The sequence below is a fragment of the Labrys miyagiensis genome, assembly GCF_030160835.1.
In the GTDB taxonomy this organism is placed as follows: Bacteria; Pseudomonadota; Alphaproteobacteria; order Rhizobiales; family Labraceae; genus Labrys; species Labrys miyagiensis.
Map to the genome: position 1 here is coordinate 55,819 of NZ_BSPC01000009.1, position 56,282 is coordinate 112,100.

Consider the following 56,282-nt stretch of genomic DNA (forward strand, 5'->3'; position numbering starts at 1 on the left):
TCACCGGCGTGTGCGAGACCGACTTCTCCGGCTATCCCGATTGCCGGGACGACACCATGAAGGCCATGCAGCTCGCGCTCAATCTCGGCATGGAGGCACGCTTCGTCATCCATACACCGCTGATGTGGATCGACAAGGCCGCGACCTGGTCCCTCGCCCGCAAGCTCGGCGGCGACACGCTGGTGGACCTGATCCGCCGGGACACCCACACCTGCTACAATGGCGACCGCAGCCACCGCCACGACTGGGGCTTGGGCTGCGGCACCTGCCCGGCCTGCGAACTGCGCGCGGCCGGCTACCGCAAGTTCATCGCCGGCTGAGAGCGACGCGGCCTCGCAACGATACGAATATCCGCCGTCCCCTCTCAGGGCTTGTAGACGGGATGCGGATGATGCCGATAGACGTGCCTCACGTGCCGATAATGCCGGTAGTGCTTGGTATAATACACCCCCGGCTTGTAATGCTCGCAGCCCTCATAGCCGTTGGGCACCCAGTTGGGCGGCAGCGGGGCGGCATAGCGGCAGTCAGTGGCGCTGTAGGGATAGCCGCGCTGCGTGGCGCAAGCACCCAGTCCGCCAGCCAGCAAGGCAACCATGGTTGCCGCAATCAATTTCGTGCTCATCGGCCGTCCTTTTGCACCCGCACCACCAAAACAGCAATTTATCAGCCCACCTCCAGGATCGGCTGATAAATTGCTGCGTCTTCTCAAAGTTCTAGGCGTGAGACTCGCCCCCGAATGCGATTCCGACGCAGTACATAAAGCTCAGGCAACCTGAACCGGACATGCGGTCTCGTCAAGCGCTGCGGTCGCACCGCTCCGGTCAAAACATCGCGCCAAAAAAGCAGCGCATCGCCGTGCCTGAAAGCTGGCTGAAAGCTTGCTGCCGTAGGGTGGCGCCGTTCAAAGCAGGGGCAGCGGGCGAACCAAACCAGGGAGGTAGGAATGACCAGGCTCGGCTTGGCAGTCTCCGTTACGACTTTGGCTTTCGTCATCGGCACGCCGGCTCTCGCCTTTGACGGCTGGCGCCTGCAACATGCAACCACAATCGATGGCAAGGGCTCGGGCTACGACTATGTTTCGGTCGATTCGACCACGCATCACGTCTTTCTCGGCCACCGCAAGGAAGGCCTGCAGGTCTTCGATCCTACGGCCGGCAAGGTGATCAAGGTGATCGACAAGACGGCGACGGACAGTTCGGACGGTGCCGTGCTCATCCCCGAATTCGACCTCGGCGTCTCCAACAACGAGGATGGCACTATCACGCCGTTCAAGCTATCGACGCTTGAGGCGCAGGCGCCGATCAAGGTGGGCGAGGATCTCGACACCAGCCATTACGATCCCGTCAGCAAGCGCCTGGTGCTCAACATGGGTTCGGGCGATGACGGCACAGAGCTGATCATGCTGGATGTTCCCTCCCTGAAGGAGGTCCGCCGGCTCAAGGTGCCGAGCAAGAAGGTGGAAGGCGCCGACAGCGACGGCGAATCCGGCTTCTTCCTGGCCGCCCAGGACCTCGACAAGGTCTACAAGATCGACACCACGGCCGGGAAGATCGTCGCCACCTATGATACCGCGCCCGCCTGCGGCCACCCCACGGCGGTGACGGTGAACGCGGCCGATGAGCGTGTCTATGTCAGCTGCCGTGGCCACGACGCCATCAAGCCCTCGCTCCTGGTGCTGGATGGCGTCAGCGGCAAGATCGTCTACAGCGCCGAGATCGGCGGGGGCACCGACAGCATCATCTATGATGCCGCTCTCAAGCGCATCTTCACCGCCAATGGCGTGAGTGCCAACCTCAACGTCTTCCAGGTCGACGGTCCCGACAGCTACAAGCCGCTGGAGACCCTGGGCACTCGCGCCGGCGTGCGCACCATGGCGATGGATCGCCAGACCAAGACGATCTACGCCATCACCGCCGAGGGCAGCGCCGACGCCTCCAAGAAGATTCTGACGGCTGTCTCGCCGTTCTATGCCAACACCTTCTACCCGAACACCTTCACGGTGCTGACCTACGGCAAGCCCTGAGAGGGTCCCAGAACAAATCGCCGACCTAGCGCAGGCGCAAGGTCGGCGATGATCTGGGCAACGATGGCGACAACCTCGCGCTCTATCAGAGGCCCAGGCCCTTCTTCACCGCCGGCAACCCCGGCTGGCCGTCGAACGTCGTGACGCCATTGAGCCAGGTATCGAGGACGCCCGGGTTGGCTTTAAGATATTCAGCGGCTGCCGTCGGGCCGTCCTTGCCGTCGGTCAGGATCATGTTCATCATCGTATTTTCAAGATCGACGTTGAACTTCAGATTGCTGACAAGCTTGGCGGCGTTCGGGCATTCGGCCGCCCAACCCGCGCGCTCATTGGTGTAGACGACAGCACTGCCGAAGTTGGGACCAAACGTTTCATCACCGCCGGTCAGGTACTGAATCTTGAAGTTGACATTCATCGGATGGGGAGCCCAGCCAAGGAAAACGATGTCCTCCCCGCGCGCAACATCGCCTTGAACCTGAGCGATCATGCCTTGCTCGCTCGATTCCACCAGCTGGAAGCCCTTCAATCCGTCCTTGTTGTTGTCGATCATGCCCTGGATGAGCCCGTTGCCGGTATCGCCTGGTTCTATGCCGTAGATCTTGCCTTGGAGCGAATCCTTGAATTTTGCGATGTCGCTAAAGTCCTTCAGTCCCTTGTCATAGGTATATTGCGGCACGGCGAGCGTGTATTTCGCACCAACAGGAAGATTGGCGCCGGTGACGACAATCGATTTGTCGTCAAGATATGGTTTGCGATCGTTCACCATGCTGGGTTGCCAGTCACCGAGATAGACGTCGATATCCTTGTTCTTCATTGACGCGTAGGTAAGCGGAATGGTGAGAACCGTGGTCGTTGGCGTATAGCCCAGACCTTTCAGAATGAGGGAGGAGATGGCGGTCGTCGAGGTGATGTCGGTCCAGCCGACATCGGAAAATCTGACGGTCCTGCAGGATTCCGAATCGCTGGCCCGTGCGCCGCCGGTCACTCCGAGGGTCAGGGCGGCGATTGTGAACATGATGCCGAAATTTTTCATTCCAAAATCTCCCATATCCGGTGATTCACACCATGCGACCCCACCACGGGGCGGCACTGACCGTTAGAACTCGATGACGAAGCGGCCTTTCGAGGTGCCGTTTTCCAGGGCGAGCAAGGCGTCCGAGACTTGCTCCAGCGAAATGGTCTCGACGGCGATTTCGAAGGGCCGTTCAGCGTGCATAGCGACGAGTTCGCGCATCTGGGCCCGGGTGCCGACGCTGGTTCCGGTGATGATGACGCCCGTGGCCGTCAACCACTCCTGAATCAGGGGAACTGGCTCGAACACCATCGCGGCTGCAATGATTCTGCCACGGGGCCTGATAGCAGCGATCATCGCGGCCCAGGTGGCCGTCGTCGGAGCGAAATTGATGCATGCGTGGGGCTTGTTGGTTCTCGCCGCGAGTCTGGCAGGCAGTGTGTCGTCGGCGATCTCAGCCTCCATCGCCCCATAGCGTTGGGCGATCTTCAATTTTACCGGGTCGCGATCCACCGCCAGGACCTTGATGCCAAGGCGGCTGGCGATCTGAATAGCGTAAAGCCCAAGGCCGCCGCAGCCGAAGACAATGCAGGTCTCGCCCTCCTTCAGTTCCGCCTTTTTGAGGGCGCCATAAGCGGTGATGCCGGCGCACATCAGCGGAGCAGTGGTGAGGGGATCGATGTTCGAGGGCAAGCGCACCGCGAACCCGGCACTGGCAAGGACGTAGTCCGCAAACGCTCCCGGCACATTCAGGCCATGGGCCCGATGGTGCTGGCAGAATGATTCGTCACCCTCCAGGCACTCGTCGCAGTGGCGGCAGGTGTCATGAATCCAGGGCACCCCAACCTGGTCGCCAAGAGCCCAGCCTGCGACCCCGTCACCGACCGCTTCGACGACGCCGACCCCTTCATGCCCCATCACGAAAGGCGAGGGAATCTGCGTCGGTATGCCCTCGCCCCTCCAGATATGGACGTCTGAATGGCAGACCCCGCAGGCCTGAAGGCGCACCAATAATTGTCCAGGACCAGGAACCGGACGGGGCAGGCTCACAACGCCAAGGGGCGCCCCATAAGTGGCGAGCACAGCTGCACGCATCGTGTCTGCACTTCCTGTCATGGACGTTCCCATCGCGACCGGCGCCCTCGCGCCACCTCATCCCGCGCGGATGCCGCGGGGGGAGGCAGAGAAGCAGCGCCAACCAATGGATTGGAGCGTACGCCCAAAAAATTTTTAGACAAGACAGAAAATTGTTAGAGCGTACAAAAAATTGGCCCGATATAAGAATTGGATGGCTGCGAAGAGCAAGAAGCAGAAAACCCGGATCGAGGACATCAGGCGGATCGAGCTGATCGAGGCAGCCCACCGCATCTTTTTGCGCGACGGGCTGAAAGGTCTGACCACCACGCGGATCTGCCATGAGGCGGGGATGTCACAGGGCATCCTGACCTATTATTTCAAGGACAAGGACGAAGTACTTTTCGAGATGGTGAGGTTCGCCAATCGCCTGCTGATGGATGCGGTGGTGGTCAATTTGCGCCAGGCCCAGACGCGTTGGGATCGCTTGATCGCGATTATCGATGGCAATTTCCCGGAGTCGAAATTCGATCGCAACACGGCGAACGCCTGGATTTCCTTCTATGCGGAGGCCGCCCATTCACCGCGCTATGCCCGCTTGCAACAGCTGTTCTACAAACGGCTGAGGTCCAATGTCATGTCGGCGCTTTTTCCACTCTGGCCCAAGAGCAGGATCGATCATTTTCTCTCTGGCTTTGCTGCGATGCTGGATGGCTTCTGGCTGCGGCGCGGTCACTCGGACGGCGCTATTTCACGGGAGCAGGCAAGAACGCTGCTGGTGGAATATTCCGAGAAAATGCTCGGGGACGACATGGTTTCGAAGTTGAAGCTGCTCCGTTGAAACCCGATGCGGTGAGGACGCCGGGGTCAGGCTCAAGAACCCATACCCCCAGCTTTACCCGGGAACTTGGCGAGCCCGATGCGCTCGCCGACTGCATCATCCGGCCAGGGACCGCGCCGGTTCGGCCTGCTGCGGCCTGAGCACCTCGTCGCGGTAATGCGCGGCGATGTCGTCGCTGGTGGTGAGCCAGACGCCCTCATGGCCGGCGATATAGGCGAGCGCGCGGTCGAGATATTTGTGTCGGAAGGCCTGGCCGATGACGAAGGGGTGCAGGGCCAGGGCCATCACGCGGCCGCCTTTGGCGCTGTCGGCATAGAGCTGGTCGAACTGGTCGACCACCACGCGGTAGAAATCCTCGCCCGACAGGCGATGCTGGGTGAACAGCATGATGTCGTTGAGCTCCACCGAATAGGGCACCGAGATCAGCCCCGGCACGTTGAGCGGGAAGGGCTGGTCGTCGGCGCACCAGTCGAGCACATAGTCGAGGTCGAATTCACGCAGCAGCCTCGGGGTTTCGAAGGTTTCCGAGAGGCCCGGCCCCATCCAGCCCCGCACCGGCCGGCCGGTCGCCTGGCCAATGGTTTGGATGACATCGGCGAGATCAGCCCGCTCTTGCTCCACCGTCATGCCGGTCTGCAAGGTCGAATTGTTGCGGCCATGCGCGAGCCAGGCCCAGTCCCGCGCCTTTCCGGCGGCGATGATCTGAGGATAATGCCGGCAGACATCGGCGTTCAGCAGCACGGAGGCGCGCAGCCCGTGTGCGTCGAGCGCGTCGATCACACGCCAGATACCCACGCGTGCCCCATAGTCCCGCCAACCGTGATTCAGCGCGTCGGGCTTGAGGTGTGACGTACCGGCAAAGATGCTGGTCGCCGGCTTGTCGACCTCGAAATGCTCGACGTTGAGGCCGACATAGAAGGCTAAGCGGGTGCCGCCGGGCCAGGTGAGCGGCTGACGGGTGGTGATGGGCGCGTAGTCGTAAAGGGTGTTGTCCATAGGCTTCTCCTTTGCCGTGAGCCAGCGGAGCAGCGCCGCAAGGGACCGCGTGCCCTGCCCTCCAGGCTGTTGGAAGCAAAGATAAATTCGTTCCTCATTGAAGAGAATTAGGCTAAAGCTTGAAACATATCGGACATTTATGTCCGCAAAAGAAAGGCTCACCGTGGACAGCCTCAACGCTCTCAGCGCCTTCGTGCAGGCCGCCGAATCGCGCAGTTTCACCCTGGCTGGGCGGCAGCTCGGCGTATCCTCTTCCGCCATCGGCAAAGCGGTGGCGCGGCTGGAGGAGAGGCTCCAGGTTCGTCTCTTCCACCGCTCGACCCGCTCGATCACGCCGACGCCCGAGGGCCTGCTCTTCCTGGAGCGCTGCCGGCGCATCTTCGACGAGATCGATGCGGCCGAGCACGAACTCGCCCAGGCCACCGGCGCGCCGCGCGGCAGGCTGCGCGTCAGCCTGCCGATGATCGGCATGCTGATGATGCCGACGATCGGTGCCTTCATGCGCGCTTTTCCCGAAGTGGAGCTCGACCTCGATTTCACCGACAGGCTGGTCGACGTGATCGAGGAAGGCTTCGACGGCGTCATCCGCGCCGGGCCTGTCAGCGATTCCCGTCTGATGACGCGCGTGCTGGGCAATTTCCGCTTCAGGCTGGTGGGCTCGCCTGTCTATTTCGCCGAGCGCCGGCCACCGAGCCGACCGGAGGAGCTGACCGCCCATGCCTGCCTGCACCACCGCTTCGCCACCAGCGGCAAGCTTGAGCCCTGGCCGCTGCGCTGGGCTCGTAAGGAGGTGGACTTGCCGAGGAGCGCCGTGCTGAACACCATCGAGCCCCTGATCGAACTCGCCGAGCAAGGCCTGGGCATCGCCTGCCTGCCGGATTTCGCGGTGCGCCAGCAGGTCGAGGATGGCCGGCTCGTCGCCATACTCGACGATTTCATCCGCCATCAGGGGATCTACCGCATGCTCTGGCCCTCGAGCCGCCACCTTTCGCCCAAGCTGCGGGTGTTCGTCGACTTCATGGCGGCGAACCTGCTCCCCGCCTGAGGCACCCACCTACATCTTCTCGATCCTGCCAGGATCGAGCCTGCCCCTCACCAGATCCCACAGAGCCAGCAGATTGCCGACAAGCCGGCCGCGCCGGTCAGCCCAGGGCTCGGGATTGAAGCTCTTGAGGAAGTTTGAGGAGAGGTTCCACACACCGCCTTCCAGGGCACCGCGCAGGCTCATATTGCCCTTGCGCGAGATATAGACGCGGTTGGCAATCTGCGAATAACCCAGGCGCCTGCCCGGGCTGCGGCCGGCCTTCTTGGTGCCGAGATGAACGCCGCGCAGGCGCTCGCTCTTCACCACGCGGCCGTAGCGCGCGATGGCGCGAGAGAAGTCGACATCCTCCAGCCAGGAATAGAGCGGCAGCCTTTCGTCGAAGGTGAGACCGTGGCGGCGCGCGAGGTCGAGTCTGATGGCCATGTTGCAGCCATAGGCATTATACACCTCGCTGAGCCGGTCCGGCGCCCGGTTCGGCCCCGCGTCAGAGAGGGCTTTCAACCCGGTGTTCATATCGATCCCGGCACCACGAATGCCATCGGCCAGCACGCAGCCCGTGGCGATCGCCACGTCCGGATTGGCATGGAAGAGCTTCTCGATCTCCACCAGGAAATCGGCATCGGGCAGGAAGTCGTCGTCGAAGAACACCATCACATCGGCGTTGCTGGCCGCCATCAGCGCATTGCGCTGACGGCACAAGCCCACCGGGCTCGACACTGTGCTGAGCTGGGGATGCGCCTGTCGGAGTGTCTCTACGTCGGCATCCTCGGGCCTCGCCGGGCAGATCAGGAACTCCTCCGGCGGGCGTTCCTGGTTGCGCATGAAGAGCACCGTATCGGCAAGCACCTCCCGGCGGCCGGCTGTGGCGATCGCAATGGCGATCTTCAGCTTGGCGGGCGACGTCACGGTCGCCTCTCTCCAGGTGGTACCGCCAGACATAACGGCGTTGCGGGAATAGTGATCATGAAAATTGCGCAAAATCTGTATCATCGCATCATGAGAAATTCATATGTTTCGTTAAGGAGAAGAAGCCGAGACGATCAAAGGATGCCGGAGATTCGAATTTTTCGCTGACTCCTTCGGAGAAAAGGACAAGATTTCTCCGGTCCTGCAGCATCTTGTTGTAGATGATATATTCGGCGCCAAACCTGAAATGCTCCTTGCGCAGCATTTCCGCATCGATCTTGTCTTTCAGATCGGCGGTGAATTTGAAATGCAGGAGGGCCACGGTTTCCTCGGCGAACACCGGCGCGAAGACGCCGTGAGGGCTGGCATAGTCGATATCAACGCCGTCGCGGCTGTTCAGCGTGAAGGGCGTCTTGTTGAGGCCGGGCGGTTGGGGCGGAAAATGTTCCACGATGTAGCGGTGCCATTTCGGCGGCGCGGCGTTGAGCACGCGGCCGAGCTGGGCGCGGAAGAAATAGTCGAACCAGGTCGAACGGGCCTCCCGCTCGAGGCTGGAGATCAGGCGCAGACGCGGCCCCCCAAGGCATTCCAGCTCCGCCCTGCCCCGCGCCCAAGGCTTGAGCGGGCGCTTGCGAAACTTGTAGACCGCATCGAAATAGCAGCAGGTCTCCACCAGCCTGCTATCGGTTTGCGCGTCCAGGAAGGGGCCGCGCGGATACATGTCCACCATCAAGCCAAAGACGGCGTTGGGCCGGGTGCCGAGGCTGGCGACGAGATCGCCGACCTTGCGCTGCGGGCTGCCGCGATAGACGAGATATTCGTCAAGATCCACGTAAAGCGTCCAGGTGTCTGGCGGCAGAGCCCTTCGCACTTCGTTGACCCACATCATGCCGAAGTTCGATTCGCGGAAAGAAAGTTTTGTCGACAGGCAGTGAACGTCTTTCTGGCTTCTCAGATATTCTACACTGCCATCGGACGAATCATTGTCTACTATGACAAAGCATTCGACGCCAAGACTACGATAATGTTCAAGCCAAAGTGGCAGGCGCCTGATCTCATTGCGACAAATGGAAATCATCACAATGCCGGCGGCCGTGACATTATCCTTTACGTAAGTATAAATTTGCGACTCAGACATTAGGACGCTGCTTCCCACGCTGATTCGAACTATCGCAACAGACCACGAGAAGCGTCAAGCCTCCTCGATGGAATAACGAAGCCACCCATAGCGGGATCGGCAAGCACTTCCAAAGCACGGAAACCTTTTAAAGCGCCAGCGCGCTTATTTCAGCAGGCAACCTTGGCAAATCGACGGCAAGAAGGTGCGTTGTTACCATTATGGCAAGAGATTACAATCACAGTATCAGGTCATGTTACCTATAGCATGCCATACCGATACCCAACAAACGTCGATCACCTCTTCAATTCTAGGCAACCGACAGCAAGAGCTTCGCGCTTCGCCGAAAAGGAGAGAGCGAATAGTTCTTGGCGCACAAGTCAAGAACAAAATATTGCTGTCGCCATCCAAGTTCACCAGCGCTTACATCGTTACGGCAACGGGCGCTGCCTGGGTTTATTTCATCTACTTGGGGCCGATTGTGACATGGAGATGAAACGCGGCGACGCCACTCGATTACAGGCGGCGCCAACGTACAAGGCATGCAACATTGCGCGGAACGCGGGTGGCGATTCCCGTGGAAAACGGCCCAGCGACGAAGACCCGGCACATCGAACCGGCTTCGGGAGATCCCCGAATGGCTCGGCGCCCTCAGGTGCCCGGCTTCTGAAACTTGAGGATGAAGCGGTCGCTCTCGCCGATCGCTTCATATTTCGCATGATCCTCGGCGCCGAGCTTGTAGGTGGGCGGCAAGGTCCACACGCCGGCAGGATAGTCCTTGGTGTCCTTCGGGTTGGCATTGACCTCGGAACTGCCGAGGTACTTGAAGCCGGCCGCCTCGGCAAAACCGATGGCGACGTTCTGGCGGACATAGCCAGATTTGGCGAGCGGGTCCTGCGGCTGGTCCGGCTTGCCGCGATGCTCCTCCACACCCAGGATGCCGCCGGGCTTGAGCGCCTGGTAGAAGGCGGCGAAGGACTCCTTCGTGGTGCCGGCCGCCATCCAGTTGTGGATATTGCGGAAGGTCAGCACGAAATCGGCACTGCCCGCCGGGGCGATCGCATGCTTGTCGGCAGAAAATTCGGTGATCTCGGCCTTGCCATATTCGGCGGGATCGGCCGCGAGCTTGGCAGCCAGGCCGGCATTGTCCTTCTGAACCTCGGCCGACGTCGAGGCCTTCTCGCCATTGGCGGCGATGTAATGGCCCTTGTCCCGCAGATAAGGCGCCAGGATCTCCGCCCAGTAGCCGCCGGCGCCGGGCAGGATCTCCACAACCGTGCTGTCGGGCTGGACACCGAAGAAGGTGAGGACTTCGCCGGGGTGGCGGTATCTGTCACGCACGCTGTTGAACTTGGCGCGTTGAGAGCCGTTGATGAGCGCCTGCAGGGCGGGATCGATGGCCTGGGCATGAGCGAGAGCGGGCAAGCCGGTGCCAAGGCCGAGAAAGAGGGCGGCGGCCAGCACGGAGCGGCGGGACAAAGGCATGCGGCAATTCCTTGGTGATAAAAAAAGGGCCTGTTGCGCCAACTGTCCGCCCGGTCGCCGGGGATGTCAACAAAGTATACAAAAATTATAGACTATTCTTCTCTTGCTCGAAGCACCGAGACCACCGACATCTTAAGGAGACGCTTTCGGCAGGAGCCTGTTCATGAGTCCCTATTGGCCTTCCTTGATGGGTGGCATGCTGATTGGCCTGTCAGCGGCCCTGCTGCTGCTTCTCAACGGCCGGATTGCCGGCGTCAGCGGCATAGCCGGCCGCCTGGTGCAGGGCTTCCATATCCTCACCAACGGCGCCTTCATCCTCGGCCTGGTGCTCGGTCCCGTGCTGTTCCTGGGATTCACTGGCCATTGGCCGGCGGTCACCATCACGGCCTCCTCGCCCCTGCTGCTGCTCGCTGGCCTGCTGGTTGGCTTCGGCACGCGCATGGGTTCCGGCTGCACCTCCGGCCATGGCGTCCTGGGTCTCGCCCGCCTCTCACCCCGCTCCTTCGCCGCCGTGGTGACGTTCCTGATCGCGGGTGTGGCGGCCGTGGCCTTGCTCAGGAGCCTCACGCCGTGAGCCGCTCCCTCCCGCAAGCCATCGTCGCCCTGGGCGCCGGAGCGATCTTCGGTTTCGGGCTGTCGCTTTCGGGTATGCTCGACCCTGTCCGAGTGCAGGGTTTCCTGGACATTTTCGGTCGCTGGGATCCGAGCCTTGCCTTCGTGCTGGCCGGCGCGGTCATCGTCGCCTTCATCGGCGTTCGCATCGCCCGGCGCCTGGCGCATCCTGTGCTGGACAAGGATTTTCACCTGCCTGTCGCGCGCGCCATCGACCCGCCGCTGATCATCGGCTCGGCCCTGTTCGGCATCGGCTGGGGGCTGGCCGGCCTGTGCCCCGGCCCGGCCCTCGCCTCGCTCTCGCTGGGCCTGTGGCAGACGGCCCTGTTCGTTGCTGCAATGATCACCGGCATGGTGCTGCATGACCGACTGCCCGCACGGCGCCGCTGAAGAGCGCCGCGCCCGTGCCGGGATAAGCCGAAGGTCTGCGTCAGTGACCGGTGGCGGCGACCTTCCGGCTGCCGCTGGCGGTGGCTCCCCGCTCCCTGCGCCCGTCGCGATAGCCTTCCAGACGGCCCTGCAGTGTCTTGAGATAATAGGCCCCGCGCCCGCGCTGGCCCTTGGCAAAGCTGATCACCGCGCCACCCAGGGAGCGCAACATGAAGTTCATGGAATAGGCAAAGCCGAGATCATGCTTGCCGAGCACATAGCCCATGCCCCGGCCATAGCCGAGCGCCTTCTGCTGCATGCGCGGATCGGTGGCGTCGATGCTGATCTCGGGGTGGTGGCCGTAGATGGCATAGTCGTAATAGACCTTGTAGCCCCTCGCCATCATGCGCAGCACGATATCGGGACCCTCGCAGGCCTGCCAGGGCGAGGAAGCGCCGACACCGACATCGACATCATAGCCACCCACCGCCTCAAAGGCCTCGCGCGTACAGAAGGAGACCCATTCGATCAGCGAGTTGAACACGCCCCGGGGCTCCGTCCAGCCCGCACCTTCGAAGAAGCGCCCATTGATCGGACGTCCGGTCTCGTCGCCCGCGCGTCCATTGACGACCGCGGCGCCGGTCTTGGCAAAGGTGTCGGAGACCTTTTGGAGCAGCCAGGAGGGATAGGTGCAGTCGTCGTCCGGAAAGCCGAAAATGTCGCCCTTGGCTTGCTTTGCGCCGTCATTGCGACCCCGGCTCAGCCCGCGCGCCTTGGGCGTGCGCAGATGCCGCACCGGAAAAGGCCGCTGCCTGGCGGCAAGGATTTCGGTGACGCGCTCATCCCCGTTCTGGTCAACGATGACGACCTCGAAATCCTTGAATGTCTGAGTTTCCAGACTGTCGAGCATCAAGCCGATCTCGCGAGATCGCCCGAGCGTTGCCATGATTAACGAGAAACGCACAGCCATCGACTCCCCATGCAAGCACCGAGAGTCTGTATTTAAAATAATACACGCTAAAAGTCTTCCGGCGTCTGTGGCAATTACGCAAAATTCAGAATGCCTCTATCACTCCGCAAGGTAAGAAATGATTTGCTCTATCCCATCAGAATTAAAGATTAAATTTTAGTATAATTTGTATTATTTCTTTATTTATTTGAAACTCTACGGAAGGCGAATCTCCAAAAAAAACCCTCAACGCGCCCCGTCAATGTATTCATGTAGTAGATCGCTCGCCCACGCCGGCCTTTTGCCAGGCTCACGAGGCAGCCGCCGAGGGAGCGGGCCATGTAGTTCAGGCTGTAGCCCAGTCCGAGCCGATTCTTGGCCAGCACGTAGCCCATGCCGCGGCCATAGCCCCGCACCTTCTGCTGCATGTGCGCATCCTGGATGTCGATGACCATTTCTGGGTGATGCCCGTAGATATCCTGATCGTAATAGGCCCGATACCCCTTCGCCATCATGCGCAGCATGACGTCCGGCCCCTCGCAGGACTGCCAGGGCGTCGGCGCGCCGGCTCCGACATTCTCGTCATAGCCGCCCACCGCTTCGAAAGCGCTGCGCTTGCAGAAGGACACCCACTCGATCACGGTGCGGAAGACATCCTTCGGTCCTGTCCAACGTGCGCCCGTGGCGAAGCGCCCATTGATGGAACGTCCCGTCTCGTCGGCGGCGCGGCCGTTGACGATGTCGGCGCCGGTGTTTTCGAAAGTCTCCACCACCTTCTCAAGAAAGTGGGGCGGATAGGTGCAGTCGTCGTCCGGGAACCCCAGAATGTCGCCGCCGGCGCACCGGGCTCCGATGTTGCGGGCCCAGCTCGCGCCGCGTTGCTTGCTGCCCGCCGGTCCGGCCGGAGCGCGCACATGCTGGATCGGGAAAGGCCGAGGCTTGGCGGCCAGCACCCCCGCCACGCGGTCGTCGGCGTTCTGGTCGACGATGAGAACCTCGAAATCCCGGAAGGTCTGGGTCTCCAGACTGTCCAGCATCAAGGCGATCTCCTTGGAACGGCCAAGGGTCGCCATCACGAGCGAAATACGCACGGTCATTCTCGCGGCGGGAGGATCGGGAAATTACATCTTCAGGATGTTGGCGGGATGCAACCTGCCGCGCACCAGATCCCACAGGGCCATGACATTGCCCGCGAGCCGGCCGCGCCGATCGGTCCAGGGTTCCGGCCAGGCGCTTCTGAAGAAGTTGGACATCAGATTGGACACGCCGCCTTCCAAGGCCCCCTTCAGGGTCATGTTGCCCTTCCTGAGGATATAGACGCGGTTGGCGATCTGCGAATAGCCCAGGCGCTTGCCAGGGCTGCGGCCCGCCTTCTTGGTGCCGAGATGCACGCCGCGCAGGCGCAGGCCCTTCACGATCTGGCCATAGCGAGCGATCTGGCGGGAAAAGTCAACATCCTCGAGCCATGCGTAGAGCGGCAAGTTCTCGTCGAAGCGGACGCCATACTGGCGTACGGGGCCAAGCCGGATGGCCATGTTGCAGCCATAGCCGTTATAGATTGGCTCCGGTTCGACCGGCAGGTCGTTGGGCCCGGCGGAGGCCAGTACCTCGAAGCCGTCGCTGAAGTCGAGGCCCGCACCGTTGGCGCCATCCGCCAGCACGTCTCCGGTGGCGATGACCACATCGGGATTGGCGCGAAACAAGCGCTCTGTCTCTTCCAGGAAATCTGTGGCCGGGAGAAAGTCATCGTCGAAGAACACCATGATGTCGGCCGTGGAAGCCTCGATCATGGCATTGCGCTGATGGGAGGAGCCCATCGCGCTCGAGATGATGCGGACATGCGGGACGATCTGCCGGAGAGCCGCGACGTCGGCATCCTCGGGCCTGGCGGGGCAGATCAGGAACTCGTCGGGAACGCGCCGCTGGCGCGCCATGAAGCGCACCGTCTCGGTCAGCACGTCACGGCGGCCGGCTGTCGCGATAGCAATCGATATCCTGGTCTTGTCCATCAAAATCACTGCCGCCGGTCTCCAGCACATCTCTTACGGCCTAGTTGTGAGCAGGATGTGTCAAAACGTACAATCCTGTCGACCCGTCTGACGAGCCCCGCGAATTCATAGAAAGGCGCTGGCCAGAAACACCCGGACGATGCAACAAGACCGGGAGGTTTCCTCCATGCCCGATGTCCCGTAAGAAAACTGACCCCATACGGACATGTACAAGATCCGAAGCGCCGATCGACATGTTTTTCATATCGAACTCGAGACCCTCGAATTCGCCATTCCGCTAGGGAAACTAACAGCACTTGATATGCAGGATTTCTGGTGGGTAAAACAACCCAGACGAATCGGTAAGTCGCTACCCTTTTGGGGGAAGGGGTCCGATACCCCGGATATTCTCCCAGATTCCCTGTCGCGCGGGGGTTTTGCCACCCCAGAGAAGTAGTGCCCCGCGTTGATGAAACAGAGAACGGCATCCAATTGTGGCCGATAAAGGCGACAGAAATACCGTCATTGCGGGCGCAGCGAAGCAGTCCAGGGGCCAAGGCGGCGTCTATAGCCCTTGGATTGCTTCGCTGCGCTCGCCATGGCGGGCCAGGATTCCGCCGCATGATTGCAAAGTTGGCGTCTACTGTCAGGCGCCCGCGCTCATCCGGAGATACGTGCTCCGCGTCAGCTCTGCCTATGTGTCGAGGTCCTGCTGCATATTGGCGACCTTCTTTCGGATGAGATCAAAAGTGTCTCCGCCGATCACGAAGTGCAGCGGCGGCTGATTTGCCTCAATAGCGGTAGTGATCGCCTTGGCACCGCGCATCGGATCACCCCGCTGCTTGCCGTGGGCGGCCAACAGAGTATCGCGGCCTTGCCAGCCGTTCGACTGCCTCATGGAACGCCCCCGGAAATCGGTGCGGGACGCGTCCGGCTCCACGATAGTGAGGCCGATTACCTTAAGTCGTCATTCAGCAGCGCAGCGTGGAATGCCTCGGTCGCCTCGTCGGCCGGAAACATGCATTCGATGCGCAGTTCCTGGGCCGCAACGGCTTGCGGCGTTCCGACGGTGGTGACCATTGAGAAATAGTTCAGGACCTTGCCATTCCTGACAAAACCGATGGGGATGACCGGCGCCACCGACTGGACACTCGCCGCTTTTGGCGGTGTCCAGTCAGGCTCGACGTTGGGAAAGGCGAGCAAACTCGCCAGCAGCTCCCTGATCCTGTCGTCGACCACGCGCCCGACCGCCTCCCGATAGACGCGCTGGATCAGGCTTTCCGCTACGGTGGGCCAATCGGCAATGAACGGGCGCATGCCTTCCGGATCGAACATCAGGTGCAGCAGGTTGCGCGGGCTCTTGCGTGCCGACAGGTCGGTGAAGCGGCCGAAGAAGCGCGGCGCCGCGCGATTGGTCTTGAGCACGTTCCAATAGCGGTCCATGACCAAAGCGGGGAACGGCTCGTGCTGGCGCAGCATGCGCTCCAGGGCCTTGGTGATGCTGGTCATCTCCGGGCCGTCCCAGGCGCCGTCCGGATAGATCGGCGCATAGCCGCCGGCCAGCAGGAGCGTGTTGCGGTCGCGCAGGGGGATATCGAGCGCTGTCGCGATGTCGATCAGCATCTGGCGGCTCGGCATGCTTCGCCCGATCTCGATGAAGCTGATGTGCCGCTGCGACACGCCGGTATCGAGCGACAGGTCGAGTTGACTCTTGCCGCGCAGATCGCGCCAGTGACGCAGCAGGGCTCTCAGTTCGCCACCCGGCGGCATGACGGTTGAACTTTGTGTCGTCATCTCGGCTCCCTCTCGAAGGCAGGACCGGGTGGATCCGTCAGATCGGAGCCGTCCGCACCGCACTATAGACCGGCGGCGCGGACCCTCGCAGCCGCTCAGGCCTGCCAGGCGTGCCGCTGCAGGACGTCCTCCAGCGGCGGCTCGGTCATGGTGCCGGCATAGTTGGTGATGGTCGAGGCCGCGCTGACCGCCAGGATTTCCAGCCTCTGCTCCCGCGTGAAGCCGGCCTCGATGAAGGCCGCGAGGTCCTGTTCGGTCACGTGGCCGCGCCTTTCGATCAGCTTGCGCGCCAGGGCCGACAATGCGGCAACGCGCTTGTCCGCCGGCGCGCGGCGTGCTCGGATCGCCTCGACATCGGCCGCTGCCACGCCTTGCTCGAGCGCCAGCATGGTATGGAACGCGACGGCCCAGGTGCAGGAATTCGTAACCGCGTTGGTCAACAGCAGGATCTGGATCTCCGCCTCCGTGAATGTGCCGGCATGGACCTGCTGAAACAATCCGACGAAAGCCTTGATCAGCTCCGGCGAATTGGCCATGACGCCGGCGAGGTTCGGGATCAGGCCGAAAGCCTGCTGCAACTGCCCGAGCACCGGTTTCGATTTTGCCGGGGCCGAGGCGATGGATTGGATGGGATAGGAAGTCATGATCGCTCCTCGCTGATATCGCACGGACGAAATCGTCCGGGTCTGCAAGGATCAAACGCCAAACCTCGAGGCTCGCCAACTACCCGCCAGGTAGTCGAGGCAAGCTCTCAACGGCTTGCCGGGGGCACAAGCAACGCCCTTCACCACCACAGCGGCGCATCAATCGATAAGATTTGCGTCTTGGAGCCGCTCACACCGCTCCAAGACGATTATGGGCAATACTGGCCGGCATGCCTCGCGCGACCTTCACGCGGAACTCCCCGCCAGTGCGGCAGGCTCACACCATTCAGATCTGAGCCTGGCCGCCGTCGACGAAGAGTTCGGTGCCGGCGATGAAGCTCGCGTCTGTGGAAGCAAGGAAGACGGCAGCACCCGCGACCTCATCGGGATCGCCGACGCGCCCAAGCGGCACCGTGGAAGCCATGTAGTCGAGCAGGCCCTGCTGCTGCGCCGCGTCGGGGCCCGCCAGATCGACAAGGCCGGGCGTCTTGATCGGGCCGGGACTGATGACGTTGACGCGAATGCCGCGGGCCTTCAGGTCAAGAGTCCAGCTCCGCGCGAAGTTGCGTACCGCGGCCTTCGAGGCGCTGTAGACGCTGAACGCCGGCGTGCCTTTGATGCTGACGTTGGACGAAGTGAGGATCACGGAGGCGCCATCGACCAGGAGCGGCAGCGCCTTCTGCACGGTGAAGAGCACGCCCTTCACATTGCGACCGAACGTGTCGTCGTATTGCTCTTCGGTGATCGAGCCCAGCGGCAGCATGGTGCCGCCGCCGGCATTGACAAAGAGCACGTCAATGCGGCCGGCGTCGGCTTTCACCTGCTCATAAAGCCGATTGAGATCGCCAAGATTGGCTGAATCCGCCTGGATCCCGGTAGCCCTCGGCCCGATCGTTGCGACTGCGGCGTCGAGTTCGGCCCGACGGCGGCCGGTCAGGAAGACGCGCGCGCCCTCCGCTGCGAACCGTTTGGCCGTTGCCAGGCCGATGCCGCTGGTGCCGCCCGTCACGACGGCGATTTTTCCTTCGAGTTTGCGTGCCATGATTTGTCTCCTTGTTGACGAGACAAATCTGGGCTGGCTGGTCACTATCCGAAATAGAAAGAGTTGAAAGTTATCATTGCATAAATGTCATCATCTGAGACGGAGTCGCATTACCGGGCTATGGTTCGTTTCTCCCTTGCGGCGGTGGTTTCCAACCCATCACCGCTTCCGCACTCCAGCGTGCATCCGTCAGCTCGGCGATCAGGAAATCAGCCAGGGCGGAGACCTTCGCGGGACGTGCGCGAGCCGTCGGCGTCACGAAGTACAAGCCGCCTTCGGGCAGCCGCCAATCGCTGAGAATCGGTTCAAGCTGCCCATCCGGAAAATATTGGGTGGCGATGAACTCGGGGAGTTCGGTGATCGCCAACCCATCGAGCACTGTCGGCAACAAAGCCTCGGCACTCGTTCCTCGCAGTGGTCCTGTTGGCGTAATCGCAGACTCCTCCCCTGTTTTCCGATGTGCGAAACGCCAGACGTCACGCTTCGATCTATTGGTGTAGCTCAGGCATTGATGGGCGACGAGGTCATGTGGGTGCTGCGGACGGCCATATCTTGCAATGTAGGTCGGCGATGCAACCACGAAGCGTCGCACAGGGGCAATCAGTCGCGCGACGAGCGAAGAATCCTCCAGAACGGCGATGCGCAGCGCGGCATCGAAGCCGTCGCCGATCAGATCCGTCTGCGCATCGGTCAGGTGAAGGTCGACGGCGATGTCGGGATAGCGTCGAAAGAATTCCGGCAGCATGGGTGCGACCCAGCGCGTGCCAAAGGACAGCGGGGCCGCAAGTTTCACGAGGCCGCGCGGACGACTGGAAGCCTCGCGCGCGAAGTCCTCGGCCTCCTCTGCCTCAGCGAAGATCTTGGAAGCCCGCTCCGCGAGCGTGTGACCATAGTCCGTCAACGCAAGTCGCCGCGACGTCCTGTTGAACAGGCGCCCTCCGAGGCGTTCTTCAAGACGCGTGACGGCTCGCGAGACCGTGGCCACCGAGACGCCCATGGCGCGGGCAGCCGCGGCGAACGAGCGCTCCTCGGCCACCTTGGCGAACATGGCTAGCCCCTCGAAGTCGGGCAGCTTCGACATCATCAATCCTGCAACGATGATTTTCAATCATTTCTATTTCGAAAATACCACTCTTGCAACAATATTCATCTCGACCGCAACGAGATGCGGAGCTTCCCATCAAGGAGACTTTCAATGTTCACGACCCGTTACCTTCCCTTCGTTGGCCGGCTTATGATCGGTCTTCCTTTCGCAATGAGCGGCCTGAGCAAGCTCGGTGCCTACGGTGCCACAACCGGGATGATCAGTGCCGTCGGATTGCCTTTCCCGCCACTGGCCTTCGCTGTGGCTGTCGCAGTCGAACTCGGCGGTGGTCTGCTTCTGATCGCCGGCTATCGCACCCGCACCGTGGCCGCTGCCCTTGCCCTGTTCGCACTCGCCACGGCGGTGTCGTTTCACGCCAATTTCGCGGACCAGAACCAGATGATCCACTTCCTCAAGAACGTGATGATGGCGGGTGGGCTCGTGCAGATCGCCGCATTCGGCGCCGGTGCGCTCAGCATCGACAATCGGCGCAAGACCGGCGAGCTGGATTCACGCCCCGCAGTCGCCGCCTGACTATCCAGGACGGCGTTCTCGCTCATGGCCTCACGGGCCGTGGCCAGCAGGGTCACCGGCCCGGGAAACCATCTCCGAAAATGCTGTTGGCGCTTACCCCTCTGCCACCTGGGGGAAGCCATGCTCCCAGAGTCCGAAAAGATGGCGATATCGCGCAGGCGAGCTCACACCCTCACTTCGGGCACTGCAGCCTTCGTGAGCGGAGCGCCGAAACAGCGCAGGCCGCCCTCGACACCCAATGGAGAAAACCGTGTCCCCCACTTTATCGACCCTGTTGCTTCGCAATCTCCACGACGTGTTCGGTGAGATTGATCCTGTGCGTCGGCGCGCAGCGATCGACGAGATCTTCCACGAAGACGCCGTATTCTACGACCCCAAAAGCGGCATTTACCGCGGCCGCGACGAGATCGATCGCATCGCGGGCGTGATCAAGGCTACTCATCCTGACTTCCAATATCAGCCGCTCTCCCCGCCCGAGGAGGTGGGTAATGGCGGTCGGGTCAGGTGGGTGTCGGGTAGCCCTGGCAAGCCGCCAGCCTACGCCGGAACCGATTTTATGGTCGCCCATGACGGCAAGATTGCCGCCATCTATCTCTTCTTTGACGAGCTCCCAAACTGAACGTCGCGGCGGCGACATTGCTAGAGCGTGGTGGCTTCAAGATCAATTGCCTTGGCTGTCATCCCCGGCCGTATCCTCACAAGCTTTGCTTGTGAGTGTGCTCACGAGCGCAGCGAGAGAGAGCGAGGGGAAGGGGATCAGGGCTCATAAGGCAGAGACCTTTGGCCCCTAAATCCCCTTCCCAAGGCCTCCGGCCTTGCCGGGGATGACAGCCTCTCCTGTCTCGTTGGCGATCGCGTCTAAAGCCACTATGCTCTAGGCGCCCTTCGAGCGTGAGGACGCTGCGGCTTTCTCCGCCCGGAACACGGATGCAAATACCACCTTCTCGAATGTCTTGAGCGCTGCGTCATGCTGATCCGCTCTCGCGCGGAGCACGGCGCCCTCCCACGCGTTCAGGACGAAGTCGGCGACCTCCTGAGGATCGAGGTCCGTGGTCAGCTCGCCCTTTCGCTTCGCCTGGCCGACAACCTGTGCAAGGCACGCACTCCAGCGCAGGAAGGTTCCCGAGAGGCGTTCGCGCATGCTGTCGCTCTGGCCGCTGACCTCTCCACTGAAGCGGCCGATCAGGCAGCTGACGAGAAACTCGGACTCGATCAAGTCCCCGGACAAGGCCCTGAAGTGCTGCTTCAGGCGCTCGGCAGGCTGATCATCCTCCTCCAACAAATGCTGAAGTTTGTCGTGGGCAAGTTCCCAATAGCGATCGATAACGGCGCAGCCGAGCGCATCCTTGCTGCCGAAGTAGGCGTAGAAGCTGCCTTTGGGAATGCCGGCCCTATCGACGATCTCCTTGACGCCAGTCGCGTTGAAACCGCCCGTCGAGAAGAGGGAGTAACCCGCTTCAAGAACCCGCTCCCTCACATCACCACGCGCCATCGTCTCTCGACCCGTCCAACCCCGCAGCATCTCGTGCCGATCCAGCCTATTGGAGGGAGTCCGCCCGCGCAACGCGCGCCCGATCAAGCGTAGCGACACATAGATACTAGACGACCGGTCGTCTAGTATCTATGATCTCACCAAACGCTCCTCACATGGATCGCACGGAGAGAACAATGAATGAGACGGGATCTGATGAAATCGAGACGCGTGAGACAGCGCCGATCCAGCCGAACTTCACCGAAATCGATGGCCTGAAGATCCGTTACGCGCGATCCGAGAATAATGCGCCGGAGACACTTCTTCTGATAAGCCCGTGGCCGGAAAGCATTTACGCGTTCTTGCCGATATGGCGCCGTTTGGCGGAGAATTATGCCCTTGTGGCGATTGATCTGCCGGGTTTCGGTCGTTCGGAAGGGCATGCCGATGTGCTCGCCCCCGAGGCGATGGGTGAGTTCGTCATCAAGACCATGAACGCCCTTGGCGTGGTGCATCCCCATGCAGTTGGTCCAGACATCGGTACGGCGACGCTGTTATTCGCTGCATCCAATCATCCCGACGCCTTCGCGAGCATCACGGTTGGCAGCGGTGCCGCGTCACATCCGCTCGAAATCGGGTCCACATTGAAAGACATCCTCGCTTCCCCGACGATCGAGCCGTTTCTGCAGATACCATCGTCGGCCATTGTGGACGGGGTGCTCTCCACCCTGACGAACTACAAGGCGCCCGATTTCGTGCGGGACGATTACATCGAATCATATGCGGGCGACCGCTTCGGAAAATCCACCGCCTTCGTCCGCGCCTATCCCCAAGAACTGGTGACTCTGGGCGAACGGCTGCCCAAGATCGAAACGCCGGTTCAGATCATCGGGGGACTCCATGATCCCTTTGTTCCGATCTCGAACGCCGAGTATTTGGCTGCGCGCCTTCCCAATGCAAAACTCGATATCATCGACTCCGGGCACTTGGTCTGGGAGGATGCCGCCGAGACGTATGCAAGCATCATTATCGAGTGGGCTCGCACCAACCGGCGTGCTTCGAGGTCGACCCAAAGCTCAAGCTGAGCACGCCAAACACGGTATGGGCAACGTGCTGGGGTCCGCAAAGAAGTAAGCTTCGGCTGAGGCCATCGCGTCTTCGAAGCTCTATCCGATTGCAGATCCCGAGCTTGCAGTAACGCTTTCGGGCTTTCCAACACCCGCCTACCGGGGATTGGTCGAGACTGAAAGTCCGAAGGTGCCGCCAGAGCACCCTACGCCCCCGCTCCTACTGCCTTCGCGGGCGGGAGGTCCCAGGGCGGTTCGCCTCCGAAGCTCGCAATCAGGTGATCGATGAAGCGGCGCACCTTCAGCGGGATATTGCGGGCCGTCGGATAGACCGCGTGGATTGCCAGGTCGGACGTGCGATGGTCCGGCAGCAAAGCGATGAGATCGCCAGCAGCGATCCGTTCGCCGAAGACGAAGGTCGGGCCGTAGGCGACACCTGCTCCGTCGAGCGCAACCGCAAGAAGCATCTGCGTGTTGTTCGCCGCCATGCGAACCGGACCATCGATCAGATGAGGCTGGCCCGACGGGTCCGTCAGCGTCCAGTCTCCCGCCGAGACGGCTTCGCTGAAAGCGAGCCGAGGCGCGCGGCGCAGGTCTCCTACGTTCCTCGGGGTGCCGTGCCGCTTGAGAAAATCCGGCGAAGCACAGAACACCATGCGGCAGGGCGCCAGGCGTCGGGCGACGAGATCGGAGTCGAGCAGTCGACCGATCCGGATCGCCACATCGATCCCCTCGCCGAGGAGGTCGACGTAGCGATCATTGAGCATGACCTCCACGGCGACCGCGGGGTGCTGGTCGAGATAGCGGGCTAGCACGCCGCCCAGATGCATGGCACCAAAGGTTACGGGCGCAGTAATGCGCAGCACTCCGCGAGCGGTCTGTTGCGCATCGCTGGCCTCGCGGTTCGCATCGTCGACTTCCTCCAGGATGCGCTTGCAGCGGGTATAGTAGGCTCGTCCCACATCGGTCAGGCTGATCTGGCGGGTGCTGCGGTGCATCAGGCGAATATTGAGATCTGCTTCGATCGCGGAGACGTGCTTGCCGGCCATCGAGGCTGACAAACCAAAACGCCGTGCCACCCGACTGAGGCTGCCCTCTTCAGCAGCTGCAACGAACACCGCCATGCTGGTGAGACGATCCATGACCCGCTCCAATTCGATAGCAGGATTATCATATCCCAATCATAAAGCAGCGATTATCGATTGGAGTTACACGACCTATCTTCGATGTCGAGCCCAACGAGATGCCATATCGGCTTTCAAGCCCAAGGAGACCCCATGGAGATCGCATCGAACGGCATTCGGATTCACGTCGAGGAGCAAGGCCGCGGCGAGCTATCCCTGGTTTTCCTGCACTATTACGGCGGATCATCGCGCACTTGGGGCAAAGTAATCGCCGCCCTGCCGCAACCGTATCACACGATTGCGATCGACCACCGCGGTTGGGGCGAATCCGACGCGCCGGCCAGCGGCTATGGCCTGGCCGATCTAGCCGACGACGCCCAGGGCGTGATCGAGGCCTTGGATCTGAAGCGCTACGTTTTGATCGGCCATTCGATGGGCGGCAAGGTCGCACAGCTTCTGGCCTCGCGCCGCCCGAAGGGCCTTGTCGGCCTGGTCCTTGTCGCCTCTTCCCCTCCGCCGGCCATGGCCATTCCTCCCGAGGCGAGGGAGGCGATGGCCCGCGCCTACGCGACCCGCGAGAGTATCGGCATGGCGATCGACCAGATGCTGACGGCCAAGGTTCTCAGCCCGAAGGACCGGGAGCAGGTGATCGAGGACAGCTTGCGCGGCGCGCCGCAGGCGAAGGCGGCATGGCCATGGTCCACGAGCCTGGAAGACATCACCCGTGACGTGGCCGCCATCAATGTGCCCACAATCGTCATCGCCGGCGAACTCGATCGGGTCGATAGCGTCGACTTGCTCAAGAAGGAATTGCTGCCTCGCATCCCCCACGCCGCCCTGCATGTCGTGCCCGGCACCGGGCATCTGTCGCCGCTGGAGTCGCCCGAGGAAGTCGCAAAGCTGGTGAGGGATTTCGTCGAGCTGGAGGCGGCAGGCCGATCGGCGGCATGAACAGCAAGCTTCACCGCCGGCTGCTATGCCGCCTCGCGGACAGCGGACGCAACGGCCGCCTCAACCGCCCGCGAAGCGCGCCGATGCAAACACATCCTGGCCCAGAGGGAATCTGTCGCGACGTCTTCATTGAAGCCGAATTGAATGGAGCGCGGATAAACAAGTCCGCATCATGGGATCGAAGTCAGAATTGCTGCGCACCCCGGTCACCGCCTTTGGCGGGAAATCGGCGACGTTTCGCAGTTCTGTTCTGAAATGGTGCGCCATTTCAGCATAAAACTGGGCACTCCAAAACCTGCCGTTTTTGCGCTTGAGGCAGCGACGAGCGTGCGCAGCAGCGCACTTTTCGACCCCATGATACAAACTTTTTCGAGTCCACCTCGACGCGCTGGGCGACCGCGCGGAGGTGGTCGCGGCGGTAATCGCCCGCCTCGGTCCGCATCCACTTGTGGGCATGACTTGCGAAAGTTCTCAGCGCCTGGGGTGTGATGCTCGGCCCAGCCCGATCGAGCGCACCCTCGGCCCGCTCTGCGTCGGCGCGGGCCTAAAGCGTCTTGCGATTCTTGCCAATTCCGTCAAATCGCAAAACGCTTTGGCGTCGGCCGCGGCGGGGCGGCGGGGCCCGTCAGATGACCTCAGCCGTGATCCTGTGGATCGAGTTGTTGCCGTATCCGAGACGGTTCCACTCCGCACTCTCGGGCTGGGTCCGGCCCGCCATGTCGGTAGCGCGCGCCCGTATAGCAAGCGGACCCGGCTCCTCGAGCTGCGTGATCAGCTCCCACCATTGCCACGCGCTGCGCCGCCGTTCGCCCACGAGCCGCGCTTGGCGCCAGGGGCCGTCGTTCAGGCTGACGTCCACCCTGGAGATGCTGGCCGCACCCGACCAGGCTACGCCGCGGATCGCCGTCTCGCCACGCTGAAGCGTCGTCCCCTCGCCCGGTGAAGCGACCAGCGCCCGCACATTCATGAGGGTGACGGGCTCGCCCTCCTCGCGTCCATCTCTGACCCACTGGTACCAGTATTTGTCCGTCTGATAGTGGCCCTCAAAGGGCCGATCCGTGACGACGATCTCGGTCAGCCACTTGACGGACGCGACCGCATACCAGCCCGGGACGATCAGCCGCAGCGGAAAGCCGTGTGGCGACGATAAAGGCTCGCCATTCATTTCGTAAGCGAGCAAGGCGCCCGCTTCCCGGATCTGGTCGAGGCAGAGGCCCCGTTCATAACGGATCGGTGCGGGAAGGCCTTCGACGAGTCCGCCATCCGCGCCACGGAACAGCAACTCTGTCGCCCCTGGCCGCAAGCCCGCTCGTTCGAGTACTTCGGTCAGCGGGACCCCCGTCCATTCGGCAGTGCTGACGGCGCCAAGGCCCCAGACCTCGCCGGGCACCGCCGGCTCGAACAGGCTACGGCCATTGCCGGCGCATTCGAGCGTCACGACGAGGCTCTCGGACCGCAGATTTCGCAGCTCCCTCAGGCCGAGCTCCAGCCTCCGTTCGACCATGCCATCCACCGACAGCCGATACCGCTCCGCATCGACACACGGCATGTCGAAATGGTTACGAAGATAGAACCGGCCATTGGGCATGACGGCCCCACCGGCGAGCTCCGGCACCCATGTCTCGCCATTCAGCGGATGGGCGCGATGGACCAGCAGCCCCGCCTCGATCGCATCCTGGCAGGCATCCGCGGGATCGAGCGAGGCTACAGGAACGGGCGTCGGGAGCATGTCGCAGCCGCCACTCGCCACCACCCCGGCGCAGGTCGAGGCCGCCATCACCTCGACCTCGCCTGCCATGCGGAACGGCGTCAGGAATTCCTGGAGCCCAGCCTCATCCGCCGCCTCGGCGATGAAGAACAGCGAGTGGGCGCCGCGGACGACGGCCTCGGCCTTGATCGTCAGACCATGGCGGGCCGCGCTCGGACGGCTCAAATGATTGAGCAGCATCGCGCCCATGGCGGGATCGCGCGCGGGACAGGTTTCGGGCGAATGTTGATGACGAACGACGAACAGCGGCATGGGTGCACCTTTTTGCTGTGACCAAAAGTTATGAGGGGCCTGCTCGATCAGCAGCCTCACCAGGCGGGCGAGTGTTAGCCGGTCAGCGCACCAGCGGACCGCATGCCTTTTTCCATGCGTCGATTCCGCCCTGGATGTGGCGCGCGGAGGAAAGTCCCGCATCTTGGATGTCCTTTCCAATTGAAATTCAATTGCAGCGGTACCGTACGGAATTTATGTTCCGCCGGCGTTCCCTGACGGCCCCCCGCTTGCGACGGCTTTTGCGCCATGCGGATGGGCCATGCTCCTGGAGATGCCGGCTTGCGCGTTTCAATTCATTTACTTGGCCGGTTCAGCGTCAGTATTGACAGGCCGCGCGATCGGGCCCACTGCCTTGCACGAATAGGCCGTATTGGCTGACGGGCCAGCACTGCCCGCCCAACGCAAATGTTCGGAATTTGCTCATCGCGTCGATCCTGGGATTGAGCGAGAGGGCCGGTGTCGAAATTAACCCGACTACCCTGCGAAATCGGGAAGGCAGGCCCCCAAAACCGCCTAGCGCAAGATCGCAAACCATCGCAGATTGCCCGGTCGGATCGCTTGGCAGGCTCCGCCATCATAGTGCCACGGCGAAACAATAGTGCCCATCTTCATTGGCCGTGGTGCGCTGTGACAGGCGATGATGAGAACTACATTTACGCTACAGCGCTCGAAGGTAGCCGAATCGGATACGAGCGAGGTGAAGCAGACGTTCTGACGGCACCGAGATCTTCTACAAGGACTGGGGCTCCAAGGATGCCCAGCCGCTGTTCTTCCATCATGGCTGGCCGCTGAGCGCCGACGACTGGGACAGCCAGATGATGTTCTTCCACGCGCAGGGCTATCGCGTGATCGCGCATGATCGTCGCGGCCACGGCCGGTCGAGCCAGAGAGCAGACGGCCATGGCATGGACACCTATGCCGCCGACGCCTTTGCGGTCGTCGAGAAGCTGGGCCTGACCAACGCCATTCACATCGGTCATTCGACCGGCGGCGGCGAAGTAACCCGCTATGTCGCGAAATACGGAAAGGGCCGGGTTGCGAAGGCCGTGCTGATCAGCGCGATCCCGCCGACCTTCATGCAGTCCGAACGCAATCCCGACGGCGTTCCCAAGGCAGTGGTCGACGGCATTCGCGACGGCACGGCGAACCATCGTTCGCAGTTCTATCAGGACATCACGATCCCGTTCTACGGCTTTAATCGCCCAGGTGCGGTCGTGTCGGAAGGCATCCGCCAGAATTGGTGGCGCCAGGGCATGATGGGCGCGGCCATCGCGCAGTGGGAATGCGTTCGAGTACTATCCGAAACCGAATTCTTCGACGACCTCGCAGTGATCGATGTGCCGGTGCTGGTGATGCATGGCGAGGACGACCAGATCTGTCCGTTTCCGACCACCGGTGCACGCTCGGTCAAGTTGCTGAAGCAGGGCAGGCTTATTTCCTATGCCGGGCTTCCCCATGGAATGCCGACCACGCATGCTGACATGATCAACCGGGATCTTCTCGATTTCTTCCGAAGCTGACTTGGGCTACCCCAGTCGCGAAGATCATGACCACGGGTCGATGGCGGAACAACCGTCGTCGACCCAGGTGCGTAGTGCCCAGCTTTATTCCGGAGTGGTCGAATGATGGCGCACCCAGCACGATTCGAACGTGCGACCTTTGCCTTCGGAGGGCAACGCTCTATCCAGCTGAGCTATGGGTGCGTTGCAGCCCTTCTAGCCGATCACGGCGCGTCCCGCAATCGCCGGAAAGGCAGATTGCGATGCTTCGTCGGGAGAAGGCGCGGCTCAGGTGAAGGTCTTGCGTGGGTCGAGCGCGTCGCGCACCGCCTCGCCGATCAGGATCATTAGCGAAAGCAGCAGGGCCGTGACCAGGAAGCCGCTGATCGAGAGCCAGTAGGCGTCGGGCTTGGCGGCCGCCTGCTTGAGCAACTCGCCGAGCGAGGCGGTGCCGGGCGGCAGGCCGAGGCCGAGATAATCGAGCGCCGTGAGCGTGGCGACCGAGCTCGACAGGATGAAGGGCAGCATGGTCAGCGTCGCCACCGTGGCATTGGGCAGGAGATGCTTGATCATGATGGCGGCGTCGGACAAGCCGAGCGCCTTGGCGGCGCGGACATATTCGAGATTGCGCGCGCGCAGGAACTCCGCCCGCACCAGCTGCACCAGCGCGGTCCAGGAGAACAGGAGGAGGATGCCGAGCAGGATCCAGAAACCGGGCGTCAGCACGGCCGAGATGATGATCAGCAGATAGAGCGAGGGCAGCGCGTTCCATACCTCGATGACGCGCTGGCCGACCAGGTCGATCCAGCCGCCGAAATAGCCCTGGATCGCGCCCGCGGCCACGCCGATCAGCGAGGAGAAGACCGTGAGGATCAGGCCGAACAGCAGCGAGATGCGCGTGCCATAGATGACGCGCGCCAGCACGTCGCGGGCGGTATCGTCGGTGCCGAGCCAGTTCCATTCGATATCGCGGCAGGTCGAGCCGCCATTGGCCTGGGCGGCCGCCTTGCACTGGTCGTCGCTGAGCGCCCAGGTCGGCGGCGAGGGTACGCCCACCGGTGGGTTGAGGTTGCGTGTCTGCGGCCCGTAGCGGATGGGGGGCCAGAGCACGAAGGCGCCACGGTCGGCCAGGAGCTTGGCCAGGAAGGGATCGCGATAATCCGCGTCGGTCTCGAAGTCACCGCCGAAATCGGTCTCGGTATAGGTATGGAACACCGGCGTGTAGAGATGGCCGCGGTCATAGATCACCAGCGGTTTGTCGTTGGCGATGAACTCGGCACCCATCGACAGGACGAAAACGACCAGGAAGATCCACAGCGACCAGAAGCCGCGCTTGTTGGCCTTGAAGTTGCGCCAGCGCCGGCGATTGAGCGGCGTGAGCTCGAACCGGCTCTTCTTAGCGGGCTTGAGAAGGGAGGCCTCCATCTCAGACTTCCCGCGCCTCGAAGTCGATGCGCGGATCGACCAGCATGTAGATGAGGTCCGAGACGAGGTTGATGAACAGGCCGAGCAGAGAAAGGATGTAGATGCTGGCCAGCACCACCGGATAGTCGCGGTTGAGGATCGAATTGTAGTTGAGCAGGCCAAGGCCATCGAGCGAGAAGGTCTGCTCGATCAGCAGCGAGTTCGCGAACAGGGCGCCGATGAAGGCGGCCGGAAAACCCGAGATCACGATCAGCATGGCGTTACGAAAGACGTGGCCGTAGAGCACGCGCCGCTCCGACAATCCCTTCATGCGGGCGGTGAGCACATATTGCTTGCGGATCTCGTCGAGAAAGGAGTTCTTCGTCAGCATGGTCAGCGTGGCGAAGGCCGAGACGCTCATGGCGATCAGCGGCAGCGTCATGTGCCAGGCATAGTCGGCGACCTTGCCCCACAGGGAGAGTTCGCTCCAATTGTCCGAGACCAGGCGCGCATTGGGGAAGATCTGCCAGAAGGCGCTGCCGGCGAACAGGGTGATCAGCAGGATGCCGAGGGTGAAGCCGGGAATGGCATAGCCGATGATGATCACCGCGCTGGTCCAGGCATCGAAGAACGAGCCGTCCTTCACCGCCTTGCGGATGCCGAGCGGGATGGAGATCGCGTAGGAAAGCAGCATCACCCACACGCCGATGGAGATGGAGACGGGCAGCTTCTCCTTGATCAGCTCGAGCACCGGGGTGTCGCGGAAATAGCTCTGGCCGAAATTGAAGGTGACGTAGTTCTTTATCATCAGCCAGAAGCGCTCGGGCGCCGGCTTGTCGAAGCCATATTGCTTGCGCAGGCTTTCGATGAAAGCGGGGTCGAGCCCCTGGGAGCCGCGATATTGCGAGGCGCCGCCATCGAAATTCTGGCCGCCGCCGCCGAAATCCCCGCCCCCGCCCGAGGCCGCGCCCGAAAGCTGGGCCACCATGCGCTCCACCGGGCCGCCGGGCACGATCTGGATGATCGCGAACGAGATGAGCATGATGCCGAACAGGGTCGGCACGATCATCAGGAGGCGGCGGAGGATATAGGCGAGCAAATCGGGGAACCCTGGGAGCGCGGACGTCTCGTCCGCTCTTGAAACGCTATAGTCGAAAGAAAAGGCGCGAGTGTATTGCCAGCTGCTCCGTCGGTGCCCTCATCGGCAAGTTCGCCGCTTCAAGAGCGGACATCACGACATTCATCTGCGATGCAATGTCGTTGAGACATCCGCGCTCCCAGCTTTACATCCTGAACTCGCTGCCGAGATACAGCCTGCGCGCATCAGGATTGTCGATGATCTCCTGCGGCGTGCCCTGCGTCAGCACATGGCCGGAATGGATGATATAGGCCCGGTCGATCAGCGCCAGCGTCTCGCGCACATTGTGGTCGGTGATCAGCACGCCGATGCCGCGATTGGTGAGGTGGCGAACCAATGTCTGGATGTCGCCCACGGCGATCGGATCGATGCCGGCGAAGGGCTCGTCGAGCAACATGAAGGAGGGGCGCCCGGCCAGGGCGCGGGCGATCTCGACGCGCCGCCGCTCGCCGCCCGACAGAGCGATAGAAGCGGTCCTGCGCAGGCGGTCGATCTTGAACTCGTCGAGCAATTCGTCGAGCTGGCGCTCGCGCTCGGCCTTGTTGGGCTCGATGACCTCCAGCACGGCGCGGATGTTCTGCTCGACATTGAGGCCACGGAAGATCGAGGCCTCCTGCGGCAGGTAACCGACGCCGAGCCGGGCCCGGCGATACATCGGCAGATGGGTGACCTCATGGCCGTCGAGCTCGATGCGGCCATGATCGGGCGGTACCAGGCCGGTGATCATGTAGAACACCGTGGTCTTGCCGGCGCCGTTGGGGCCTAGCAGGCCGACGGCCTCGCCACGCCGCACTTCCAGGCTGACGTCGTCCACCACCGTGCGCTTGCCATAGGTCTTGGCGATCGACACCACCTGGAGAACGCCCTCGGCGCTCTCGGCTGGCTTGGCGGTGCTGCTTGCTTCGTATTGTGCTGCCTCGTTCATTCCCGGTCCAAATCTCTCCGAAGGCAGCTCATTTCCTTTGGCCGATCCTGCCGGAAGGTTGCAAACACCCTCCGTGACCCGCCTGGCCGCGTTCTCATCTGTTGCTCTCGAAGCCTCCGCCGCCCTGTCACCGGGCCGACATCAGCATTTTGTCGGGTCGCCGCCCGAGATGAAGTGTCCCGTCGTGTCTCCGGTGACATTGGAGAGGCCGGTCTCGGTATTGACCACCAGCTTCTTGCCCTTGAGGACATTGCAGCCCTGGCTCATCAGCACTTCCTGGCCTGTCATTGTGGCAATATTCGTCTCCATATCGAGATCGCCGTCATCGCCGGTTGCCTTCTGATCCTTGGACGTGACGACGACGTGGCCCTTGGCCAAGAGGCGCTTCACCTTGTTGCCGCCCGCGACCGGCCCGCGAGACGAATCATCGCCCGCCGCGCCGGCAGTTGCATTGTCGGCGGCATTCCCCGCAGGGGCCTGCGCCTGCCCCGTCGAAGCTGCCGCCTGGACGTTATCGGCCGAGACAGGCGCGGCCTGGGCCTGGCCTCCGGCAGACACCGGAGCCGCCTGTGCCTGGCCTGCAGCCTTGGGCGCCGGCGGGCCGCCATTGGGAGGGTTGGCGGCTTCGTAGAACACCGTGAGCTCATCCGAATTAAGAACGGAGTCACCCTGCGTTGCCACGACATTGCCGGTGAAGATGGCCTTCTGCTCGTCATTGTGCATTTCGAGCTGATCGGCCGTGATATTCACGGGTTTGTCGCTCTTAGACGAAAAGCCCTCGAACGGTGTCGAGGGCTTGTTCGCATCCGCACCTGCCGCCGGCACGACCGCGGCGCCGAGGAGCAACGTCAAAGGCAGTATCAGCGCCGGCCCCCGCCGGCGAAACCACATGTCACGCTGCGCCATCTCAGCCCCGCCTCCTTCAGTTGGCGTTCTTCTTCTGATCGTTGCTCTGGGTGAAGACGCCGGACACACCCCCTGTCCCACCGCCCTGCACATTGGAGACGCCGGTCTTCAGATTGACCACCAGCTTCTTGCCCTTGAGCACGTTCGGCCCCTGGATCATCACCACCTCATTGCCGGTGAGGGTGGCAAGGTTGGTCGCCATATCCATCACGCCATAGTCGCCGGTGGCCTTCTGGTCCTTCGAGGTGACGACGACATTGCCCTTGGCGATCAGCTTCTTGATCGAATTGGCCTGGGTTGCCGCGCCGGACTGGCCGGAGGTACCGCCCTGGCCCGACGAGCCCGAGGCGGCCGGCTTGTCTGCCGAGGCGGCCTGGTCGGTGGCCGCTGCGGCAGGCTGCGCGTCAGCGGGCTTGGCGGCAGGATCGGCAGGCTTGCCCGCATCGGCAGCGGCCGTCTTGTCGGCCTTCTTGCCACCGCTGCCGCCCGCACCGCCGGCAACCGAATTATCGTAGAAGACCGTCAGCTCGTTGGTGTGCAGCACCGAATCACCCTGGGTGGCGACGACATTGCCGGTGAAGATGGCCTTCTGCTCGTCCTGGTGCACTTCGAGCGAATCCGATTTTACGTCAACCGGCTTGCCGCTGTCCGAGGAGAAGCCCTGGAAGGGGCTCGCCGCCTTCTTCTGGGCTGCGCCGGCATCGGCGGAGGAAAGCGCCAGGGCGAGCGGCAGCAAGGCCAGAGGCGCCAGGCGGCTGAGTGTCGTCTTCATTGGGGGGGGCTTCCCTGAGCTGGGGTGGCTGTGTCGGATGGGGCCGATCCGGTGGGATCGGTATCGTCAGTCGGCGTGTCGTCCGAGGTTGTGTCATCGCCGCCGCCGGGCTTGAGCGGGGTACTGAAGGTTGCGCTCACGCCACCCGCAAAGGTGATCTTGGAGCCGCCCTGGACGATATCGAGGTTGTTGGCCGAGATCACGCCGTTGCTGAGGTTGACCGTCACGGCCTCATCGCTATGGACGGTGCTGCCCTTGAAGTCGATGGCGCCGCTCTTCATCACGGCGTCATAGCCCTTGGTCGACTTGACGTGGACATCGTCCTTCAGGAACAGCATCTGGGTGTTGGAATCGAACTTGCCGGTCGCAGCCGTCAACGTCGCGTTACTCTGGTCGGCAGACGAGATGACGGCGTTGAGATTGGTGAGGCTGACGATGCCGGGCGCCGTGACCTTCTGCGAGCCCGTCGTGGCCTTGACGTCATATTTCTGCCCGCGGCTGTTGACGCCGGTGAGGTGCGGCAGCATCACGTCGAGCGCGCCATTGTTGGCGACGACAGGTGGTGCGGCCACCGGGACCGGCGGCTGGCGGAACGGATTGAACCAGGCCAGGACGACGAACAGGCCCACCCCCGCAAGCGCGGTTGCGGGAACGGCGACTTTGAGAAAGCGCACCAGCCTGCTGTGGGCGCGGGCAGCCCTGAAGGCGCTTTCCCGCGAAGGCGGGGCGGGTCGATCAATTTTTACCCGCGCATCCATGATATCGGCCAAAATAATACCCATCGAAACGCATGCAGCGGCCGGGACGAACGGCGCCATCCGCCATATTGCGATGCGGAAGTCACACGTCAACCCGGTATACGGACGCCAGCCTGTCCCTGCCTGCAATTCCTAAACTTTGGGTGAAATCCGCAACAGGTGCGCCCTCATAGCAGAAATCCCAGAGAGGGGGAATGTGACGTAAGGAACGCAACTTTCGGGAACACCCGGAAAGGTCGGCTTTTCCGGCCCCCTCCTAACGTGCCGCTATGGCGTTTCCAAGACGAGGATGAAGACGAGGATGCGGCAGGCGGCTGTTCCGCCTGTGTCAGCTATGGGCGAAGATATCGGTGTCCGGCCAACCCTGCAGGTCGAGCTGCGCCCGGGTCGGGAGGAAATCGAAACAGGCACGAGCGATGTCGGCACGGCCCTCGCGGGCGAGCGTGGCATCGAGCTTTGCCTTCAATTCGTGCAGGTGCAGCACGTCCGAGGCGGCGTAGGCGAGCTGGGCGTCGGTGAGCGTATCGGCGCCCCAGTCAGAGGATTGCTGCTGCTTGGAAAGATCCACGCCCAGCAATTCCCGCACCAGGTCCTTGAGGCCGTGGCGATCGGTATAGGTACGCACCAGGCGCGAGGCGATCTTCGTGCAATAGACGGGCTTGGCCATCACGCCGAAGGCGTTTTGCAGCGCCGCGATGTCGAAACGGGCAAAGTGGAAGATCTTGATGACGGAGGGGCTGGCCAGGAGACGCTCCAGATTGGGGGCGCTCTTCTGGCCCTGCGCGATCTGCACCACATCCGCCGTACCGTCCCCCGGCGAGAGCTGCACCACGCAGAGCCTGTCGCGGTGGGGGTTGAGACCCATGGTCTCGGTGTCGATGGCGGCGCTGGTGGTGTAGCGATTGAGATCGGGCAGGTCGCCCCGATGGTAGCGAATGGTCACGGACAGATCCTGAAGATGTCGAAGGGTCAGGGTGCACATAGAACCCTCAGGAGAGGATGTGCAAGGGCTGGGAGACTTCCTAGGAGAGCGGACATCTTGTCCGCTCTTGGAAACAATGAGGCTGACAAGCAGGGCGACGGAGTATCGCTGTTACGCTCTTTCGTAAGAGGTTGAGGTTCGAGAGCGGACAAGATGTCCGCGCTCCCAGGTTTGCCAAGCGGCCCGCCCGTGCTATCGACCTCCCCGCATACAGAACCGGCTGGTACCCTTGGCTTCCTTTCTCGACCCCTTTCGTCTCATGCGCGCAGGCTGGACTCTGGCCCGGGAAGGCGCGCTCGGCCTCGTCGACGTCTACGAATTGCCCGCGCCGGCGCGTCTTGCCGTGCGCCTTGGCCGGCTGATCGAGCGGCGCACCGTCCATGGCGGCAAGGGGCTGGCCGCGGCCATGGTGAAGCTGGGGCCAAGCTGGGTCAAGCTCGGCCAGTTCCTGGCCACGAGGCCCGATGTGGTCGGCTTCGCCGTGGCGCGCGATCTCGAGGAATTGCAGGACCGCATGCCGCCCTTCCCCCGGGCGGTGGCCGTTGCCGAGATCGAGCGGGCGCTGGACGGGCCTCTGAGCCACTTCTTCGCCGAGCTGTCCGAGCCCGTGGCCGCCGCTTCGGTCGCGCAGGTGCACAAGGGCGTCATCCGCGATGCCGATGGCGAGCGCCAGGTGGCGGTGAAGGTGCTGCGCCCCGGCGTCGACCGGCGCTTTCGCAGCGACCTCTCCACTTTCTACTTCGCCGCCCGCATGATCGAGCGCCTCGACCCGCGCGCCAAGCGCCTCAAGCCGGTCGAAGTGGTGGACATGCTGGCGCGGACAGTGGCCTTCGAGATGGATTCACGCCTGGAGGCGGCCGCCCTCTCGGAGATGGCGGAGAACATCGCCGACGATCCCGATTTTCGCATCCCCGCGCCGGACTGGACCCGCACCGCCCGCACGGTGCTGACGCTTGAATGGATCGACGGCATTCCCCTTTCCGATGTCGAGGGGCTGCGGAAGGCCGGCTTCGACCTGAAGGAATTGGCGCGCATCATCATCCAGTCCTTCCTGCGTCACGCCATCCGCGACGGCTTCTTCCATGCCGACATGCACCAGGGCAATTTGATGATCGATGCCTCCGGCAATCTGGTCGCGGTCGATTTCGGCATCATGGGCCGGGCCGGGCTGAAGGAGCGCCGCTTCCTCGCCGAGATCCTGCACGGATTCATTACCCGCAACTATCTGCGCGTCGCCGAGGTGCATTTCGAAGCCGGCTATGTACCGGCCACTCATTCGATCGAGGATTTCGCGCAGGCGATCCGCGCCATCGGCGAGCCGATCCACCAGAAGCGGGCCGACGAAATCTCGATGGCCAAGCTCCTGACGCTGCTCTTCGAGGTGACCGACCTCTTCGACATGAAGACCCGGCCGGAACTGATCCTGCTGCAGAAGACCATGGTGGTGGTGGAGGGCGTGGCCCGCCGCCTCAACCCCAAGCTCGACATGTGGGCGACCGCGGACCCGGTGGTGCGCGAATGGATCGAGCGTAATCTCGGGCCTCTCGGCAAGCTCAGCGATCTGGGCACGCAGACGCTGGAGGCCGGCAAGTCGGTCACGCTGCTGCCGAGCCTGCTCACCCGCGCCGAATCCCTGGCGGGCCGCCTGCACGAGGCCGCCGAGAAGGGCTTCGCCCTGCTGCCCGAAAGCGTGGAAGCCATCGGCAAGGCCGAGGCCAAACGCAATCGCTGGGGCAATCTGGCGCTATGGGTGATCGCGGTGGCGGTGGTCTACATCGCCTGGCGGGGGTGGTGAGAGGCTTTGCATTTCGACGAAGGGCGCGGCGCGAGCCCTTCCCTACCGAACAGCTTGCCCGCAATAGCACTGACAGCGCGTCGAGTACGTTAGGCAGGCCGGGTCATGCGACGAGGGTTTCGTCCCTCGCTGGCTCGGCGGAAGAGGCTGCGCCTCGGCGCCGCCATCAGCTCAAGCCACGGCCCCGCTACGGCCGCTGCGATGCATCAGCCTGAACAGCAGGGCCTGGGTCCCCAGCGCGGCGAGAGCGGAGATCACGAAGGCGAGGACCGTGTTCAGAGAGCCCAGGAGCAGGCCGAGGACGTAGAAGAAGCAGGAGAAGCCGAAGAGGGCGATGACCATGCCGCGCACCACCTGCCGGGCTGCGGCCGGCCCCTGCGCGCGGTGGGCGAAGATCGCCAGCGTCATGGCGAAGATCGGAAAGGCCGCGAGCACGCCGCTCACTTCCGCACCGAGCAGGGGCGTCGCCGCCGTCAACCCGACTACCAGGAGGCTCACCACCACCATGCGGGCCGGCAGGTCCCACCAGGGCGGCGTCACGATGCTGCGCTGGACCATGCGCGAGGGAATGGCCACCAGCGCCGCCGTCAGCACCGCCAGGGCCGCAAGGAAAAGGGCCCAATGGGGAAGCGCCGCCACATGCAGGAGAGCCGCGCCGAGGGCGAATGTCGCGACGCCGGCGAACAGGGCGACAGGCCAACCGCGATCGGCCAGTTGAGCGTAGCCGATGCAGGCCAGCGCCTGCGCCGCTGCGCCGACGAGGGAGCCGTTGGTCGCCATCGCGGCGAAATCAGGCCCATATTGCAGGGCGAGGAAGGCGATCACCGGCCCAGACGTCAGCGGCAGGCCCGTGACCCAGCCGCCGACCACCTCGCCCCAGCGCCGGCCGACGAGGCTCGCCATCAGGATGAGCAGGCTCGGCAAAGTGAGCTTGATGATCAGGGCATGCATCCGCCATCCATGGCAGGCCGGCGATGACTCGTCAAAGGTCCCGATTGGCGGCGTGCCATTGCTCGACCATGCCTCTCGGCGGCGGCCCGAAAGGATTGAGGTCGGGTGTGCCAGGCAGGAAGAACAAGTCGATCATCGGCCACAGATTGACCAGCGGAACAAGCGTGATCAGTAGAAACCAGGCCGAGCGGTTCCGATCATGACAGCGCTTGATGAGCAGGCAGGCGACCGACCATGTGCCCCCCAGACCGATGATCGCCACGGGCCCCCATACCCATGGCGTGAGAAGTGCCTCGAGATCCTGTCGATGCTGATAGGCCGCGGCAAAACCGATCCATAGGCTGGCAAGAGTTTGGGCGACGATCATCACGCAAAGGATCGCGAACATCGTATCGAGCCGCGGCAAGCGCCCTTTCGGGCTGAACAGCACCTGCCTCAGCCCCGGTCCGTCATCGCTGACATCGGCTACAGACACAGCGGGCCCCCGCTCTGCTCTTGATCCCAACCGGATCATACAACAATCGGGCCGAACCGGCATGCTTTTCACGCCAGGCTTGCCGCGTGAGAGGGCGAGCGCTTCCGGGATCGCACACTCCGGTCAGGAGAACACGTCCGCGACCTGCGTGTCGCCGATGCCTTTCGGCGAGGGGCCATACTCATTGGCACCCTGTGTGCCATCGAGGAAACCGAGCTCGACCAGCGCCCAGAGGCTGATAAGAAAGCCGACATAGGGAATGGCACCGCCAACCGACCAGCCCAAATACCACCAGCCGGACTTGCCTCGATCGTGACAGCGCTTCACGCCCACCGCCCAAAACGGCCACAGGCAGATCAGGAAGGCGACGGCGGCCACGACGAAGGCCGGGGATTCCGGGTCGCGGCCTCCCAGGCCTGTGCTCACCAGACCGATGCCAATCGAAAGAGCAACGATCCCCAGGATGAGGCCGAGGTGGTAAAGCCAATAGTCTTTGCGGGTAACCCGCCCCTGAAAGCTGAAGAGCTTATTCTGCCAGGTCATGACCCGTTCCAGCATGAGTGATGGAGATAGATCACGCCGGCCCGAAAACCGGCGTGATAAGACGAATTCTCACGAGAAGACGCTGGAGACCTGGGAGCCGCCGATGCCCTTGGGCGAGGGGCCGAAACGATTGGGACCCTGCGTGCCATCGAGGAAACCGATCTCGACCAGGTACCACAGACCGACCAGCGGGATGAGGCTGACGAGGATGAACCAGGCCGAACGGTCCCGGTCGTGGCAGCGCTTGGAATTGATGGCGAGGTGCACCCAGAGGAAGGGGAGGTAGAGGAGACCAAGTACCCCATAGAATGCGCCCGACACAGTGCCGCCCACATATTGTTGTCCCGTGACGCCCATCACCTGGGCCAGGATGAACAACAGGATGTAGAATACGATCGCGGCACCGAGGGAAAACATCCAGAACTGGAGGCGCGTGATGCGACCTTCGAAACTGAAGAGTATTTGCTTGGGAGTCATTATTTCACCTTCTCGTGAATTTTTTAGACTGCCTGGAGATCGACATACACATCACTTCAAGAAGAAGTAACGCTCAGTCGATATCTGGAGGATCCATTTGGATTCAAGGCATCTCACCTTTCGGCAGATGACATGATGGCAAGAAGAAGGCAGGAGCGATGTGCGGAAAAGCACTTCTTAAGGTTGAATTTCGCCATCAAGCGTTTCCGATGCAGCAAGAGACGTTCACGCGATTGCGCTTCACCGGCTTTCAGATCTTCGAAAGAAGGAAGGCCGCAGGCTACCTCCCCATTGGAGGTCACTGCACGAAAGTGCTCTGGGTGTACGACATCTCAAACGAACCAAGAACACACGCGATAGGTATTCCGCTTAACCGCTGATCGCTACAGGCCCTAGAGCAAAGCGCGTTCAAGCGTGAACGCATCTTTGCTCTAACTCTTTGTTTCGACGCGTCTTTGCGATTCTTGCCGATTCCGTCAAATTGCAAAACGCTTTAGGGTCGGCTTGAACCAGCGGTTATGACCCTGAGCTGAAGAAGGCGTGGGCAGAGTTATTCTTGATCAAAGCGCCTGCTTACGCACCTCAGTCGCTTCACGGCTCCCGAGACCATGTCATTGATGATGTCATGGGCGCTCTTGAGCTCGCTTATCGCTCCGGCGCCTTGGCCGTAGAACAAATTAGCGACAGCGGGGTCGCCGTTAGACATGCGCTGATAGTAAGCGTCGAGCGCAGCGCGATCCTTCAGCAACTCTTCCTCCCTGCCCTTCCACTGCTCGGTGATTTCGTTTGGCCGTTGGCGCGCCGCAACTCCTGCCGGCCACCCGGGTTTCGATTGGCCTTGGTAAATCACGTAGTCGGTCGCAGGGCTGAAGACGGTGTCGCGCCCATTGGATGCGAGGACGGCTTCGCGAGTTGCCGGTTTTGCCTTGACGGCCTCCTTGCAGGCGAGGAACGCCGTGCCGAGCCAAGCTCCCTCAGCCCCAGCGGCTAACACGGCGGCGAGGCTTCGATGGCAGGTGATGCCGCCGGACGCCAGGATTGGCGCGTGCGGAAAGGCGGTCACAGCCTGGATTAGGAAAGGCAGTAGATTTTCTCTACCCGTGTGACCGCCCGCCTCGTTTCCCTGAACACAGATAACATCGGCGCCGGCATCGACCGCTCTCCGCGCAAGATCGAACGACTGAACCTGGCAGACAACCTTGGCGCCTGAACTTCGCGCAATTGGGATGAGTGGCGATGGATCGCCGAATGAGAGCAAAACCACAGGGACGCGTTCCTCCAAGGCGATCTCGAAGTGGCGCGGCTTTGGGCCGAGTAGGTGAGTGATGAAGCCGACGCCGAAAGGACGGGATGTGTCCTTACGCACCTGTTGAATCTCGGTGCGCAATTCGTCGGGATTTGCGGCTCGCGCAGCCAAAGTGCCGAGCGCGCCAGCCTTGCAGACAGCGGTTGCCAAGGTCGGGTCGGCCGTCGGCCCAATGGGCCCCTGGATGATGGGCAGTTCAATGCCCAACAACGAAGTTAAGCGTGTTGCCAACATAATGAAGACCCGGCTGAACACCATGTCGTTCGCGGTCGAAGACTACCAGAAAGCCGACGCCAGCCAAGCAAACTTCAAATGCCAAGGATATGCACCCTTTGGCCCAGTCCCACAATGTTCTCCACGGACGAAACCTTCCGCTGCGCCCCCAGTAAACGGACCAAGCCTGAAACTCGCCCCAATCGGCATTCGGATCAACCGGTCTGGTCGGGCGCTCGCCGCCGCCGCAGAATGGCGCCGACCGTATTCTTGCTGAGCCCTACTGGGCGACCGATCAACCGCAGGCTCAGGCCTTCGCCGAAGAGCTCTGCGACCCTGGCCGCCTTTCGGTCGGATGGCCGCTGGTCGACTTGGCGGCCAAGCTTCTTGCCGCGCTTGGGCGTTTGCCAGGCCAGATGTGTATGCCGGATCCTACAGCCCCCAGACGTCCTGGTGTTCCAGGAGGCCGCGCTCGCGCAGGGCCTTCATCACCGTCTGGGCCAGCTCGGCGGCGCTATGCCCCGGAGTCTTCAGCACGATCTCGGCATTCTCCGGTCGCTCATAGGGGCTGGTGACGCCGGTGAAATGCTTGATCTGGCCGGCCAGCGCCTTGGCATAGAGGCCCTTGGGATCGCGCTTGATGCAATCCTCGATCGGCGTGTCGACGAAGATCTCGACGAATTCGCTGGGGTCGACCAGCGAGCGCACCAGCGCACGCTCCGCCTCGAAGGGCGAGATGAAGGAGCAGAGCACGATGGTGCCGCTCTCGACGAAGAGCTTGGCGACCTCGCCGACACGCCGGATATTCTCGACGCGGTCTGCGTCGGAGAAGCCGAGATCGCGGTTGAGGCCGTGGCGGACATTGTCGCCGTCGAGCAGCATGGTGTGGTGGCCGGCATGGCTGAGCTCGGCCTCCACCAGATTGGCGATGGTCGACTTGCCCGAGCCGGACAAACCGGTGAACCAGACGATCGCCGATTTCTGGTGCTTGAGGGCCGAGCGCGCCAGCTTGTCGATGATGAGCGACTGACGGTGGATGTTGGTGGCGCGCCGCAGGGCAAAGTCCACCATGCCGGCCGCCGCCGTCTGGTTGGTCGAGCGGTCGATCAGGATGAAGGCGCCGGTCTCCCGGATTTCGGCATAGGCGTCGAGCGCCACCGGCACGCTGGTGGAAACGTTGACGACGCCGATCTCGTTGAGCTGAAGCGTCTTGGCGGCGAGATGCTCCTGGGTATTCACGTCGATCTTGTGCTTGATCGAGGTCACCGCCGCCGGCACGAATTTGGTGCCGATGCGCATCATGTAGGAGCGCCCGGGCAGCAGCGCGTCTTCCGACATCCAGATCAGATGCGCGGCGAACTGGTCGGCGACCTCGGGCCTCTCGGTGGCGAGCGAGAGGACGTCGCCGCGCGCCGCATCGATCTCGTCCGCCAGGGTGAGCGTGACGGCATCGCCCGCCACCGCTTCGTCGAGATCGCCGTCCTGGGTGACGATGCGGGTCACCACCGAGGTCTTGCCGGAGGCCGCCACCGTGACGCTGTCACCCGACCGGATCGAGCCGGAAGCGAGCGTGCCGGAGAAGCCGCGGAAGTCGAGATTGGGGCGATTCACCCATTGCACCGGGAAGCGGAAGGGCTTCTTCACCGCATTGGAGGCGATATCGATGCCTTCCAGATGCTCGATCAGGCTCGGTCCATCGTACCAGTCGATGCGGGCCGAACGGCTGGAAACATTGTCGCCGTAGCGCGCGGACATCGGGATAGGCGTCACCGAGGCGAAGCCGAGATTGGCGGTGAAGGCCGCGATATCCTGCACGATCTTGTCGAACACCGTCTTGTCGAAGCCGGTGAGATCGATCTTGTTCACGGCCACCACGATGTGGCGGATGCCGAGCAGCGAACAGATGGTGGCATGGCGCTTGGTCTGCACCAGCACGCCCTTGCGCGCATCGATCATCAGGACGGCGAGATCGGCGGTGGAGGCGCCGGTCGCCATGTTGCGGGTGTACTGCTCATGGCCGGGCGTATCGGCAACGATGAAGGAGCGCCGGGCAGTCGAGAAGAAGCGATAGGCCACGTCGATGGTGATGCCTTGCTCGCGCTCGGCCTCCAGCCCGTCGACCAGGAGCGCGAAGTCGATATCCTCGCCGGTGGTGCCGTGGCGCTTGGAATCCTTCTCCAGCGTGGCGAGCTGGTCCTCGAAGATCAGCTTGGAATCATAGAGCAGGCGGCCGATCAGGGTCGACTTGCCGTCATCCACCGAGCCGCAGGTGAGGAAGCGCAGCAGCTCCTTCTCGCGGGGCTTGAGCATCTCGGCGAGGGAGAGTTCGGGTGCAGGCGCGGCGGCAAGCTGGGTTTGGAGAGCAGGCGCGTTCATCGCGGAGCCTTCTGGGATCGCAGGCATCCTGCCTGCACTTGCAAACGAGGTACGTTGTGGAAGAGTTGACCCATCTGCACCATGATAGCGTCGGAAGCGCAACGCCCACCCTCCCCTTGATGGGGAGGGTCGGCCTGAAAGGCCGGGGTGGGGTGGGAAACGTCGACTTCTTCACTATGGATTTGCAGAAGGTAATCCTCCCTGCGCTGAGGGACACCCCACCCCGACGCTTCACGTCGACCCTCCCCATCAAGGGGAGGGTGGGCGTCGCGCATGCTATTCAAAGTTCGTGCCTGCGATCCCGGGAATTTCATCAGAAATAGCCCTCGCGCTTCTTCTTTTCCATCGAGGCCGCTTCGTCATTGTCGATCAGCCGGCCCTGGCGCTCGGAGGTGCGGGCGGTGAGCATCTCACGCACGATGTCGGCGACGGAAGTGGCGTCGGAATCGATGGCGCCGGAGAGCGGGTAGCACCCCAGCGTGCGGAAGCGGACCTGTCGCATCTGCGGCACTTCCCCGGGCTCCAGCGGCAGGCGGTCGTCGTCGACCATCAGCATGGTGCCGGCGCGGAACACCACCGGGCGTTCCTTGGCGAGATAGAGCGGCACGATCGGAATATCCTCTTCGAGGATGTACTGCCAGATATCGAGCTCCGTCCAGTTCGACAGCGGGAAGACGCGGATCGATTCGCCCTGCCGGATTCGGGTGTTGTAGAGCGACCAGAGCTCCGGGCGCTGGTTGCGCGGATCCCAGGTGTGATTGGCGGTGCGGAAGGAGAAGATGCGCTCCTTGGCCCGGCTCTTCTCCTCGTCGCGCCGGGCGCCGCCGAAGGCTGCGTCGAACTTGTACTTGTCGAGCGCCTGGCGCAGACCTTCGGTCTTCATCACCTGCGTGTGCAGGGCCGAGCCGGAGGCGATGGGATTGATGCCGCGGGCAATGCCGTCCTGGTTGATATGGACGATGAGGTCGAGCCCATAGCGCCTGGCGATCTCGTCGCGGAACGAGATCATGTCCTTGAATTTCCAGGTCGTGTCGACATGGAGCAGCGGGAAGGGCAGCTTGGAGGGATAGAAGGCCTTCATCGCCAGATGCAGCATCACACCCGAATCCTTGCCGATCGAGTAGAGCATCACAGGATTGGCGAATTCGGCCGCGACTTCGCGGATGATCCCGATCGACTCGGCTTCGAGCCGCTTGAGATGCGGAGAGAGGGTGCGAGACATCGATGCCCTTGGGCTAATTTTTACATAGAAAAATGCGTAATTAGGGTATTTTACATAGAAGGTCGGGGCAGGCAGCGCAAGTGCGTTTGTTGCATGGGAAATAGACGGAAGCTGCAGTCGCGGCTCCGTCCCCGGGGATCGCAGGCTCCCAGCCCGCCCTTTCTTTTCCGTAAATGGGGCATTTTGGGGGGCGGGTCTTCAGACCCGGCTCCTTATGCGGTGGGCGCGGCCAAGAGCCGGGTCTGAAGATCCGCCCTCCAAAACGGCATCGCGTCCTACCCGAACCTCTTGAGATCGAACGGCGCCAGCGCGACCGCTGTCTGCTGGCCGCTGATCATCGCGGCCACCAATTCGCCGGTCACCGGGCCGAGCGTCAGGCCGAGATGCTGGTGACCGAAAGCATAGAAGAGATTGGATGCCCCAGCCTGGCCGATGGCCGGCAGATAGTCCGGCAAGGTCGGCCGTGAGCCGAGCCAATGCTGCCAGGGCCCGCGCGCCGGCAGGCCGAGCGCGGCCGCATGCGCCTCGAGCCGCTGCCATTTGCGCTCGTCGGCGAGCGCATCCCGCCGGGCGAATTCGACGAAGCTCGAGGCCCGCACGCCGGAACGGAAGCGCGAGACGATCAGGGAGCGTTCCTCGAACACGATGGGCGGCAGGTCGTCGGGCCAATCGTGGTTGGCGCTCTGGATGTGATAGCCGCGCTCGGCAATGATGGGCGCCTTCAGGCCGAGCGGCGTCAGCAGGGCACCGCTGTCCACGCCGGCCGCGACGATGACACGGCGCGGACGGAGGCGCTCGCCCTCCGCCAAAACCAGCACTGCCGTGCCGCCCGCAAGTTCGAGCGCCTGCACGAGGCCGGTCCGCCGCTCGCCGCCGGCCGCCTGGAAGGCCGAGCCGAGAGCCGCCAGCACGGCGGCGGGATCGGCCACCTGTCCGGTATTCTCGAACAGGATGCCGCCCGCCGGCGGCGTCTTCATCACGCGCGCCAGCCAGGCCAGTTCCTCCTTCGAGGCAGCGTGGAAGCGGGCCGTGCCGGTGTCGGCGCCCTGCCAGGCCCGCAGCTTCGCAGCAGCAGCCTCCTGCCCATGCCAGACCACGGCATGGCCGCTCTGCTTGAGCAGGCCGCGCGGTTCGAGGCTCGCGGCCAGCCGGCGCCAGGCCGGCATCGCTTCGGCCAGCAGCCCGGAAAGCGCCTTCTTGCCGGCAGCAAAGCACTCGGGCCGGGCAGCGGTGACCATGCGCAGGCCGAAGGGAAGCCAGCGACCGATCTCTGCGATCGGCAGCGACACCGGCCCGCCAAACGCCATCAGGCGCCGCGGCAGGGACCGCAAGGTCGCCATGGAGGCAAGTGGCTCGACCTGTTCGATGGCGATATGGCCGGCATTGCCATAGGAGGCCGGCGGCGGGCTGCGCGCCGGATCGAGAAGCAGCACCGGCTCGCCCTGGCGCTGCAAGGCAAGCGCGCAGCTGAGGCCCACGATGCCGCCGCCCACCACGACTGTCCTATCCGCCTGCGTTTTTTTGCCTTGCTGCACCATTTTGCCCTTGCTTTGCATCAATCGTATATAGTATACGATTTTTAGGTGATCAATTTCAAGCGTATCTCACACGCCATTTCGCGCTAATAAAAAGCGGCCGGCGAGGCGTGAAGCAACCCTAAGCGGAGACGAGCCATGACAACCAATTGGAGCGGGGTGTTTCCCGCAGTGACTACGCAATTCGACGCCAGCCTCGCCATCGATATCGACGCCACCCAGGGTGTGCAGGATGCGCTGGTCAAGGACGGCGTCAACGGCCTGATCGTGATGGGCACCTGCGGCGAGAACAACTCGCTGGATCCTGAGGAAAAGCGCACCGTGCTGAAGGCCGCCGTCGAGGTGGTCAACAAGCGCGTGCCTGTCATCACCGGCGTCTCCGAATTCGATACCCGCCGCGCCATCGCCTATGCCAAGGACGCCGAGCGCATTGGCGCCGACGGCCTGATGGTGCTGCCCGCCATGGTCTATGTGCCCAAGCCCGAGGAGCTGACCGCGCATTTCCGCATGATCGCCGAGGCAACCTCGCTGCCGATCATGCTCTACAACAACCCGCCGGCCTATCGCGTCAATATCGGTTCGGACGTGCTGCGCGCCCTCGAGGACGTGCCCAACATCGTCGCCGTCAAGGAAAGCGCGCCCGACCCGCGCCGCTTCACCGACCTGATCAACGAGTTCGGCGACCGTTTCGAGCTCTTTGCCGGCCTCGACGACGTGGCGCTCGAAGGCTTGATGCTGGGCGCCAAGGGCTGGGTATCCGGCCTCACCAGCGCTTTCCCGGAAGAATCGGTGCAGCTCGTCAAGGCCGCGGCCCGGGGCGACTGGGAGGGCGCGCGCGCCATCTATCGCTGGTTCATGCCGCTGCTTCATCTCGACGCCGAGCACGATCTGGTGCAGTCGATCAAGCTTGCCGAGCAGATCATGGGCCGCGGCTCCGAACGCGTCCGCCCACCCCGCTGGCCGCTGACCGGCGCCCGCCGGGCGGAAGTCACGGCGATGGTCGAGAAGGCGGCGGCGACGCGGCCGAGTTTGAAGCTCGGCAAGGCGGCGTAAAGCACAATGCAAAGCCTCCCCCACGAAGCTGGGGGAGGTGTCACGACGAAGTCGTGACGGAGGGGGTGTGGTCAAAAAGGGGCGCATGGAACGAGACTAAACTTCCGCTTCCCCCACCCCATCCTGGCCACACCCCCTCCGACCTCACTTCGTTCGGCCACCTCCCCCAGCTTCGTGGGGGAGGCTTCCCGCGTCTCTTCCGGAACAGCCCCCATGCGCCACACCTTCTTCTGCATCGATGGCCATACCGCCGGCAACCCCGTGCGTCTCGTCGCCGGCGGGGCGCCGCTGTTGCGCGGGGCCAGCATGTCGGAGCGGCGGCAGGATTTCCTCGAGCGCTTCGACTGGATCCGCACGGGCCTGTGCTTCGAGCCGCGCGGCCATGACATGATGTCGGGCGGCTTCCTCTACCCGCCCACGCGAGATGACACCGATATCGGCATCCTCTTCATCGAGACCTCGGGCTGCCTGCCGATGTGCGGCCACGGCACCATCGGCATCATCACCTTCGGCTTGGAAAACGGGCTGATCCAGCCGCGCCTACCAGGCCAGCTCAAGGTCGAGGTGCCCGCCGGCATCATCGACATCGCCTATGAGGCGGAGGGCAACCGCGTCACCTCGGTGCGCATCGTCAATGTGCCGTCCTATCTCGCCGCCAGCGGCATCGAGATCGAGGTGCCGGATTTCGGACCGCTCAGCGTCGATGTCGCCTATGGCGGCAACTACTACGCCATCGTCGAGCCACAGGGGCCTTATACGGGCCTCGACGATCTCGGCGCCGCACGCATCATCGCCCTCAGCGGCAAGGTGCGCGAGCTGATGCGGGACAAATACGAGCCGGTGCACCCGCTCGACTCGACCATCCGCGGCGTCAGCCATGTGCTGTGGGCCGACAAGCCGCGCGGCAACGGCGCCGATGGGCGCAATGCGGTGTTCTATGGCGACAAGGCCATCGACCGCTCGCCCTGCGGGACCGGCACCTCGGCCCGCCTCGCCCACCTCACCGCCAAGGGCAGGCTGAAGCCCGGCGACAGCTTCGTGCATGAGAGCTATATCGGCTCGCGCTTCACCGGCAAGGTGGAGGCGCTGACCAACCTCGCCGGCCAGCCGGCGATCATCCCGTCCATCCAGGGCTCGGCGATCTCGACCGGCTTCAACACGATCTGGATCGACCGGGAAGATGCGTTCTGGCAGGGCTTCCAGGTGGTATGACCGCCTGCTTTAGACGCTGGCGGCGAGGATGTGCTGCTTGTCCTCGATCTGTTGCATGAGCTTGTTCCAGGAGGTGACGAAGGCCTCCGCCCCCTCCTTTTGCAACGCCGCGGCAAGGTCGTCGACATCGATGCCACGGCCCGCGAACTCCCGGATCAAGGCATCGGCCGCTTCGATATCTTCGACCGAGGCCCGGCCGAGCTCGCCGTGATCCGCAAAGGCGTGCAGGGTTTTCTCCGGCATGGTGTCGATGGTATCGGGCACGGCGAAAGCTTCGACATACAGGGTGTCGCGCGCGGTGGGATCCTTGGTGCCCGTGCTGGCCCATAGCAGGCGTTGTGGCACCGCCCCGGCGGCCTCGAGACGCTTCCAGCGCGGCGAAGCCAATATCGTGCGGTAGGACCTGTAGGCCTGCGCACCGACGGCGATGCCAAGGCGGTTGTGCAGGTCCGTGGGCACCTTGTCGAGCACCGCCTTGTCCCAGCGGCTGATGAACAGCGAAGCAACCGACCGGATCTTCGGATCAAGCCCCAGAGCGATGCGACGTTCGATGCCGCGCAGATAGGCTTCGGCCGCGGCTTCATAATGCTTGGGCGAGAACAGCAAGGTGACGTTGATCGGCACACCCGCGATGATGGCTTCCTCGATCGCCGGCACGCCCTCGGCCGTGCCGGGAATCTTTACGTGGAGATTGGGCCTGGCCGCCTGGCGGTGGATGCGTCTGGCCGCGTCGATGCTGCCCTGGGTATCCCGCGCGAGCAAAGGCGAGACCTCCATCGACACCCAGCCATCGACACCACGCGTCTCCTCGAAGATAGGCTGGAAGAGGTCGGCGGCACGGCGCAGATCCTCCAGCGCCAGCTCTATGAAGGTGGCTTCGCCCGACAGCTGCGAGGCCGAATGGGTACGTAAGCTTGCGTCATAGGCGCTCGTATTCGCCAGCGCCTGCTGGAAGATCGTCGGATTGGAGGTCAGGCCCGTGATCGAGAACTCATCGATATAGCGGCGCAGGGTCCCGTCATCCAGAATCTGGCGGCTGATATTGTCGAGCCACAGACTTTGGCCAAGGTCGTGCAACTCTACCGTCCTGTTCATGTGGAGCCTCCTTATGATCTGAAAAGCCGGCCGATCCGGAGCCCGTTCTCTCGCAGGCCTTCGATTGCCCGCAACGGCGCGGCCTCGTCCATGACATCAAGGGCCGGTGACGTGAATTGTTCCCCTCATGCCGGGATGGAACTTGCAAAAATACGCCAGCTCCCCTGGTCGCGTCAGCTTGAGGCGCCTGGTCGCGCCCATTGGCAGGGCGATGTCCCATTGGCCGCCGCGTGCCGTTGCAGTGTGGTCGATGAAGTCGTCGTTCTGCCATTCAATAATGTCCCCCGGATGAGCGACGACCACCGGTGGGTCGAAGGCAACATCGTTGATCTTGACCTTGATGGTGGCCGCCAAAGCGTTCGCGCCGATAGACGCGAACGCCAGGGCTGCCCCGAAGCCAAGACAGACTGCCAGGGCATGGCGTTTCATTTCAGCGTGCCCGCGAGATGTTCGGCATGCTGCTCATGGCCCTGGAAGATCTTCAGGCCGGTCTGAAGCAGGCTTTTGAGCTCCCCATTGCTGGCATCGGGGATCAGCGTGGTTTCGAGGGCACCGTCTACGGTCTTGTGATAGGCGACCTCGTTGTCCACATAGGCCTTGTCGAAGGCGGAACCCTCGAGGGCGGCCATTGTCGCCCGCTGGGTATCGGCCTGCTTGACCAGGCCTTTGCTCACATCATTGTCCTCCGGCGTGACCTTCAGCTTCTTCACCAGGGCAAGCGCCTTCTGATTCACGGCTTCATGATCCCTCACCATGTTCGTGGCGAAGGCGATCACCTCCTTGTTCTTCGATTTTTTCAGCGCCAGCTTGGCCGCTTCGACATCGATAACACCGGCCGTATAGGCGATATGGGCAATTTGCGGATCGGTGAGCTTGGCGGCCTGCGCCGGCGCTGCGGCGGTGAGGATAGCGAGAAGGGCGGCCGCTCCCGCAAGTTTGGCAATCAACATGAAATCTCTCCCGAGTTGGATAGGCTTTGCGGGAGATTGGATGCACTCCGGACCAGAGGGTTCCCGGGTTTCAGGCCTTGGACAGGATCTTTTCGAGCACGGCCTGGGTCATGCGCTCGCAACGCCAGCCATCGAACGGAAAAGCGTTCATCAGGAAGGGTCCGGACTGCCGCTCGAGGGCCTCCCGCAACAGACGCCGGGCCCGATGCAGGCGCGTCTTCACCGTCTCCGGGCGGATAGCGAGCAGTTCCGCGGTCTCCTCGAGACTCATGTCCTCGATCACCCGCGCCACCAGGACGACCCGATAGGCATCGGGCAATTCGTCGACGGCCTTTTCCATCAGAGCCTGGATCTGCCTTTGCGCCATGACGCGCTCCGGATCGGCTTCGGCCGACAGGGTGGGAAACGGGATCACCTGGCCTCCCACGATCGCGCGGCCGGTTTCGAGGCGAACAGCAGGCCTTCTCTCGCGTACCCGGCCGAGGGCCTCGTTCATGACGATACGAGTCAACCACGTCGTCAGGCTGGAGTCGCGACGGAATCCCGATAGCGCGGCGAACGCCTTCATATAGGCAGCCTGCAGCACATCCTCGGCTTCGGAATCACTTCGCAATATGCCGCGGGCGATGCGATAGAGCCGCCGGTTATGCTGCGTGGTGATCGCCCGGATCGCCTCGGGGTCGTGCAGGATCGCCCTGTCGATCAGGTCGCCCGCGCTGGTCGGTTCGAGCTTTGGCGTGGCCATTTTCACGATGCTCCCGTGTTCCGACCCATTGGATGCGGTCATCGCGGAAAGGTTCCCGGGAAAATTCCGGGCAACGCCTCCATCATCGGCGGGCGACTGCCTGTCATCGCACCGTCGAGGGCTTGGCCTGCGAATCGTCGCCGGCCGTCCGGAAAGGCCCGGGCTCGCAACCCCGATTGCTTTGCGACCGACCGGCTAGCGAGATCTCATGGCCGCGAGCCTCAGATATCCTGGTTTTGCGGCAACATCACGAGGTCCCGGATCGTTACGTTCGGCGGGCGGGTCAGCATGAAGAGCAGTGCCTCAGCGACATCCTCCGAGCGCAGCCCGCCGCGCTCGGCCGCGCGGCGCTCGATCTCGGCGGGATCGGTAATGCCCCACAATTCATTCAGCACCATGCCCGGCGCCAGCGAGCCGATGCGCACATTGTGCGGGGCGATCTGGCGGCGCACGCCATGCACGAAGCTCTGCACCGCATGTTTGCTGGCCGAATAGACAGGCTCCCACTGGATGGCCTGGTGCCCGGAGACCGAGGAGGTGACGACGATATCGCCGCTGCGCCGGGCGATCATGCCGGGCAGCACCGCATGCACAGTGCGGAAGACAGCGTTGATATTCAGGGTGAGCAGCTTGTCCCAGTCGTCGGGATTGCCGTCGGCGACATCGCCGGCGATATAGCTGCCGGCATTGGCGAACAAGATGTCGGTGGCGCCGAAGCGCTTGCCCGCCGCCTCCATCACCGCAGCGGTTGCGCTGGGGTCGACCAGGTCGGCAGCGATCGTCAGGGTCTCCCCGCCGATCTCGGCCGCGAGCGCCGCGAGCTTGTCGGCCGAACGCGCCACCAATACCTGCTTGACGCCTTCTTCGGCGAAACGCCGCGCCACCGCCCGGCCGATGCCCGAACTCGCGCCGGTGACGATCATTACCTTGCCGCCAAGAGAAGCCGTTCTTCCCGAACCCATGCCTTCCTCCCTGCCCGCCGTTGCCCGGCGGTTTTGTCGATCTTTGCCACGCTCTCCTGTCATTCCCGGCCGAGCCGCCCTCAAGCGTAGCGAGAGAGAGCGGGGGAAGGGAATCCAGGGGCGGCAGTCCGAGACCTTCGGCCCCTGGATCCCCTTCCCGCGCTACGCGCGCCGGGGATGACAGGGTCACGTTGTTGCCAAAGACGATCCATGAATCATCCGGCAACTTGAACCGCTTTCAGTTTGCTGCTACCCACAACAAATAAGCAACCGCAAAATCGTAACGATGCCGTCCAGGCACGTAAAGTGCCCCAACGGCGCGAAAAAGGGCAGGGACGGCACATGGAAAAGCTGGGCATTCATTCCTTTGTCTGGACGGGCGGCACCACGCAGCAGGAGCTTGAGGGCGCGATGGAGAAGTCGCATCGCCTCGGCTACAAGCTGATCGAATTTCCCCGCCTCGATCCCAAGAAGTTCGACGTCTCCTGGCTCGCCAAGCGCCTTGCGGATTACGAACTCAAGGTTACCGTCACCATGGGCCTGCCGCTCGACGGCGACATCTCCAGCGAGGACGCCGCCGTGGTGGAGCGTGGCGAGCAGATCCTTTCGGATGCGGTGGCGATCACCCGGGACCTCGGCGGCCAGAAACTCGGCGGCATCATCTTCTCCGCCCATACCAAATATAAGAGCCTGCCGACCCAGAAGGGCTGGGACAACAGCGTCGGTGCCCTCTCGCGCGTCGCACCCAAGGCCAAGGAGGCGGGCGTGACGCTCAACCTCGAGGTGGTCAACCGCTTCGAGACCAACCTGCTCAACACCACGGCGCAGGGTCTCGCCTTCATCAAGGATACCGGCGCCGACAACATTTTCCTGCACCTCGACACCTTCCACATGAACATCGAGGAAGCCGATCCCGTGCAGGCGATCAAGTTCGCCGGCGACAAGCTCGGCTATTTCCATATCGGCGAGAGCAATCGCGGCTTCCTGGGCTCGGGCGTGATCAACTTCCCGGCCATCTTCGACGCCCTGGTCGCCAGCGGCTACGATGACTGGGTCACCTTCGAGAGCTTCTCCTCCGAGGTGGTGGACGAAGACCTTTCCATCACCTGCGCGATCTGGCGCAACACCTGGAAGGACAATGTCGAGGTGGCCCGACACGCCAAGGCCTATATCGAGGACTGCTACAGGGTGGCCAAGCGCAAGGCGGAGACGGCAAGGACGGTGTGATCCTGGGAGCACGGACGTCTCGTCCGCTCTTGGAAGCGAGCCGTCATTCGGCATACCCGCGACGAAGCCTCGCTTGGTCAGGAAAATGCCGGTCTGAAGACCGGCACACCAGAGTGCTCCAACCTGCACTGGCCTCGCTTCCAAGAGCGGACGAGACGTCCGCGCTCCCAGCCATTTGCATCCCCTCCGCCTTCGTGGAATAGACTGCAACCGTACTTTTCCCGGACTCCTCCCCTTGGCAACGCCGCAAACCGTCCGTCACCTCAACGAAATCAGGGCGCTCAACGCGCTGTTCCGCAACGCGGGCATGAGCCGGGCGGATTTGGCGCGCGCGCTCGGCCTCAACCGCTCGACCACCGGCAACATCATCACCAGCCTGATGACGGGGGGCCTTGCCGTCGAGCGGCCGAGCACGCCGCGTGGCGAGGCCGCGGCCAAGACTGGTCGCCCCGGCATCCAGGTGCAGATCGATCCGGTGGGCGCGAGCTTCCTCGGCGCAGAGATCGGCGTCGACCGCCTCACGGTCGTCGCTATCGACATGGCGGCGCAGGAGATCTCGCGCGTCTCCATTCCCTTCCCCACCTTCGCCGAGACCCCGGAGGCCGGCATCGACCGCATGGCGGCGCTGATCGGCGAGGTGATGGGCAGGCTCGCCAATCCCGGCCGGATCAAGGGCCTGTGCGTGGCTCTGCCTGCCCTGCTCGATACCGACGGGCTGGTGATCAACGGCCTGATTCTGGGCTGGCGCAATGTCCGGCTGAAGGCGATGATTGCCGAGCGCATCGTGGCACGCTTCCCCGACCTCGACTTCGACATCTCCATCGAGAACGACGCCAATGCCTTCGCGATTGCCGAGACCTATCGCGACACCACCCATCGCTCGGAAACCGTTGCCTTCCTGCTGATCGAGAACGGCGCGGGCGGCGGCGTCGTCATCGGTGGGCGGCTGTTCCGCGGCTCGGCGGGGCTTGCCGGCGAATTCGGCCAGATCGTGCTCGGCGGCCCCGGCTTCTATGCCGGCCGGCACAAGCCCGGGCATCTGGAGAGCTATATCGGCAAGGACGCCGTGCTCGCCCGCTATCGCGAGAATGGCGCGCCTGATGACGCCGACATCGATCACCTCCTGCAGGCATTGGCGCGGAGCGACACGGCGGCGCTGAAGACGGCGCAGGCCTGGGGCCAGGGCCTGGCGATGGGGCTCATCCAGGTCACCAGCGTGCTCAATCCCGGCCTGATCATCCTCGGCGGCTCCGTGGCGCCGATCTTCCCCCATGTGGCGCGGGAGGTGGAAGAGGCCATGCAGCGCGAATTGCTCGAAGGCTTCCCGATGCCGAAGATCGAGACCTCCTCGCTCGGCCTGGAAGGCCCGGCCCTCGGCGCGGCGCTCCTGATGCACCAGCGCATGTTCTCGATCGACGAAAGCGCGATCTATGCCAGCGAGCAGCCGATCACCTTGTTCCAGAGCTGAGGGGTGGGGGGGAGAAGAGATGAACACAAGGCGCGACGAGCCTCCCCATCCTGAGAGGTTCCCCCCAATGATCGAAGGCAAGATCGTCACCATCGGCGAGATCCTGGTGGAGATCATGGCGACCACCGCCGGCAACGGCTTCCTTGAGCCCCAGCCGCTGATCGGTCCCTTTCCGAGCGGGGCGCCAGCCATCTTCATCGACCAGGTCGGCAAGCTCGGCCATCCCGCCGGTATCGTGGCCGCGGTGGGGGACGACGATTTCGGCACGCTCAACCTCGAACGCCTGAAACAGGATGGCGTCGACGTCTCGGCGGTGGCCATCCACCCCGGCGCCGCGACCGGCAGCGCCTTCGTGCGCTATCGGCCGGATGGCGGGCGTGCTTTCGTCTACAACATGCGCGACAGCGCCGTGGGCCGCATCGCCGCCACGCCCGAGGCAGGGACGCTGCTGGCTGCCGCCGGCCACCTCCACGTCATGGGCTCCGGCCTGCCGGTGCCGGCGATTGCGGGCATGGTGCGCTCCACCCTGCCGGCTCTCAAGGCACGCGGCGGCACCGTCTCCTTCGACCCCAACATCCGCCGCGAGATGATGCGCGACGAGAGCGGCAGAGCCATCTTCCACAGCGTGCTGTCTGTCACCGATCTCTTCCTGCCTTCGGGCGAGGAACTCTCGCTGTTCTCCGACGAGATCGACGAGGCGAAGGCGATCGCCGCGCTGCTCGACGCCGGTGTGAAGGAAATCGTGCTGAAGCGCGGCGAGGCCGGCGCCAGCCATTTCGACCGCAACGGGCGCACCGACATGCCGGGCTTCGTGGTCGCCGAGGTCGATCCCACTGGCGCGGGCGACTGCTTCGGCGCCACCTTCCTCGTCGCCCGGCGCCTCGGCAAGAGCGTGCTGGAGGCCCTGCGCTACGCCAATGCCGCGGGCGCCCGGACGGTGACGGTGCAGGGACCGATGGAGGGCAGCTCCAGTTTCGCTGATCTCGACCGCTTCATTGCGCAAACCTCGGTTCGGACCTAGAGAGGATCGGGGGGCGGATTTTCAGATCCGCCTGCAGCATAGGCCGCGCCGGAACAGGCGGGTCTAAAGACCCGCCCCCCGATTGCCCCTCAACCGTGCGGCTCCATGACCCTTCTTGAAAAAAAGGCTCTGCCCGAGCGTATCGCCGATGTCATGCGCAGCCGCATCATCGCCGGCAGCCTGGCGCCGGATAGCTCGATCCGCCAGGACCTGCTGGCGGCCGAACTCGGCGTCAGCAAAATCCCGGTACGCGAGGCGCTGGCGCGGCTCGAGCAGGACGGGCTGATCATCTCGCAGACCAATCGCGGCTTCTTCGTCGCGCCGCTCTCGGCCGAGGATGCCTATGATGTCTTCGCCCTGCGCCTGAAGATCGAACCCGATGCCGTGGCCTATGGCTGCGAGCGCGCCGGCACTGCCGACCATCTCTTTGCGCGGAGGGCCCTGGATGCGCTCAACGCGGCCATCTCAGGCCACACCGGCGATATCGGCGCCTGCAACCGCGCCTTCCACCTCTCGCTGATCCGGCCCGGGCAACGGCGCGTGACCCTGCAGATCGTCGAGCGGCTGCACCTGCTCGCCGAGCGCTACATCTTCAAGCATTTGGAATCTTCGAGCCGCAACGCGCGGGCAGAGGCCGAGCATGAGGGGTTGCTGGAGAGCTGGATAGCTCGCGATACCAAGGCGGCGGCTGCGAAGACGGCGGCCCATATCGAGGTGACGCTGGCGGACCTGACGGAGCAGTTCAACGCGGGGTGAGGCCCGGAGTTGAGGAGAGGGACGCCGCGCGAAAGCCTCCCCCACGAAGCTGGGGGAGGTGGCCGAACGAAGTGAGGTCGGAGGGGGTGTGGTCAGGATATGGCGTGGGAAACGATACTAGGTCGACGTTCCCAGCACCTTACTCCGCCCACACCCCCTCCGTCACGACTTCGTCGTGACCAGTGACAACTTCGTACGCGAAGTTGTCACGACACCCCCAGCTTCGTGGGGGAGGCTTTCGCGTCGCGCCCTTCGGCAATTTTTGTCAGTTTACCTCAACGTATCCTTGTCCAGCTCACGCTCTTGCACAGCCACCCGCCCAGCACGCAGCCGCGGGTCAGGAGCTT

The 56,282-nt window shown here is 63.0% G+C and carries 57 protein-coding genes and 1 tRNA gene (2 of these 58 only partly in view); 18 read left to right on the plus strand and 40 right to left on the minus strand.

Going from position 1 to position 56,282, the window contains the following annotated elements; genetic code table 11:
* Positions 1–320, plus strand: partial view of a 7-cyano-7-deazaguanine synthase QueC gene (gene queC, locus QQL24_RS05905; RefSeq protein WP_284310977.1) — the final stretch only. The gene continues 376 nt to the left of window position 1, outside the view; 320 of the gene's 696 nt are visible here — the last part of the coding sequence; the start codon falls outside the window, past its left edge; its stop codon occupies positions 318–320.
* Between the two features lie 44 nt (positions 321–364).
* On the opposite strand, the gene QQL24_RS05910 is transcribed toward queC, so the two are convergent.
* The gene (locus QQL24_RS05910; protein ID WP_284310978.1) at positions 365–622 is read right to left on the minus strand and encodes a hypothetical protein; all 258 of its coding nucleotides are present in this window, start codon (positions 620–622) and stop codon (positions 365–367) included.
* Between the two features lie 321 nt (positions 623–943).
* Here QQL24_RS05910 and QQL24_RS05915 point away from each other — a divergent pair, with 321 nt between their 5' ends.
* Positions 944–2,023, plus strand: a complete 1,080-nt coding sequence (locus QQL24_RS05915) for a YncE family protein (RefSeq protein ID WP_284310979.1) — start codon at positions 944–946, stop codon at positions 2,021–2,023.
* An 85-nt stretch (positions 2,024–2,108) separates the two neighbouring features.
* On the opposite strand, the gene QQL24_RS05920 is transcribed toward QQL24_RS05915, so the two are convergent.
* Entirely contained in the window at positions 2,109–3,056 is a 948-nt protein-coding gene (locus tag QQL24_RS05920; RefSeq protein WP_431310644.1) for a choline ABC transporter substrate-binding protein, read from the minus strand.
* A 63-nt stretch (positions 3,057–3,119) separates the two neighbouring features.
* Positions 3,120–4,163: an alcohol dehydrogenase catalytic domain-containing protein gene (locus QQL24_RS05925; protein ID WP_284310980.1), complete on the minus strand. Its 1,044-nt coding sequence runs from the start codon at positions 4,161–4,163 to the stop codon at positions 3,120–3,122.
* A gap of 160 nt (positions 4,164–4,323) precedes the next feature.
* Here QQL24_RS05925 and betI point away from each other — a divergent pair, with 160 nt between their 5' ends.
* Positions 4,324–4,950, plus strand: coding sequence for a transcriptional regulator BetI (gene betI, locus QQL24_RS05930; RefSeq protein ID WP_284310981.1), 627 nt, complete (start codon positions 4,324–4,326; stop codon positions 4,948–4,950).
* A 96-nt stretch (positions 4,951–5,046) separates the two neighbouring features.
* On the opposite strand, the gene QQL24_RS05935 is transcribed toward betI, so the two are convergent.
* The gene (locus QQL24_RS05935; RefSeq protein ID WP_284310982.1) at positions 5,047–5,946 is read right to left on the minus strand and encodes a polysaccharide deacetylase family protein; all 900 of its coding nucleotides are present in this window, start codon (positions 5,944–5,946) and stop codon (positions 5,047–5,049) included.
* A 163-nt stretch (positions 5,947–6,109) separates the two neighbouring features.
* Between QQL24_RS05935 and QQL24_RS05940 the strand changes: the two genes are divergently transcribed.
* The gene (locus QQL24_RS05940) at positions 6,110–6,991 is read left to right on the plus strand and encodes a LysR family transcriptional regulator (protein ID WP_284310983.1); all 882 of its coding nucleotides are present in this window, start codon (positions 6,110–6,112) and stop codon (positions 6,989–6,991) included.
* Between the two features lie 9 nt (positions 6,992–7,000).
* Here the strand turns inward: QQL24_RS05940 and QQL24_RS05945 are convergent, their stop codons facing one another.
* From QQL24_RS05945 to QQL24_RS05955, 3 genes are all read right to left on the minus strand, one after another.
* A complete protein-coding gene (locus tag QQL24_RS05945; protein WP_284310984.1) occupies positions 7,001–7,897 on the minus strand; it encodes a glycosyltransferase family 2 protein in 897 nt (298 codons plus the stop codon).
* Between the two features lie 88 nt (positions 7,898–7,985).
* A complete protein-coding gene (locus QQL24_RS05950; protein ID WP_284310985.1) occupies positions 7,986–9,053 on the minus strand; it encodes a glycosyltransferase family 2 protein in 1,068 nt (355 codons plus the stop codon).
* A 612-nt stretch (positions 9,054–9,665) separates the two neighbouring features.
* Positions 9,666–10,499 carry a class I SAM-dependent methyltransferase gene (locus QQL24_RS05955; protein WP_284310986.1) on the minus strand — a complete coding sequence of 278 codons (834 nt, stop codon included), beginning with the start codon at positions 10,497–10,499 and terminating at the stop codon, positions 9,666–9,668.
* A gap of 163 nt (positions 10,500–10,662) precedes the next feature.
* On the opposite strand from QQL24_RS05955, the gene QQL24_RS05960 reads away from it, so the two are divergent.
* Complete coding sequence (locus QQL24_RS05960; RefSeq protein WP_284310987.1) at positions 10,663–11,073, plus strand: YeeE/YedE family protein; 411 nt, start codon at positions 10,663–10,665, stop codon at positions 11,071–11,073.
* Positions 11,070–11,501, plus strand: a complete 432-nt coding sequence (locus tag QQL24_RS05965) for a YeeE/YedE family protein (protein WP_284310988.1) — start codon at positions 11,070–11,072, stop codon at positions 11,499–11,501. Before QQL24_RS05960 ends, QQL24_RS05965 begins: the two co-directional genes overlap by 4 nt.
* Positions 11,502–11,541: 40 nt before the next feature.
* Here the strand turns inward: QQL24_RS05965 and QQL24_RS05970 are convergent, their stop codons facing one another.
* The 8 genes from QQL24_RS05970 to QQL24_RS06005 form a co-directional block, all read right to left on the minus strand.
* The gene (locus QQL24_RS05970; protein WP_284310989.1) at positions 11,542–12,450 is read right to left on the minus strand and encodes a glycosyltransferase family 2 protein; all 909 of its coding nucleotides are present in this window, start codon (positions 12,448–12,450) and stop codon (positions 11,542–11,544) included.
* A gap of 179 nt (positions 12,451–12,629) precedes the next feature.
* Positions 12,630–13,520 (minus strand): glycosyltransferase family 2 protein, encoded by an 891-nt coding sequence (locus QQL24_RS05975; RefSeq protein WP_284310990.1) that lies wholly within the window; start codon positions 13,518–13,520, stop codon positions 12,630–12,632.
* Between the two features lie 30 nt (positions 13,521–13,550).
* Positions 13,551–14,438 carry a glycosyltransferase family 2 protein gene (locus tag QQL24_RS05980; protein WP_284310991.1) on the minus strand — a complete coding sequence of 296 codons (888 nt, stop codon included), beginning with the start codon at positions 14,436–14,438 and terminating at the stop codon, positions 13,551–13,553.
* 673 nt (positions 14,439–15,111) lie between these two features.
* Positions 15,112–15,315 (minus strand): Rossmann-fold NAD(P)-binding domain-containing protein, encoded by a 204-nt coding sequence (locus QQL24_RS05985; RefSeq protein WP_284310992.1) that lies wholly within the window; start codon positions 15,313–15,315, stop codon positions 15,112–15,114.
* A 56-nt stretch (positions 15,316–15,371) separates the two neighbouring features.
* Positions 15,372–16,211 carry a helix-turn-helix domain-containing protein gene (locus QQL24_RS05990; protein ID WP_284310993.1) on the minus strand — a complete coding sequence of 280 codons (840 nt, stop codon included), beginning with the start codon at positions 16,209–16,211 and terminating at the stop codon, positions 15,372–15,374.
* Positions 16,212–16,306: 95 nt separating this feature from the next.
* Entirely contained in the window at positions 16,307–16,855 is a 549-nt protein-coding gene (locus tag QQL24_RS05995; protein WP_284310994.1) for a carboxymuconolactone decarboxylase family protein, read from the minus strand.
* Positions 16,856–17,141: 286 nt separating this feature from the next.
* Complete coding sequence (locus tag QQL24_RS06000; RefSeq protein WP_284310995.1) at positions 17,142–17,897, minus strand: SDR family oxidoreductase; 756 nt, start codon at positions 17,895–17,897, stop codon at positions 17,142–17,144.
* A 118-nt stretch (positions 17,898–18,015) separates the two neighbouring features.
* Positions 18,016–18,978, minus strand: coding sequence for a LysR family transcriptional regulator (locus QQL24_RS06005; protein ID WP_284311053.1), 963 nt, complete (start codon positions 18,976–18,978; stop codon positions 18,016–18,018).
* A 114-nt stretch (positions 18,979–19,092) separates the two neighbouring features.
* Between QQL24_RS06005 and QQL24_RS06010 the strand changes: the two genes are divergently transcribed.
* Both QQL24_RS06010 and QQL24_RS06015 read left to right on the plus strand, forming a co-directional pair.
* Positions 19,093–19,515, plus strand: coding sequence for a DoxX family protein (locus tag QQL24_RS06010; RefSeq protein WP_284310996.1), 423 nt, complete (start codon positions 19,093–19,095; stop codon positions 19,513–19,515).
* A gap of 250 nt (positions 19,516–19,765) precedes the next feature.
* Positions 19,766–20,134, plus strand: coding sequence for a nuclear transport factor 2 family protein (locus QQL24_RS06015; protein ID WP_284310997.1), 369 nt, complete (start codon positions 19,766–19,768; stop codon positions 20,132–20,134).
* 255 nt (positions 20,135–20,389) lie between these two features.
* On the opposite strand, the gene QQL24_RS06020 is transcribed toward QQL24_RS06015, so the two are convergent.
* Positions 20,390–21,007 carry a TetR/AcrR family transcriptional regulator gene (locus QQL24_RS06020; protein WP_284310998.1) on the minus strand — a complete coding sequence of 206 codons (618 nt, stop codon included), beginning with the start codon at positions 21,005–21,007 and terminating at the stop codon, positions 20,390–20,392.
* Positions 21,008–21,183: 176 nt separating this feature from the next.
* On the opposite strand from QQL24_RS06020, the gene QQL24_RS06025 reads away from it, so the two are divergent.
* Positions 21,184–22,071 (plus strand): alpha/beta fold hydrolase, encoded by an 888-nt coding sequence (locus tag QQL24_RS06025; protein ID WP_284310999.1) that lies wholly within the window; start codon positions 21,184–21,186, stop codon positions 22,069–22,071.
* A gap of 188 nt (positions 22,072–22,259) precedes the next feature.
* Here QQL24_RS06025 and QQL24_RS06030 read toward each other — a convergent pair whose 3' ends face one another.
* Positions 22,260–23,195: a LysR family transcriptional regulator gene (locus QQL24_RS06030; RefSeq protein WP_284311000.1), complete on the minus strand. Its 936-nt coding sequence runs from the start codon at positions 23,193–23,195 to the stop codon at positions 22,260–22,262.
* 135 nt (positions 23,196–23,330) lie between these two features.
* Here QQL24_RS06030 and QQL24_RS06035 point away from each other — a divergent pair, with 135 nt between their 5' ends.
* Entirely contained in the window at positions 23,331–24,128 is a 798-nt protein-coding gene (locus QQL24_RS06035; protein WP_284311001.1) for an alpha/beta fold hydrolase, read from the plus strand.
* Between the two features lie 625 nt (positions 24,129–24,753).
* Here QQL24_RS06035 and QQL24_RS06040 read toward each other — a convergent pair.
* Positions 24,754–26,148: a sulfite oxidase gene (locus tag QQL24_RS06040; RefSeq protein WP_284311002.1), complete on the minus strand. Its 1,395-nt coding sequence runs from the start codon at positions 26,146–26,148 to the stop codon at positions 24,754–24,756.
* Between the two features lie 746 nt (positions 26,149–26,894).
* Here QQL24_RS06040 and QQL24_RS06045 point away from each other — a divergent pair.
* Positions 26,895–27,689, plus strand: coding sequence for an alpha/beta fold hydrolase (locus QQL24_RS06045; protein ID WP_284311054.1), 795 nt, complete (start codon positions 26,895–26,897; stop codon positions 27,687–27,689).
* Positions 27,690–27,795: 106 nt separating this feature from the next.
* On the opposite strand, the gene QQL24_RS06050 is transcribed toward QQL24_RS06045, so the two are convergent.
* From QQL24_RS06050 to QQL24_RS06085, 8 genes are all read right to left on the minus strand, one after another.
* A tRNA-Arg gene (locus QQL24_RS06050) sits at positions 27,796–27,872 on the minus strand.
* 84 nt (positions 27,873–27,956) lie between these two features.
* Positions 27,957–29,093, minus strand: a complete 1,137-nt coding sequence (locus QQL24_RS06055; protein ID WP_284311003.1) for an ABC transporter permease — start codon at positions 29,091–29,093, stop codon at positions 27,957–27,959.
* Between the two features lies 1 nt (position 29,094).
* Positions 29,095–30,171 (minus strand): microcin C ABC transporter permease YejB, encoded by a 1,077-nt coding sequence (locus QQL24_RS06060; protein WP_284311004.1) that lies wholly within the window; start codon positions 30,169–30,171, stop codon positions 29,095–29,097.
* A 184-nt stretch (positions 30,172–30,355) separates the two neighbouring features.
* The gene (gene lptB, locus QQL24_RS06065) at positions 30,356–31,135 is read right to left on the minus strand and encodes an LPS export ABC transporter ATP-binding protein (protein ID WP_284311005.1); all 780 of its coding nucleotides are present in this window, start codon (positions 31,133–31,135) and stop codon (positions 30,356–30,358) included.
* Positions 31,136–31,276: 141 nt separating this feature from the next.
* On the minus strand, positions 31,277–32,041 hold the full coding sequence (locus QQL24_RS06070; protein WP_284311006.1) for an LptA/OstA family protein: 765 nt from the start codon (positions 32,039–32,041) through the stop codon (positions 31,277–31,279).
* A 16-nt stretch (positions 32,042–32,057) separates the two neighbouring features.
* A complete protein-coding gene (locus tag QQL24_RS06075; RefSeq protein WP_284311007.1) occupies positions 32,058–32,813 on the minus strand; it encodes an LptA/OstA family protein in 756 nt (251 codons plus the stop codon).
* Positions 32,810–33,595, minus strand: a complete 786-nt coding sequence (gene lptC, locus QQL24_RS06080; RefSeq protein WP_284311008.1) for an LPS export ABC transporter periplasmic protein LptC — start codon at positions 33,593–33,595, stop codon at positions 32,810–32,812. The genes QQL24_RS06075 and lptC overlap by 4 nt, the downstream gene beginning before the upstream one ends.
* Positions 33,596–33,899: 304 nt before the next feature.
* Complete coding sequence (locus QQL24_RS06085; RefSeq protein ID WP_284311009.1) at positions 33,900–34,514, minus strand: ribonuclease D; 615 nt, start codon at positions 34,512–34,514, stop codon at positions 33,900–33,902.
* 298 nt (positions 34,515–34,812) lie between these two features.
* On the opposite strand from QQL24_RS06085, the gene ubiB reads away from it, so the two are divergent.
* Positions 34,813–36,348 (plus strand): 2-polyprenylphenol 6-hydroxylase, encoded by a 1,536-nt coding sequence (gene ubiB, locus QQL24_RS06090; RefSeq protein WP_284311055.1) that lies wholly within the window; start codon positions 34,813–34,815, stop codon positions 36,346–36,348.
* Positions 36,349–36,519: 171 nt separating this feature from the next.
* Here ubiB and QQL24_RS06095 read toward each other — a convergent pair whose 3' ends face one another.
* From QQL24_RS06095 to QQL24_RS06130, 8 genes are all read right to left on the minus strand, one after another.
* Positions 36,520–37,299, minus strand: a complete 780-nt coding sequence (locus QQL24_RS06095; protein ID WP_284311010.1) for a hypothetical protein — start codon at positions 37,297–37,299, stop codon at positions 36,520–36,522.
* Between the two features lie 31 nt (positions 37,300–37,330).
* A complete protein-coding gene (locus tag QQL24_RS06100; RefSeq protein WP_284311011.1) occupies positions 37,331–37,774 on the minus strand; it encodes a DUF805 domain-containing protein in 444 nt (147 codons plus the stop codon).
* Between the two features lie 123 nt (positions 37,775–37,897).
* Complete coding sequence (locus QQL24_RS06105; protein ID WP_284311012.1) at positions 37,898–38,317, minus strand: DUF805 domain-containing protein; 420 nt, start codon at positions 38,315–38,317, stop codon at positions 37,898–37,900.
* Between the two features lie 69 nt (positions 38,318–38,386).
* The gene (locus QQL24_RS06110; RefSeq protein WP_284311013.1) at positions 38,387–38,794 is read right to left on the minus strand and encodes a DUF805 domain-containing protein; all 408 of its coding nucleotides are present in this window, start codon (positions 38,792–38,794) and stop codon (positions 38,387–38,389) included.
* Between the two features lie 550 nt (positions 38,795–39,344).
* Entirely contained in the window at positions 39,345–40,358 is a 1,014-nt protein-coding gene (locus tag QQL24_RS06115; protein WP_284311014.1) for an NAD(P)H-dependent flavin oxidoreductase, read from the minus strand.
* A gap of 387 nt (positions 40,359–40,745) precedes the next feature.
* On the minus strand, positions 40,746–42,689 hold the full coding sequence (gene cysN, locus QQL24_RS06120; protein WP_284311015.1) for a sulfate adenylyltransferase subunit CysN: 1,944 nt from the start codon (positions 42,687–42,689) through the stop codon (positions 40,746–40,748).
* Positions 42,690–43,002: 313 nt separating this feature from the next.
* Complete coding sequence (gene cysD / locus QQL24_RS06125) at positions 43,003–43,911, minus strand: sulfate adenylyltransferase subunit CysD (protein WP_284311016.1); 909 nt, start codon at positions 43,909–43,911, stop codon at positions 43,003–43,005.
* Between the two features lie 275 nt (positions 43,912–44,186).
* Positions 44,187–45,449, minus strand: coding sequence for an NAD(P)/FAD-dependent oxidoreductase (locus QQL24_RS06130; RefSeq protein ID WP_284311017.1), 1,263 nt, complete (start codon positions 45,447–45,449; stop codon positions 44,187–44,189).
* Positions 45,450–45,584: 135 nt separating this feature from the next.
* Here QQL24_RS06130 and QQL24_RS06135 point away from each other — a divergent pair, with 135 nt between their 5' ends.
* A complete protein-coding gene (locus tag QQL24_RS06135) occupies positions 45,585–46,499 on the plus strand; it encodes a dihydrodipicolinate synthase family protein (protein WP_284311018.1) in 915 nt (304 codons plus the stop codon).
* 213 nt (positions 46,500–46,712) lie between these two features.
* Positions 46,713–47,711, plus strand: a complete 999-nt coding sequence (locus QQL24_RS06140; RefSeq protein WP_284311019.1) for a 4-hydroxyproline epimerase — start codon at positions 46,713–46,715, stop codon at positions 47,709–47,711.
* 9 nt (positions 47,712–47,720) lie between these two features.
* Here QQL24_RS06140 and tal read toward each other — a convergent pair whose 3' ends face one another.
* From tal to QQL24_RS06165, 5 genes are all read right to left on the minus strand, one after another.
* Positions 47,721–48,806 carry a transaldolase gene (tal, locus tag QQL24_RS06145; protein ID WP_284311020.1) on the minus strand — a complete coding sequence of 362 codons (1,086 nt, stop codon included), beginning with the start codon at positions 48,804–48,806 and terminating at the stop codon, positions 47,721–47,723.
* 96 nt (positions 48,807–48,902) lie between these two features.
* The gene (locus tag QQL24_RS06150) at positions 48,903–49,235 is read right to left on the minus strand and encodes a cupredoxin domain-containing protein (protein WP_284311021.1); all 333 of its coding nucleotides are present in this window, start codon (positions 49,233–49,235) and stop codon (positions 48,903–48,905) included.
* The gene (locus tag QQL24_RS06155) at positions 49,232–49,756 is read right to left on the minus strand and encodes a DUF4142 domain-containing protein (RefSeq protein WP_284311022.1); all 525 of its coding nucleotides are present in this window, start codon (positions 49,754–49,756) and stop codon (positions 49,232–49,234) included. Before QQL24_RS06155 ends, QQL24_RS06150 begins: the two co-directional genes overlap by 4 nt.
* Positions 49,757–49,826: 70 nt before the next feature.
* Positions 49,827–50,501 carry an RNA polymerase sigma factor gene (locus QQL24_RS06160; RefSeq protein ID WP_284311023.1) on the minus strand — a complete coding sequence of 225 codons (675 nt, stop codon included), beginning with the start codon at positions 50,499–50,501 and terminating at the stop codon, positions 49,827–49,829.
* Between the two features lie 221 nt (positions 50,502–50,722).
* Positions 50,723–51,463 carry an SDR family oxidoreductase gene (locus QQL24_RS06165; RefSeq protein WP_284311024.1) on the minus strand — a complete coding sequence of 247 codons (741 nt, stop codon included), beginning with the start codon at positions 51,461–51,463 and terminating at the stop codon, positions 50,723–50,725.
* A 342-nt stretch (positions 51,464–51,805) separates the two neighbouring features.
* On the opposite strand from QQL24_RS06165, the gene QQL24_RS06170 reads away from it, so the two are divergent.
* The 4 genes from QQL24_RS06170 to QQL24_RS06185 all read left to right on the plus strand — a co-directional run bounded on the left by QQL24_RS06170 (position 51,806) and on the right by QQL24_RS06185 (position 55,935).
* The gene (locus tag QQL24_RS06170; protein ID WP_284311025.1) at positions 51,806–52,690 is read left to right on the plus strand and encodes a sugar phosphate isomerase/epimerase family protein; all 885 of its coding nucleotides are present in this window, start codon (positions 51,806–51,808) and stop codon (positions 52,688–52,690) included.
* 235 nt (positions 52,691–52,925) lie between these two features.
* Entirely contained in the window at positions 52,926–54,158 is a 1,233-nt protein-coding gene (locus QQL24_RS06175; RefSeq protein WP_284311026.1) for an ROK family transcriptional regulator, read from the plus strand.
* A gap of 67 nt (positions 54,159–54,225) precedes the next feature.
* Positions 54,226–55,179: a tagatose kinase gene (locus tag QQL24_RS06180; protein WP_284311027.1), complete on the plus strand. Its 954-nt coding sequence runs from the start codon at positions 54,226–54,228 to the stop codon at positions 55,177–55,179.
* A 105-nt stretch (positions 55,180–55,284) separates the two neighbouring features.
* Positions 55,285–55,935: a GntR family transcriptional regulator gene (locus QQL24_RS06185; RefSeq protein WP_284311028.1), complete on the plus strand. Its 651-nt coding sequence runs from the start codon at positions 55,285–55,287 to the stop codon at positions 55,933–55,935.
* A 275-nt stretch (positions 55,936–56,210) separates the two neighbouring features.
* Here the strand turns inward: QQL24_RS06185 and QQL24_RS06190 are convergent, their stop codons facing one another.
* Positions 56,211–56,282 carry the final stretch of a DUF2147 domain-containing protein gene (locus QQL24_RS06190; RefSeq protein WP_284311029.1) on the minus strand. The gene runs 315 nt beyond the window's last position, so the window shows 72 of its 387 coding nt (coding positions 316–387); its start codon lies beyond the right edge, outside the window; the stop codon is at positions 56,211–56,213.

Coding starts and splice junctions, on each gene's coding strand:
- QQL24_RS05910 (WP_284310978.1), bottom strand. CDS start 622: ATGAGCACGAAATTGATTGCGGCAACCATGGTTGCCTTGCTGGCTGGC.
- QQL24_RS05915 (WP_284310979.1), top strand. CDS start 944: ATGACCAGGCTCGGCTTGGCAGTCTCCGTTACGACTTTGGCTTTCGTC.
- QQL24_RS05920 (WP_431310644.1), bottom strand. CDS start 3,056: ATGAAAAATTTCGGCATCATGTTCACAATCGCCGCCCTGACCCTCGGA.
- QQL24_RS05925 (WP_284310980.1), bottom strand. CDS start 4,163: ATGGGAACGTCCATGACAGGAAGTGCAGACACGATGCGTGCAGCTGTG.
- betI (WP_284310981.1), top strand. CDS start 4,324: ATGGCTGCGAAGAGCAAGAAGCAGAAAACCCGGATCGAGGACATCAGG.
- QQL24_RS05935 (WP_284310982.1), bottom strand. CDS start 5,946: ATGGACAACACCCTTTACGACTACGCGCCCATCACCACCCGTCAGCCG.
- QQL24_RS05955 (WP_284310986.1), bottom strand. CDS start 10,499: ATGCCTTTGTCCCGCCGCTCCGTGCTGGCCGCCGCCCTCTTTCTCGGC.
- QQL24_RS05960 (WP_284310987.1), top strand. CDS start 10,663: ATGAGTCCCTATTGGCCTTCCTTGATGGGTGGCATGCTGATTGGCCTG.
- QQL24_RS05970 (WP_284310989.1), bottom strand. CDS start 12,450: ATGGCTGTGCGTTTCTCGTTAATCATGGCAACGCTCGGGCGATCTCGC.
- QQL24_RS05980 (WP_284310991.1), bottom strand. CDS start 14,438: ATGGACAAGACCAGGATATCGATTGCTATCGCGACAGCCGGCCGCCGT.
- QQL24_RS05985 (WP_284310992.1), bottom strand. CDS start 15,315: ATGAGGCAGTCGAACGGCTGGCAAGGCCGCGATACTCTGTTGGCCGCC.
- QQL24_RS05990 (WP_284310993.1), bottom strand. CDS start 16,211: ATGACGACACAAAGTTCAACCGTCATGCCGCCGGGTGGCGAACTGAGA.
- QQL24_RS05995 (WP_284310994.1), bottom strand. CDS start 16,855: ATGACTTCCTATCCCATCCAATCCATCGCCTCGGCCCCGGCAAAATCG.
- QQL24_RS06000 (WP_284310995.1), bottom strand. CDS start 17,897: ATGGCACGCAAACTCGAAGGAAAAATCGCCGTCGTGACGGGCGGCACC.
- QQL24_RS06005 (WP_284311053.1), bottom strand. CDS start 18,978: ATGTCGAAGCTGCCCGACTTCGAGGGGCTAGCCATGTTCGCCAAGGTG.
- QQL24_RS06010 (WP_284310996.1), top strand. CDS start 19,093: ATGTTCACGACCCGTTACCTTCCCTTCGTTGGCCGGCTTATGATCGGT.
- QQL24_RS06020 (WP_284310998.1), bottom strand. CDS start 21,007: ATGGCGCGTGGTGATGTGAGGGAGCGGGTTCTTGAAGCGGGTTACTCC.
- QQL24_RS06025 (WP_284310999.1), top strand. CDS start 21,184: ATGAATGAGACGGGATCTGATGAAATCGAGACGCGTGAGACAGCGCCG.
- QQL24_RS06030 (WP_284311000.1), bottom strand. CDS start 23,195: ATGGATCGTCTCACCAGCATGGCGGTGTTCGTTGCAGCTGCTGAAGAG.
- QQL24_RS06035 (WP_284311001.1), top strand. CDS start 23,331: ATGGAGATCGCATCGAACGGCATTCGGATTCACGTCGAGGAGCAAGGC.
- QQL24_RS06040 (WP_284311002.1), bottom strand. CDS start 26,148: ATGCCGCTGTTCGTCGTTCGTCATCAACATTCGCCCGAAACCTGTCCC.
- QQL24_RS06055 (WP_284311003.1), bottom strand. CDS start 29,093: ATGGAGGCCTCCCTTCTCAAGCCCGCTAAGAAGAGCCGGTTCGAGCTC.
- lptB (WP_284311005.1), bottom strand. CDS start 31,135: ATGAACGAGGCAGCACAATACGAAGCAAGCAGCACCGCCAAGCCAGCC.
- QQL24_RS06070 (WP_284311006.1), bottom strand. CDS start 32,041: ATGGCGCAGCGTGACATGTGGTTTCGCCGGCGGGGGCCGGCGCTGATA.
- QQL24_RS06075 (WP_284311007.1), bottom strand. CDS start 32,813: ATGAAGACGACACTCAGCCGCCTGGCGCCTCTGGCCTTGCTGCCGCTC.
- lptC (WP_284311008.1), bottom strand. CDS start 33,595: ATGGGTATTATTTTGGCCGATATCATGGATGCGCGGGTAAAAATTGAT.
- ubiB (WP_284311055.1), top strand. CDS start 34,813: ATGCGCGCAGGCTGGACTCTGGCCCGGGAAGGCGCGCTCGGCCTCGTC.
- QQL24_RS06095 (WP_284311010.1), bottom strand. CDS start 37,299: ATGCATGCCCTGATCATCAAGCTCACTTTGCCGAGCCTGCTCATCCTG.
- QQL24_RS06105 (WP_284311012.1), bottom strand. CDS start 38,317: ATGACCTGGCAGAATAAGCTCTTCAGCTTTCAGGGGCGGGTTACCCGC.
- QQL24_RS06110 (WP_284311013.1), bottom strand. CDS start 38,794: ATGACTCCCAAGCAAATACTCTTCAGTTTCGAAGGTCGCATCACGCGC.
- QQL24_RS06115 (WP_284311014.1), bottom strand. CDS start 40,358: ATGGTGTTCAGCCGGGTCTTCATTATGTTGGCAACACGCTTAACTTCG.
- cysN (WP_284311015.1), bottom strand. CDS start 42,689: ATGAACGCGCCTGCTCTCCAAACCCAGCTTGCCGCCGCGCCTGCACCC.
- cysD (WP_284311016.1), bottom strand. CDS start 43,911: ATGTCTCGCACCCTCTCTCCGCATCTCAAGCGGCTCGAAGCCGAGTCG.
- QQL24_RS06130 (WP_284311017.1), bottom strand. CDS start 45,449: ATGGTGCAGCAAGGCAAAAAAACGCAGGCGGATAGGACAGTCGTGGTG.
- QQL24_RS06135 (WP_284311018.1), top strand. CDS start 45,585: ATGACAACCAATTGGAGCGGGGTGTTTCCCGCAGTGACTACGCAATTC.
- QQL24_RS06140 (WP_284311019.1), top strand. CDS start 46,713: ATGCGCCACACCTTCTTCTGCATCGATGGCCATACCGCCGGCAACCCC.
- tal (WP_284311020.1), bottom strand. CDS start 48,806: ATGAACAGGACGGTAGAGTTGCACGACCTTGGCCAAAGTCTGTGGCTC.
- QQL24_RS06150 (WP_284311021.1), bottom strand. CDS start 49,235: ATGAAACGCCATGCCCTGGCAGTCTGTCTTGGCTTCGGGGCAGCCCTG.
- QQL24_RS06155 (WP_284311022.1), bottom strand. CDS start 49,756: ATGTTGATTGCCAAACTTGCGGGAGCGGCCGCCCTTCTCGCTATCCTC.
- QQL24_RS06160 (WP_284311023.1), bottom strand. CDS start 50,501: ATGGCCACGCCAAAGCTCGAACCGACCAGCGCGGGCGACCTGATCGAC.
- QQL24_RS06165 (WP_284311024.1), bottom strand. CDS start 51,463: ATGGGTTCGGGAAGAACGGCTTCTCTTGGCGGCAAGGTAATGATCGTC.
- QQL24_RS06170 (WP_284311025.1), top strand. CDS start 51,806: ATGGAAAAGCTGGGCATTCATTCCTTTGTCTGGACGGGCGGCACCACG.
- QQL24_RS06180 (WP_284311027.1), top strand. CDS start 54,226: ATGATCGAAGGCAAGATCGTCACCATCGGCGAGATCCTGGTGGAGATC.
- QQL24_RS06185 (WP_284311028.1), top strand. CDS start 55,285: ATGACCCTTCTTGAAAAAAAGGCTCTGCCCGAGCGTATCGCCGATGTC.